The 57,671-nt window shown below is 43.8% G+C and carries 45 protein-coding genes, 2 tRNA genes and 3 pseudogenes (1 of these 50 cut by a window edge); 19 read left to right on the top strand and 31 right to left on the bottom strand.

Going from position 1 to position 57,671, the window contains the following annotated elements:
* The 9 genes from mobH to ABN256_RS11130 form a co-directional block, all read right to left on the bottom strand.
* Window positions 1-419, bottom strand: the 5' end (the start) of a protein-coding gene (gene mobH / locus ABN256_RS11170; protein ID WP_064497046.1) for a MobH family relaxase. The gene continues 1,732 nt to the left of window position 1, outside the view; 419 of the gene's 2,151 nt are visible here — the first part of the coding sequence; the start codon lies at window positions 417-419; its stop codon lies beyond the left edge, outside the window.
* Between the two features lie 156 nt (window positions 420-575).
* Window positions 576-1,757 (bottom strand): DUF4268 domain-containing protein, encoded by a 1,182-nt coding sequence (locus ABN256_RS11165; RefSeq protein WP_047109294.1) that lies wholly within the window; start codon window positions 1,755-1,757, stop codon window positions 576-578.
* 71 nt (window positions 1,758-1,828) lie between these two features.
* Window positions 1,829-4,255 (bottom strand): hypothetical protein, encoded by a 2,427-nt coding sequence (locus tag ABN256_RS11160; RefSeq protein ID WP_064497047.1) that lies wholly within the window; start codon window positions 4,253-4,255, stop codon window positions 1,829-1,831.
* Window positions 4,255-8,136 carry a hypothetical protein gene (locus tag ABN256_RS11155; protein ID WP_064497048.1) on the bottom strand — a complete coding sequence of 1,294 codons (3,882 nt, stop codon included), beginning with the start codon at window positions 8,134-8,136 and terminating at the stop codon, window positions 4,255-4,257. The genes ABN256_RS11160 and ABN256_RS11155 overlap by 1 nt, the downstream gene beginning before the upstream one ends.
* A gap of 96 nt (window positions 8,137-8,232) precedes the next feature.
* Window positions 8,233-10,884: a DEAD/DEAH box helicase gene (locus ABN256_RS11150; RefSeq protein ID WP_064497049.1), complete on the bottom strand. Its 2,652-nt coding sequence runs from the start codon at window positions 10,882-10,884 to the stop codon at window positions 8,233-8,235.
* Between the two features lies 1 nt (window position 10,885).
* Window positions 10,886-12,721, bottom strand: a complete 1,836-nt coding sequence (locus ABN256_RS11145) for a site-specific DNA-methyltransferase (RefSeq protein ID WP_064497050.1) — start codon at window positions 12,719-12,721, stop codon at window positions 10,886-10,888.
* 80 nt (window positions 12,722-12,801) lie between these two features.
* Window positions 12,802-13,755 (bottom strand): WYL domain-containing protein, encoded by a 954-nt coding sequence (locus ABN256_RS11140; RefSeq protein WP_064497051.1) that lies wholly within the window; start codon window positions 13,753-13,755, stop codon window positions 12,802-12,804.
* Between the two features lie 317 nt (window positions 13,756-14,072).
* The gene (locus tag ABN256_RS11135; RefSeq protein ID WP_064497052.1) at window positions 14,073-14,372 is read right to left on the bottom strand and encodes a hypothetical protein; all 300 of its coding nucleotides are present in this window, start codon (window positions 14,370-14,372) and stop codon (window positions 14,073-14,075) included.
* An 87-nt stretch (window positions 14,373-14,459) separates the two neighbouring features.
* Window positions 14,460-15,365, bottom strand: a complete 906-nt coding sequence (locus tag ABN256_RS11130) for a 3'-5' exonuclease (protein WP_064497053.1) — start codon at window positions 15,363-15,365, stop codon at window positions 14,460-14,462.
* A gap of 641 nt (window positions 15,366-16,006) precedes the next feature.
* Here ABN256_RS11130 and umuD point away from each other — a divergent pair.
* The 3 genes and pseudogenes from umuD (at window position 16,007) to ABN256_RS11115 (ending at window position 17,917) form a co-directional block, all read left to right on the top strand.
* Complete coding sequence (umuD, locus tag ABN256_RS11125; RefSeq protein WP_008844764.1) at window positions 16,007-16,456, top strand: translesion error-prone DNA polymerase V autoproteolytic subunit; 450 nt, start codon at window positions 16,007-16,009, stop codon at window positions 16,454-16,456.
* Window positions 16,457-16,463: 7 nt separating this feature from the next.
* Window positions 16,464-16,697, top strand: a pseudogene (locus ABN256_RS11120) (Y-family DNA polymerase); the annotation flags it as partial.
* Between the two features lie 188 nt (window positions 16,698-16,885).
* Window positions 16,886-17,917, top strand: coding sequence for a site-specific integrase (locus ABN256_RS11115; RefSeq protein ID WP_196560992.1), 1,032 nt, complete (start codon window positions 16,886-16,888; stop codon window positions 17,915-17,917).
* A 10-nt stretch (window positions 17,918-17,927) separates the two neighbouring features.
* Here ABN256_RS11115 and ABN256_RS11110 read toward each other — a convergent pair.
* Window positions 17,928-19,081, bottom strand: a protein-coding gene (locus ABN256_RS11110; RefSeq protein WP_102140835.1) for an IS3 family transposase whose coding sequence is annotated in 2 segments (ribosomal slippage) — window positions 17,928-18,835 and window positions 18,835-19,081 — 1,155 coding nt in all. Because the reading frame shifts where the segments join, the coding sequence is not laid out codon by codon here.
* A gap of 372 nt (window positions 19,082-19,453) precedes the next feature.
* On the opposite strand from ABN256_RS11110, the gene sul2 reads away from it, so the two are divergent.
* The 3 genes from sul2 to ABN256_RS11095 are packed head-to-tail and all read left to right on the top strand — an operon-like array spanning window position 19,454 to window position 21,969.
* Window positions 19,454-20,269, top strand: a complete 816-nt coding sequence (gene sul2 / locus ABN256_RS11105) for a sulfonamide-resistant dihydropteroate synthase Sul2 (protein WP_001043260.1) — start codon at window positions 19,454-19,456, stop codon at window positions 20,267-20,269.
* Window positions 20,270-20,329: 60 nt separating this feature from the next.
* Entirely contained in the window at window positions 20,330-21,133 is an 804-nt protein-coding gene (gene aph(3'')-Ib, locus ABN256_RS11100) for an aminoglycoside O-phosphotransferase APH(3'')-Ib (RefSeq protein WP_001082319.1), read from the top strand.
* Window positions 21,133-21,969, top strand: coding sequence for an aminoglycoside O-phosphotransferase APH(6)-Id (locus ABN256_RS11095; RefSeq protein WP_000480968.1), 837 nt, complete (start codon window positions 21,133-21,135; stop codon window positions 21,967-21,969). Before aph(3'')-Ib ends, ABN256_RS11095 begins: the two co-directional genes overlap by 1 nt.
* A gap of 106 nt (window positions 21,970-22,075) precedes the next feature.
* On the opposite strand, the pseudogene ABN256_RS11090 reads toward ABN256_RS11095, so the two are convergent.
* The 8 genes and pseudogenes from ABN256_RS11090 to ABN256_RS11055 all read right to left on the bottom strand — a co-directional run.
* Window positions 22,076-22,480 (bottom strand): annotated as a pseudogene (locus tag ABN256_RS11090) (IS91 family transposase); the annotation flags it as partial.
* Between the two features lie 111 nt (window positions 22,481-22,591).
* Window positions 22,592-22,897, bottom strand: a complete 306-nt coding sequence (locus ABN256_RS11085) for a LysR family transcriptional regulator (protein ID WP_001255015.1) — start codon at window positions 22,895-22,897, stop codon at window positions 22,592-22,594.
* A gap of 27 nt (window positions 22,898-22,924) precedes the next feature.
* Window positions 22,925-24,139 (bottom strand): chloramphenicol/florfenicol efflux MFS transporter FloR, encoded by a 1,215-nt coding sequence (gene floR / locus ABN256_RS11080; RefSeq protein WP_000214122.1) that lies wholly within the window; start codon window positions 24,137-24,139, stop codon window positions 22,925-22,927.
* Between the two features lie 222 nt (window positions 24,140-24,361).
* A complete protein-coding gene (locus ABN256_RS11075) occupies window positions 24,362-25,246 on the bottom strand; it encodes a DUF3363 domain-containing protein (RefSeq protein ID WP_001447541.1) in 885 nt (294 codons plus the stop codon).
* 30 nt (window positions 25,247-25,276) lie between these two features.
* A complete protein-coding gene (locus ABN256_RS11070; protein WP_001120888.1) occupies window positions 25,277-26,770 on the bottom strand; it encodes an IS91-like element ISCR2 family transposase in 1,494 nt (497 codons plus the stop codon).
* Window positions 26,771-26,881: 111 nt separating this feature from the next.
* Window positions 26,882-27,094 (bottom strand): annotated as a pseudogene (locus tag ABN256_RS11065) (repA); the annotation flags it as partial.
* A 93-nt stretch (window positions 27,095-27,187) separates the two neighbouring features.
* On the bottom strand, window positions 27,188-30,166 hold the full coding sequence (locus ABN256_RS11060; protein ID WP_000985631.1) for a Tn3 family transposase: 2,979 nt from the start codon (window positions 30,164-30,166) through the stop codon (window positions 27,188-27,190).
* A 113-nt stretch (window positions 30,167-30,279) separates the two neighbouring features.
* The gene (locus tag ABN256_RS11055; protein ID WP_000107352.1) at window positions 30,280-30,873 is read right to left on the bottom strand and encodes a Tn3 family transposase; all 594 of its coding nucleotides are present in this window, start codon (window positions 30,871-30,873) and stop codon (window positions 30,280-30,282) included.
* A gap of 283 nt (window positions 30,874-31,156) precedes the next feature.
* On the opposite strand from ABN256_RS11055, the gene umuC reads away from it, so the two are divergent.
* Window positions 31,157-32,329 carry a translesion error-prone DNA polymerase V subunit UmuC gene (gene umuC / locus ABN256_RS11050; protein WP_001142610.1) on the top strand — a complete coding sequence of 391 codons (1,173 nt, stop codon included), beginning with the start codon at window positions 31,157-31,159 and terminating at the stop codon, window positions 32,327-32,329.
* A gap of 10 nt (window positions 32,330-32,339) precedes the next feature.
* On the opposite strand, the gene mobI is transcribed toward umuC, so the two are convergent.
* Entirely contained in the window at window positions 32,340-32,765 is a 426-nt protein-coding gene (mobI, locus tag ABN256_RS11045) for a conjugative transfer protein MobI(A/C) (RefSeq protein ID WP_000229427.1), read from the bottom strand.
* A gap of 482 nt (window positions 32,766-33,247) precedes the next feature.
* On the opposite strand from mobI, the gene ABN256_RS11040 reads away from it, so the two are divergent.
* From ABN256_RS11040 to ABN256_RS11030, 3 genes are all read left to right on the top strand, one after another.
* Entirely contained in the window at window positions 33,248-34,222 is a 975-nt protein-coding gene (locus ABN256_RS11040) for a ParM/StbA family protein (protein WP_000497807.1), read from the top strand.
* A gap of 125 nt (window positions 34,223-34,347) precedes the next feature.
* Window positions 34,348-34,494 carry a hypothetical protein gene (locus ABN256_RS11035; RefSeq protein WP_008845653.1) on the top strand — a complete coding sequence of 49 codons (147 nt, stop codon included), beginning with the start codon at window positions 34,348-34,350 and terminating at the stop codon, window positions 34,492-34,494.
* A gap of 1 nt (window position 34,495) precedes the next feature.
* A complete protein-coding gene (locus ABN256_RS11030) occupies window positions 34,496-35,737 on the top strand; it encodes a tyrosine-type recombinase/integrase (protein WP_064497193.1) in 1,242 nt (413 codons plus the stop codon).
* Window positions 35,738-35,753: 16 nt separating this feature from the next.
* On the opposite strand, the gene ABN256_RS11025 is transcribed toward ABN256_RS11030, so the two are convergent.
* The 3 genes from ABN256_RS11025 to ABN256_RS11015 form a co-directional block, all read right to left on the bottom strand.
* Window positions 35,754-35,948 carry a helix-turn-helix transcriptional regulator gene (locus tag ABN256_RS11025; protein ID WP_000127614.1) on the bottom strand — a complete coding sequence of 65 codons (195 nt, stop codon included), beginning with the start codon at window positions 35,946-35,948 and terminating at the stop codon, window positions 35,754-35,756.
* A 1,342-nt stretch (window positions 35,949-37,290) separates the two neighbouring features.
* Entirely contained in the window at window positions 37,291-37,737 is a 447-nt protein-coding gene (rimI, locus tag ABN256_RS11020; RefSeq protein ID WP_151436106.1) for a ribosomal protein S18-alanine N-acetyltransferase, read from the bottom strand.
* Window positions 37,706-38,116, bottom strand: a complete 411-nt coding sequence (locus ABN256_RS11015; protein ID WP_072069009.1) for a DNA polymerase III subunit psi — start codon at window positions 38,114-38,116, stop codon at window positions 37,706-37,708. Before ABN256_RS11015 ends, rimI begins: the two co-directional genes overlap by 32 nt.
* 129 nt (window positions 38,117-38,245) lie before the next feature.
* Here ABN256_RS11015 and rsmC point away from each other — a divergent pair, with 129 nt between their 5' ends.
* From rsmC to ABN256_RS11000, 3 genes are all read left to right on the top strand, one after another.
* Window positions 38,246-39,262 carry a 16S rRNA (guanine(1207)-N(2))-methyltransferase RsmC gene (rsmC, locus tag ABN256_RS11010; protein WP_072064368.1) on the top strand — a complete coding sequence of 339 codons (1,017 nt, stop codon included), beginning with the start codon at window positions 38,246-38,248 and terminating at the stop codon, window positions 39,260-39,262.
* A 172-nt stretch (window positions 39,263-39,434) separates the two neighbouring features.
* Window positions 39,435-39,521 (top strand) — tRNA-Leu (locus tag ABN256_RS11005).
* 38 nt (window positions 39,522-39,559) lie between these two features.
* Window positions 39,560-39,646 (top strand) — tRNA-Leu (locus tag ABN256_RS11000).
* Window positions 39,647-39,710: 64 nt separating this feature from the next.
* Here ABN256_RS11000 and ABN256_RS10995 read toward each other — a convergent pair.
* From ABN256_RS10995 to ABN256_RS10975, 5 genes are all read right to left on the bottom strand, one after another.
* A complete protein-coding gene (locus tag ABN256_RS10995; RefSeq protein ID WP_072069011.1) occupies window positions 39,711-39,974 on the bottom strand; it encodes a DUF1435 family protein in 264 nt (87 codons plus the stop codon).
* Window positions 39,975-40,167: 193 nt separating this feature from the next.
* The gene (locus tag ABN256_RS10990) at window positions 40,168-40,716 is read right to left on the bottom strand and encodes a GNAT family N-acetyltransferase (protein ID WP_196554854.1); all 549 of its coding nucleotides are present in this window, start codon (window positions 40,714-40,716) and stop codon (window positions 40,168-40,170) included.
* Window positions 40,717-40,718: 2 nt separating this feature from the next.
* Entirely contained in the window at window positions 40,719-42,350 is a 1,632-nt protein-coding gene (locus tag ABN256_RS10985) for a Na/Pi cotransporter family protein (RefSeq protein WP_196554855.1), read from the bottom strand.
* A gap of 412 nt (window positions 42,351-42,762) precedes the next feature.
* Window positions 42,763-44,202, bottom strand: coding sequence for an alkaline phosphatase (gene phoA, locus ABN256_RS10980; protein ID WP_196554856.1), 1,440 nt, complete (start codon window positions 44,200-44,202; stop codon window positions 42,763-42,765).
* 224 nt (window positions 44,203-44,426) lie between these two features.
* Window positions 44,427-45,974, bottom strand: a complete 1,548-nt coding sequence (locus tag ABN256_RS10975) for an alpha/beta hydrolase-fold protein (protein ID WP_349439476.1) — start codon at window positions 45,972-45,974, stop codon at window positions 44,427-44,429.
* 246 nt (window positions 45,975-46,220) lie between these two features.
* Between ABN256_RS10975 and ABN256_RS10970 the strand changes: the two genes are divergently transcribed.
* Complete coding sequence (locus ABN256_RS10970; RefSeq protein WP_072069015.1) at window positions 46,221-46,490, top strand: hypothetical protein; 270 nt, start codon at window positions 46,221-46,223, stop codon at window positions 46,488-46,490.
* A gap of 14 nt (window positions 46,491-46,504) precedes the next feature.
* On the top strand, window positions 46,505-46,855 hold the full coding sequence (locus ABN256_RS10965) for a type II toxin-antitoxin system RelE/ParE family toxin (RefSeq protein ID WP_196554858.1): 351 nt from the start codon (window positions 46,505-46,507) through the stop codon (window positions 46,853-46,855).
* Between the two features lie 90 nt (window positions 46,856-46,945).
* Here ABN256_RS10965 and ABN256_RS10960 read toward each other — a convergent pair whose 3' ends face one another.
* The 4 genes from ABN256_RS10960 to serB form a co-directional block, all read right to left on the bottom strand.
* Complete coding sequence (locus tag ABN256_RS10960; RefSeq protein WP_197269867.1) at window positions 46,946-48,085, bottom strand: ElyC/SanA/YdcF family protein; 1,140 nt, start codon at window positions 48,083-48,085, stop codon at window positions 46,946-46,948.
* Window positions 48,086-48,462: 377 nt separating this feature from the next.
* Complete coding sequence (gene nadR, locus ABN256_RS10955) at window positions 48,463-49,707, bottom strand: multifunctional transcriptional regulator/nicotinamide-nucleotide adenylyltransferase/ribosylnicotinamide kinase NadR (RefSeq protein ID WP_196554860.1); 1,245 nt, start codon at window positions 49,705-49,707, stop codon at window positions 48,463-48,465.
* Window positions 49,708-49,718: 11 nt separating this feature from the next.
* Window positions 49,719-51,110 carry a DNA repair protein RadA gene (gene radA / locus ABN256_RS10950; protein WP_072069019.1) on the bottom strand — a complete coding sequence of 464 codons (1,392 nt, stop codon included), beginning with the start codon at window positions 51,108-51,110 and terminating at the stop codon, window positions 49,719-49,721.
* Between the two features lie 37 nt (window positions 51,111-51,147).
* Window positions 51,148-52,125: a phosphoserine phosphatase gene (serB, locus tag ABN256_RS10945; protein ID WP_196554861.1), complete on the bottom strand. Its 978-nt coding sequence runs from the start codon at window positions 52,123-52,125 to the stop codon at window positions 51,148-51,150.
* 109 nt (window positions 52,126-52,234) lie between these two features.
* Here serB and ABN256_RS10940 point away from each other — a divergent pair, with 109 nt between their 5' ends.
* From ABN256_RS10940 to ABN256_RS10925, 4 genes are all read left to right on the top strand, one after another.
* Window positions 52,235-52,969, top strand: coding sequence for a YtjB family periplasmic protein (locus ABN256_RS10940; RefSeq protein ID WP_349439475.1), 735 nt, complete (start codon window positions 52,235-52,237; stop codon window positions 52,967-52,969).
* A 237-nt stretch (window positions 52,970-53,206) separates the two neighbouring features.
* Window positions 53,207-54,748, top strand: coding sequence for a YjjI family glycine radical enzyme (locus ABN256_RS10935; RefSeq protein WP_197269865.1), 1,542 nt, complete (start codon window positions 53,207-53,209; stop codon window positions 54,746-54,748).
* On the top strand, window positions 54,720-55,586 hold the full coding sequence (locus ABN256_RS10930) for a YjjW family glycine radical enzyme activase (RefSeq protein WP_196554864.1): 867 nt from the start codon (window positions 54,720-54,722) through the stop codon (window positions 55,584-55,586). Before ABN256_RS10935 ends, ABN256_RS10930 begins: the two co-directional genes overlap by 29 nt.
* 151 nt (window positions 55,587-55,737) lie before the next feature.
* On the top strand, window positions 55,738-57,671 hold a 1,934-nt coding region (locus tag ABN256_RS10925; RefSeq protein WP_349439474.1), incomplete at its 3' end, for a hypothetical protein.

Below are 57,671 nucleotides of genomic sequence, written 5' to 3'. Positions count from 1 at the left end.
AAACCGCCAAGAGCCGCCGCAACACGCCACCTTGGCTCTAGCTCTTTTTTCTCAACTGGAGTGCCACTGGCAACAAAGATGATCCCTTCAGCTGCTTGTGCCGCCCAGAAAGCAACTTCCAACGAATGACGTAATAAACCGCCAGCACCACTGTGATGATGATGCTCAGAAGCTGGCAACAAATGAACATAAGCAGCAAGATGGTCAATGCAGGGCTGAATCAGACGTTGAAAATCACGCTGGTTAAAGCCAAGTACCTGGCGCAGTTTGGCAATTAGCTCGTCTTGTGTGGACTGCAAATCCTCGGGTGACGCAGCTGGCAACCCCTTCAGGAATGGCGGGTAGCGTGGAATTTCTGCATCCAGTTGCGATGACAGTTCTGGTAGTGCTTTGGCTTGAAAAAATAGGTTTTTGAACATAGTGGACCTCCGACACGATAGTGTGAAGGTTCAATCTGGCGTTGCTGGTTAATTAGATTCAAAGATTTAATACCTAAATGTGCAGACAATGTATTTAGGTCTTTTTGAACCCGATAAAATAAGCGTGTTGAAATACTAAAATTCAGGTTACGGGAATCAGGATACCTCTGCCGGTTTGTTTTTTAGCGCTTCAGCCGCTTTTTGCAGCGGCCCTTTTAAAGCTTTTTCTAACTTAGTCATCTGCTCTAAGTGCCACGCAACCGCTTTGGGCCACGTATCTTTATTGAAGCCATCAGCTTTGGTCGAAAACTGAATACGACAAGATTTCTTTTCATCCAATCTCATCCATTCAAGCTCCGCACCAAATACTTGTTCAATTTCCTGTTTGGACTCAAGCAAGGAATCAAAGAGATATTTATTCTCTTCGGTAATCCCACGGCTAATCCAAAGCTCAACTCTAAGCTCTTTTTGCAGAAAAATTAGGTTATACGGACAACCACTCAGTCCAGAACCGGCTGATAGCCAATGATCTTTACTCGGGCTAATGTTGTTGTAGAGCTGGCACGGACTTTTCTGAAACGCCTCTAAAGCTCGCTCCCAGTATTCGCGACGCACCGTATGACGGTTTTTCAGTACCACTTCGGTCGTTTTTTCTTCCGCTTCTTTGGCATTAATACCGATCATCAGCTCCTTCGCTTCGGGCGTGGGGATGATCTGGTCAATATTGATAAGTAGCTGCTCACCCAACGAATAAGGGGTAATTTTAAAGCATGCAATACTAATACCTTGCCCCAATAGCCAAAGTGCAGTACTGGTCACTTCTTTGCGAAAGTTTGCCGCAACTAACATAATACGCTGGCTGTTACCTAGATTGAGCTTGACCTCATCCAGATCTGGCGCATCCAGAAATTCGCAAATTCTTTGACTGGCATTAAGTTCAGCAACTTGGGGGACATTTAATGGGTCAACTTCTCGTGTTACAGGTTGATAGCGGTCCAAGTACTGCTGGTAGATTTCAACTATTTGCGCCTTGGTCAAACTGGCGCAATAAGAGGCATATTTAAGTGCCTGCCAGACCACATCACGACCGCTGTCATCCAGTTTATTTTCAATGATGACCAAGTTGCCATCTTTATCTAGCGCAAGTAAATCTAAGCGTTCGCGGGTATCATCAAAGCCATCGAACTCCTTTTGAATAATTAATAACTCTTCCCCCAGCGCAGAAGGCTCATGCGCCAACCATTCCTGAAGGTGTTTTCGCTCAGAAAAGCCAAGCTCACTGAACTTCTTTGCCCTAACAGGACTAATCCTGTTGGTTTGATGATTTACCGTGAACATGCTTATTTATCCTATTACTTAGCACTTTTTATCGCTTCAATTTCATTTACAGAATTATTTAATAAAGTCATTTAGCAACTGAGCAAAATCGCATCTCCTGACTCGGGATTTATCTCTTTCCATCGCTTGATTAATGTTGTGACGCAGGGGTTACCCGCAAGCTGATTCATACGAACCCAATCAACATCTAGCAAATCAGCAAGTAATTCGATGTCCAATTCACCTTGCAAGGTATGCCATTGTCGGATACTTGGCTGTCTCATCAACTGAGCTTTTGGAGAGCTTAATCCACCGACAACAAAATATCCCTTTTCTTTGTCGTACCATATGCGTTGAATACCCGGTATGTTACTCATCCAGCGTTTGATGTCATTTAAAGGCTTATCAAAGTATCGAGATAACAAGGTATCTAAACTACCGCTGATTGATGTATCTTTTTTCTTTCCTCGCTTATCTAACCAACGCTGAATAACCTCTTTTTTTACCTGATAGTAAGTCACCTTCGTTTCATTTTGCTGATGAAGCGAAACTAATTGTTCTTGCCATAATTCAACTAATTCGGGTAACTCACTTTCAAATCGCATTGTTGCCTTTTGGCTGGATAACACGCCATCATCACTCAACTCTTTGACAATATTGAGCAATACTTCACTATCTGGCAGAACCCAATCCGTCAACGGATAAGGCTTCTGTTTCTTGGTTAAATCCGAAAGCGCATCTTCCATACCCAGTGGCAATACATTCGTTTGATCGTAAGATGGATCTTGCATCATGATTGATACTTGTGCATCCTTATCCTTACTCAAAACAAGCGTAATTCTTGCCGCAAATCGTCGTTGTTTATCAACTTCAGTACCGTAGTAATCCATTACGACATTCTGACGATAACTATAGGGCCACTTCTCATTCATCAAAGTGAGCAAATCATCTACGGATGTTTCGAAATTGGCGAGGTACTCATTTATTTTCAAAGTCATACCAGAATCAGTGGGGTCGAAGGGGATCAACACCGGCCTGTCGTTTGAAACCGTAAACAAATAACCATCAGTAATGACAATGGTTGATTCATTTAAACAGGCGCGTTGCAATGGCAAGACTTGAGAAATAGCCCTATCAGAATCAATCAGTAAACGTTTGATCTCTAACTCTTTAAGAACCACTTCAAGCTTTCTAATAATCGCTTCTTTGTATGCCTTGGTATCTAATAAGTCGTAGTTGTAGGTGTAATATCCACCCTCAGACGCAACGTATAGCTTTATCGGGTCATCGTCTCTTTTTGACTCGATTAACAACCCTTTTTCGACAGGGTCTCCCGTTACATCATGAGGATTAACATTGATATGTTGAACTGCACACCGTCCAACTAACGACTTCGTTAGTGGATAACGATCATCCTCTATACCTTTTTCCTGATCTAGCAGAATCAAAACACGGTCCGAACGTTCAAGCTTTATCCGTTCAAAGTCATTTGCCGCAATTCCGTCTAGTAAATCCCACGAAACATCGACGCCTTTCTGTGCAATTAGCGATTTAAATAAGTCTAAGATTTCTTCACAGGCAACAACGGCATTAACTCTTAGGTCTATAACCTTGATTTCACCGGATAACTCGATGCTTGGGAAAGATGACTTAGCCTTATTAGCCTTATGCTTTGTTTTCAACGGCAGTGGTTGGAGATTTAACGTTTTAGCTGAAAGTTCAAAACCATAGTCACGCGCAAAAAGGATAAACGCATCTTGCACTGGTTTTAACACCATAGGCCAACTTTGCTCAAACCTGATTGGTGTAGAAAGATCCAGAAACGGACGCTGTTTCCGTGAATTTTTACTCTTTCCAATTTCTTTAAACAGTGTGCCTCTCGGTTTTCTTTCATGGCCAGGATACCACCTGACGAGTACCTTATTTTTGTCATAGACCCATAGAGGCTTCTTAATGCGATCTATATCATCATCATTAGATAACGGTCTTAATGGAACATTGGTATAGAACAGAGCAATTTCAGTGGTATTACCATCATTTAACTGCTGAGTTCTACAATCTAGGCTGATCGCATTGACACCGCCAGCCCAGCTATCTACTTTCAATAACGGACAACCTAAACTGTAAGCGCCTTTACAATGACCGCCAAAAGCCCGTAATGATCGCATCATTAGTCGAATCCACACAGGATTTAACACCGGTGAATATTCAACTCGAACGGGAGTAATAGGTTGCAACTCAGCGTCTACAATAGACGGAGGAATATCACTTGAGCTTTGTAAAGCCACATAGAGACCAAACTGATTACCATTTTTTTTCATTAAATAGGCAAACTGCCGACTGTCTAGTTCAGCATCGATACGTTCTTCCCAGGCTTTCTTCTCTTTCCACTGATAGTTGTTATTGAGAAGTGGATAGTGATAAACCACAAATTTGTTGGCTTTATCTGCATCAACCTCGCTATTCAAATAAACCAAATGAGACAGCGGCAACTTCCTCAAATCTTTATTTTTATCCATTAACCTTGCTCCCTCATACGCTGCCAAACTATTTTCGAAAACCACTTAAAGCCAGACGTCATTTGATACTCATCGTTCACCAAACAACCTGGTAGAAACAGGATTGAAGCATTCTCAACTTTTACTGGCTCCAACATTTCAGAAAAGCCCGATAAGGTACAATCTTCACCTGTTAATAGATTCGCGATAACCAAAATGGCGTTTTCACCACGGATTTGACGGATCTTCTCCAGCTTCTTAATTAATCCCAAAGGCGCAAATTCAGGACGTTTACCAGAGGCAAGCCATTGCTCAAAGCCTTCATCTGACTGTTCCAGAGCAGCTATCGACCAAAATTTAGCATCAACAAAAACATCCGCATTTGCTATCTCAAAATCATATAATTCAAACAGCTCATGGTTGTAGACGTCTTGTTTAGTGACTAGCTGTTTGTCATTCAGCAGTGCGCGAATACCTTCCTCACCAATACGCCCTTGTAAAATTCTCTGAATAACAACGGGATGAAACGCAAATTGCTCTTCAATATCATTGGCAAACGGCTGAAACGACGTTCGAAAACCTTTGCGATTAAACCAATCCGAAATAGCAGGTTGCCGGTTAACAACCTCATAAAGCGTCTGTGAGTTATACTTAATCAATCCCGCTGCACGCTTTTCAAAGAACTGCCAACTTTTTGGGTCGTACCATATTTCACCAGTAACCTTTGCTTCTTTGGGCCGTTCAAAGCACGCCCAACGATACAAAGGCTCAGTAATACCAAACGTATTGTTATGCGGCATCCATTGGAGATCATGCTGCAATACAGCTCGGCCTAGTTCATGCCAAAGTCCTGAAATATCTTCGATACAACCCTTACCTTGTCGTGCATCTCGGATAGCGGAAACTAACTTGTTATCAATAATATCTACCGCAGCAGAGCCATCTTGGGATCGCGTTTTCAACAAGGTAAGAAAGTTGGAAACCGATGCATCTTCGGAATGAGTAAGATCATCGATCAGCTGATTATTAAGGTTTGAAACCCAATTTCGGTTGTTAGTACAAACGGTTAATTGGCCGTAGTGGCGAAGATGACCCGCTATATCATCGCTTAAATGAATGGCGACATGGGGCACATACGTCCAAGCACGTTCAATACGACCAACTTGCTGCTGCACGTCAGCAGCAAGATTCTTAACGTAGTCATTTGTCCCTTTATAGAGCTTGTTTAGATCCTGGATTTTAGCGACTGAGTTATTCATCAACGGCATAATAAATTGCCGCTGCTGCTTGCGTGAAAACTCTGAACGTCTGACTAATTTTTCTAAGTTTCTGAGCTGAAAGCCAGCATGAGACATTTCATCATCAGCGTCATTGCTATCCCATGGTGAAAAGTAAAAGTGCTTACTTTCAATAATAAACAGTGACGTCAGATCCATCTGTCCTTGAGAGTTGGGCAAGGAGTAGTCCAAATTAATGCCATTGGTAGCGGATGCAGTTTGTGTCATTACCACCACGGTTCGGCCAGAGTCGAACGCCGCTTGATAGGCGTGCTCAAAGCCTTCTCGCTTTTGTGCTTCAGCATTGAGCAAGCAAATCATCATGGGCTTGCCGTTGACAGCTAAAGGAATAAACACATCGTCAAAAGAAGACAATACGCCAGTGGTTAAACGCTCCATTTCAAGCCAATCCGCGCTCATCCTACTGTTTTCAGCGGTATCACTTATCAACCACTTCCGAAGGTATTTGACTGAGTTAACAAAGGCCAGGTGTCCTTTATGTTGTGGCTCATTCGCTGCCAAATGTAGAACGTGCAGTAATTTAAATAACACAGACTGCCGGTATTCATACTTGTAATCTGAGTGCTCAGCCTCAAAAAATGCAGCGTTCAAATGCAGTTTTGCTTCCTGAAAAACTGGCGCATTGATAGCATCATCAAAGTCGTGGATCGTGGTTTTCAGTGTCGAGCGACGCTTTTCAGATTTATCTTTAACCAACGAGCGGATCACTGCCATTTGCAGCTGCTTATCCTCGTCAGTTTGTAAATACGGAATTGGCTTCTTAAACCAATCTTCGGGGCGCTGCTCAAAGCTATCGCCCAAAAAACTCTCGGTACATTGTGGACTGCGAGCCTGAGCCACATAACGCAAAGCGCTTTCAATCCAGCGTATATCGAAATGACCAATCCCCCTTTCGATATAAGAGGTTGCGGATAGCGCAAAAACAAGATTTCGACTTGATAGCGAAACCATTAACCCTTCAGGCGTTGTCGGCAATAGTGCGCGTTTAATCTTGATCCTCAGCGGGTCAATATCCGCTTCGGCTTCATCCGTGGTTAACAGCCAAGTTGTTAGGCCAAACATATTCGTCTGAGTATTGGGTAATCGATTTGAACTACTCAGCGCTTCTAACTCAGGCAAGCTAGTGCGAGGCAAGGAGAACAGCGATAAGCTGGGTAACGCTGTGCTGTAGTAGGATGGTCGATAGTCATTCGCAGGATCAAACAGCAATCGGTTTAGCCGAACGAGATACTCATAGGCTTCGGACTCATCGGTTGCGAACTGCGACAACAACAAACTGAAGCGTCTGATATATTTCTCCATCACACGCAAAAAATCACCGACATCAACGGATTCTTCATCGCTTTGCCCATAACTTTTCACTTCAAAGCCATGAGGTTTTTGCTGTAACTGCAAAGGCTCACTGGTTACTAAGTGATCTGAGCGAAATAGATATTTCTTTTCGAACGGGACACCGGATTCATACTGCTTTAATGGTATTACCAGCGCCCTAGACTGATTGAGATCGACACCTTTGCTGGTCAAATCCTCCTCTAGCTCCGCAATAAGCTGTTTCAGCTCACTGTAAAGCTCAGGTATAGGTTCAGCAGTAACAAACTGCATTCGCGCTAAAAGACGCTTGCCCCCTTCAAGTAATTGACCAATACACTCAGGCGGCTCTTGCACCATTTGAGACTGGGCAAGTAATGTCTGTAGAATGTCCGCTTGGTAATCAAACTCATCAACAAATACTACCTTTCCGGCCAGTTGGCCGCTCGACATTCTGACTTTCTGTTTACCGTCGTAAAAGGAAGCGAACAGCTTCTGCGTCGTTAACACCAGCAAATGTTGCTTATCATCGTGCCAGGCAATCGCCGGGAAAATTCGACGCACCCATTTGTTTTCTCTATATAAACGAAGCTTTTCTTTTGCTTGCTCTGTGAGTTCATGCGTCTTGCCATGGTGCTTACTGGCATACTTCACGGCCTTCTCTAAGGACGACATGCACCCAAGTAGTGTGCGCTCGACAAAGCCACACAGTTTTCTTAGTTCCTGCTCTTCTCGTTCGAGTAAGACGCCCATCGAATCAGGATTTTTCTTTTTGTACTCAACATTACGGGCAATGGCCGCAACGTTGTGGCAAGCACGAACGAGAGCCTCTTTATCAGCATTAGAACGAAACACTCCTAAACCATGGATGTCCTCAATGGCCTTATAAGGATCGGGCAAGTCAGACTTTTGAACGCCTTGTTCGTGTGGCAGTGCCCGTTGCGAAACCGCACTAACAACAGTTTCATCCTGAGCATAAAGGATACTAACGAGCAGTGGATTACCTGAACTGTCTTTTGCACTCGTGGCACTTTCATAAATGTCATGCAGGATGTTCCAGCGATGGGTGACCAATATGGCCTGCAACCCTTTGGATTTTATAAATTCAAGGCTCGCTGGAATTTTCCCGTCAGGGCTACGATAAAGCGAACTACTTTTTCCCCCGCCTGTTGGGCCTTGTAACTGACAAAAGCCAGCAATAGCATTTTCGCTCTTTGCATTCACCGATAGGGCAAGCGCCTGTTCAATCGTATGCGCAATGATTTGATTATAAGAAGTCGGTATTGGCTGACTCATCTAAATCCTCGTTAACTTGATATTCCTTTTGAGTTTCGCCCCTCTTTTAGAAGGGGCGACAAGGTTGGAGACGACACAACACCAACAAATGACTCATTAATTCAATTCAGGCACGATCTCTTGTGACCAACTGTCTTCCATCAGCATTCTGAACGACATACCACCCGATGCTGCTTCCAACGTAAGTTCGCCAGCATCAACTGCCGTCTTGACGTGCTCAGTTAACAGCTCAAACAATCGCCGCTTGTACTCAGTGTCGTCGTTCCCTTTTAAATGCTCACCCTTGGTTTCCAGTACAGAGAAGCGGTAACTACCAGAGTTTGGCTGTTCGACGCACACCAACAAGTCAGGGTAAACCTTTTGCTTTTGCCAGCCTTGTAGGCTGTACTCACGTTGATTTACTGCAATACGATGCCACCAATACACAGACGCTTGCTTATCCAAATACCAGGCTGTGTCGCGCTCTAAATTGTTCAGCCCATTTTGATAGACCTTTTCAAACAGGCTTTTTTCGAGTTCTGATCCATCTTTGCGGCGAAGCACCTGATCATGCTCACTGACATTAACCTCTAAGGTTTGCGCCAGTTCCCAATTTAGCTTTTCGTTGTCTGAAGCGAGTAGACGTAGGGAAATATCCCCCTTGTCCAACTTAGATCTGAAGATTTGCTCCGATAATTGCGCAACCTGTTGTTTAATGTCGCGCTTCATCTCTTTGAGCAGCTCTAGGCGATTAGTAAACAGCGCTTCCTCTGTAACCCCATTGCGACGCAAGCTGTCTAAGGTGTGCGTTAATACCCGCATGGCTTGCCATGGGTTTGGAATAACATCGGTGAGCTGCCTTACCATAAAGGAGATGTCTAGGCCTGCGATGGGGTCAAACTCGATGTTTTCGTGAACCGGATCGGCCAAGTCCAATTCGCCTTGGTTATCCTTTGACATTTTGTAGTCGATACGGGCAATCGTGCGCTGTAACTTGTCGTCCACTAGCTGAAAGTTATCTGCATTCAAATAAGACAGCGATTCCCAATCTAGGTCACCCAGCACATCCCGTTCATAGTCAAACAAACGGTAGCCATCTTTGTACCCTGCATCACGGTGTAAAACACGAGGCAAGAATATTTTCGGTAGGTTACGAAAACGCTCTCTACGCAATAAGGTTTCTTTGCTCACTACTGCGGCGGGTTTATTGGCTTCCGAGGCTTTAACCTGATTCGCCACATCCCCCATCCCTTCTTCTTCTAAGCCTTGCTTAACACCGGCGACGGCTTCCATCACATCCTGATCAAAGGTGTAGACATAACACTCATCTAAGCTTGGTTTTTGCGTCAATCGCGCATGTGGTTGACGGAGTACCCGGCCAATCATTTGGGTGATTGCCGTTTTGGCGGTCATTTTTGACAACACGGTTAACACATAAGCAAAGGGGCAATCCCAACCTTCACGCAGTGCATCCTTTGTGATGATGTATTTAACGGGGCACATTTCGCTGAGCAAATCATCATCACCTAACTCGTCTTTGTCAGACGTTTTCAGGCGAATTTCATTTTCATTTACGCCCAATTTTTCCATCAAATACTCGCGGGCGTCTTCCGCATGCACAAAGGCTGAATCTCGTTGATCTTTACCTGTGCGCTCAACACGGATCAGCATGATGGGCCGAATATAGCGACCGGTTTCGTTTTGTAGCTGTCCGGCATCTTGTTCAAGCTCTGCCAATTTAGCGTGCGCAAGCGACAAGGTATGCTTCCACTCACTTTTGTCTTCATTGATTAAGTTGATGGGTAACTTAATCATTTGCTCATCTTTCAACGCTTGCCCAGACACGTTCACCAGCACATTTGAGTGATGCTTACCGTTTGCATTAGGGGTTGCCGAGAGCTCAAGAATAAACTTAGGGTTAAATCCACACAGGGTTTCTCGTGCGGTTTCGCTATAGGCTTTATGCCCTTCATCCACAATAATCACTGGGCGAACCATACGTAACACATTGCCTAGGCTTTGTTTGACTGACACAGAGCCTGGGGCGATGCCTTCTTGCCAACCGTAATCCGAAAGATCGTTACAATCTAAATTACGAATACTGCTCAACAGCGCCTCATTGGCTGTGGTGTCATCTTCAATCGGGAAGAAAGTGGTAAATCGCCCGCTGTCACGGAACATGCGTAAGGTTTCTTTAGATTGACGCGCACTGGATTGCAGCATCAACAACATAACGCACAGGTTTTCGTCGGTATCCCGCTTGGTAAAGGCATCGTTCTTTTCGAGCATTTTTACCCGCCCACCCGAAGCACGTTCAAGCATTTGCCGATACGGATGTTCACGATTAGCCAACTGTTTCCAGGTTTGCTTGTAAATAGCATCCGAAGGCACCACCCACAGCACCATACCCGTTTGTTGCGCAAACAAATCCGTTTGCAGGCGCTCGACCGCAGCAACGCCAAGTAAGGTTTTACCGCCACCCGTCGGTACTTTCAGGCATACGTTAGGAATTGGCCGCTCTAAGCCGTCAAATCTTGTGACATAAGGCGCTGGCACCAAGTGGCCGCTTTTGTCTTTAAGTAGGTCAATACGGCGCTCCTGTACCAGAGCTTCCCACGTATCTTTGGCGTAATCGGTTAAGCGAGCCTCTTTGCCTTTCATTTTCTGAAAAGCCACAAAATCTTCCGCTTCTTCCTTGGTGTCGGCCAGCTTTTTCAGATAATAGTCCAGCTTATCCAGCACACCATTTTGGTAGTCTTTTAACTCCATGTTACGCCCCCATAATGCGATGGATAGCGTAAGGCAACTGGCAAAACTCAATGCGTTTTTCAGTTAAGTCTTTCTGGCTCATAAATTTCGCCACAGCAAAGACAATGGTGCGCTTCTTCGTAGCATTGTTTTTCGCTATAACCTCGACTTTGTCCGCGTTTAATGCGGCTTCATTTGAGCGCAACCATTCGCTATCTGGACGATAGAACAGATGAATACGGAATAAGTCTGTTTCACCGATAAAACCATCGGCAGAGGCTTTAGCGACCGTTTCTAACGACTGACCAGTTGCGGTATAAAACACATAACGTGCGAGCGCGTCGAATGACGGCATCGCTTCGCCAGTAAGTAAGCTTTCAATTTGAATCGGTTCACCCAAGGTGCAATAGGTAAAACTGCCACCAATGCCAGGGGCAAACTCATCCACTTTGCGCTCACCGGTGACAGTCAGCACACCGTCTTTGAGCTCTTTTTTGATTTTGTCGAAATCTTTGCTGTGTTTTGCTTCTATTTCAGCAATTTTTTCTAGAAGCTTAGACTGTTTCTTTTCAAATACAGACCAAGTGATTTTTTCTGCAAAAAGCTCTTGTTTTTGAGTACCTTTGAATTTGTAGCCATTAATCACCCCTCGAACACGACTTGCCGTGGTGCGGTCACAATACTCCTCGCACTCAATTAATATAAATTTTCGATTCCCTGAATCATTCTTATTAGCTTCAAGCACAGCATGTGCTGTTGTTCCTGAACCAGCAAAAGAATCTAAAATTATAGAATCTTTGTCTGTGGCTATTTCCAGAACCCTTTGAATTAATTGATATGGTTTTGGAGTAAGGAAATCAGTCTCAACATCACCAAAAATATCTAACAGTGTTTTCTTTGCGTCTTGATTACCTTTAACGTCTTTATAAGTCCACCAGCTGCGTGCGATAACCCCTTTATCTTCATTAGGATCGTAATATGCCTTTTTTGTAGGCATAGCATCGCCTTTTTTACCGAAATAAATTTCGCCAGCGTTTCTCTGTTTTATAAACTCAGCTTCAGGTAGCGCCCAGTGCCTTCCTTTAGCAGGCTTTACAACCCTCCCAGAAGGAAGAACTACTTCATAACGGTATTTTTCCCTGCGCTCGCTATCCTCAGTTCGAACATCCAATGGGTATGTTCTCCAAGGACCATTGGGATCATTATCAGGGTTTTTGTAGCGCCCAACTTGCTCTTCATTTTTAGCAAGGTAATTCCAGCCATGCTCGGTAAAAGATGAAGTCTTTGAATAGATCAGAACATAATCATGATCGGTACTTATGACTCTCCCATTACTTTTCGGCGTATAGGTTTTCTCCCATGCACAACACGCAACAAAATTTTCCTCGCCAAATATTTCATCAAAAAGCATCCTTGCTCGGTGTATCTCGTTATCATCAAGAGTCATCCAGATACTTCCCTCATCTGCCAATAGCTCCCTCAAAAGAGTTAATCTAGGCCACATCATGCAAAGCCATTTGTCATGACGTTCCATATCTTCTTTATCAACAGGGTTGGCTGACTTTTTCAACCATTCCTGCATCAATGGTGAACGCACGTTGTCGTTATAACACCAGCCTTCATTGCCTGTGTTGTATGGCGGGTCGATAAAAATGCAGTCTACTTTACCCGCATGGGTAGGCAGTAACGCCTTGAGGGCTTCAAGGTTGTCGCCATGGATGATGAGGTTATCATCCAGCGATGCCGCCTTGCCTTGCTGTGGTAACGATTTATCTTCAACCACTTTTAGTTCACGAAACGGCACACTCAGGTGGTGTGAATAAACAAACTGTTTACCTTTAAAATCCAACGTTGGCATCGGTATTCCTTAAATTCTTATTTAATTCTGATGATTAATCTTTAGTCATAAAAAGCGGTTGTCTGGGTTGTGCTCATCATCTAAGTGACATAACCCGGCGCAATTGCAAGGTTTTGAACCCCATACAGCGCGGCACGATTGTTTAATGCCAGTTGACAATGACTGGTTGATAAACACGCGGTCTCGGAACAATCCACATTCCAAAGCCTGAGCAAATACCCCGCAGTTGCAGCTCTGATCTCAACCTTCATCACGCGCTCCGTCATGCCATAGTCCAGTTCAATTACTTCACTGTGTTCTATGCGTGGGTGTGGCACTAACTCCAGCTCTACAAATCGGTTCCATTGCCTGTCCTGAGTTTCGAGCTCCGCTTCAGATAATGTAGAGTCTTTAAGCACAACCGCAGCTTTAATGCGGGTCAATACAAAGTCACGGAACTCACTATGCTTGCGGTCAAAACCACGAACATGCCAACGTAGGCCATTGTCCACCAGCGTATGCGGTACAATTTCACGCGTGGTTTCTCCGCTCGATAACGACACATAGGTGATACGCAAGGCTTTGCCTTTGTGTATGGCTTCGGTGACTTTCGCGACAATCGATAGATTCGGCTTATTAAGGTGATAAGGCGCTTCACACGCAAGAGGTGGTTTTACCTTTCCAGTGAAGCCATCTCCGTACCCTTGGCTAATGGTTGCCAGTGTTCGAACAACGTCATAGTCGAACAAGGGTTCAAATGCTTCACCACGTTTATGCAACTTGAGCTTTTGGTCATACTCAATGTTGCTTGGTGCAAGCTCTCGGTACATTGTGAAGTCTTTCGTTGCTTGTGCAGCGGCTATGCTGAAGCGATCAACTAAATCCGCCCGTACCGCTTCTCCCTTAAACAATAAGGTGAAGTCGATGTGGGCAATGCGATCCCTGGTTGCTTGTGGCAACTGCGCTATTTGCGAAAGCCTATCTGGCTTTCCTTTCGCACTTTCTTTAGCGAGTGAACTCGCTGCTACCGTTTGTTTCAGACCATCATTTGTCATGCGTCTTGTTTATCCAATTCAACCAATTTCTTAAAACTCTGTTTATAAAGTACCGTCAGACATCGCGTAATCACATTGAAAGGCATGGCATAAAGCTGCTCTTTATCCGCAATGACTAATCAATCTCTACTGGTTGAAGCTGGACAGATGGCCATAAAACACTGAATAGGCTTCAACCTAATTAATTTTATTAGGTATCATCCTATCACAAATTATTTTGTAGGGAAGATTAAGCGGCAACTTTTTGATCTGGATTGCAATTGCCGCTCAGGTATCGGTGTGAAGACCTTGTTTGGTGCCATCGATGATAGCCGCTATCAATGCGCTACCCGAACCAATGGCACCACGATGTTACCGCGATGCGATACCCCTTTGTCCGACTCTGTAGACATCAGGGCTCGTTGTTCACTCTCCCGAATGCGCCTAGCAACCTCTGCCTGGGCTGGTAGCAATGGCAGCATCCCTTCAGCAATCGCGTCCGGTGCAGATTCTTGGCCACAGGACATCAAATGCTTCCATGGATCTTTAAGAAAGCGCTCGAACGTGATGCCAAATTCAATGATGCGGGCAGAGACGAAGATTTCGCCCCAGTATTCAATGTAGGCGTCTTGGTACATGGAAAGATTCCTCTTGTTGATTAAACCATGAGTTCACTTTCCATTTTCCAGAGGTTTTCAAATATGCAAGGCTTGCCTTGTAGAGAGCTACAAAGCTTTAAATCGATTGCGGGCATCTTTGTAGTCATAGTGGGCATGTTCTGAGCCACGATGATACAAATCATCCAGATAAGTTTGTTCCTGCGGCAACTCGTCTTCGCTGATTTCGCGCCACCAATGTTTGTTGGCACCTTTAACACCGTCATGCCAGCGGTAACCACGTTCTTTTAAATAGTCCTTTACGTCAAACGGCGCACCAAACGCACGAACTAACACAGTTCGCCTGTCTGCTTCAGACAACAAGTTTGCAACGGACTCGGGCAACAAATGGAACAACCAGGCCATCGCCAAACAATCGGTTGCAGCTCGGTGTCCTTCATAAAACCAACCTAAGCGAAGCAGCAGGTACTCAAGTTTCCGACTTTCAAAGCCCAGTGCCTTCCAATCTATGCCACTGGCTGAACAGGCCCAAGATAGATGGCCTAATGCAGCAAACCGCTTTTCAAAGAAAGGACGATCAAACTGTGCATTGTGTGCAACCACCAGCGGATCATCGGATAACCAACTCGCTACCAGTGAATCATCAATGCGCTGGCCTCGCACCATGTCATCGGTAATACCGGTTAACTCTGTAATCAGCTCGGGGATTGGCTTGCCGGGATCTTCATACAAACTGATCACATCAACAATCGACACAATCCGCTTAGCCGAGGGACTGTAAAGCACCTTAACCATACCAAGCTCAATAATGGACTCATCATCGGAAGACAGTCCGGTTGTCTCTGTATCGAGCAGCACCATTGGCTGTTCATCACCGACCATAGGAGAAAGTTCAAGTGGCCAGGACTGCGGCTCACGCGTTAATGGAATACGCTCCAGCAATCTAAAATCTTCTGGTCTGTCTGGGATATCCGCGAGGCGCTCTAGCGGAAATGGCGCAGGGGCTCTTGTCATTGATGGTTCCTCTTCAATTCTATTGTTCGCTTTAGGTGATTTCACTGTGCCACAGGTTTTTCTAAATGCACCTTGGATACCTCAGCGTTTTTTTAATCTTTCTACTGGGTGAACCCATGTATGAAGGCTTTGGCTAAGCCTTTCAGAAAGCCTTAGCTAAACCCTTTAGGTAACCCTTACCGATACCCTTTAGGTATGGCTTAGCCAACCCCTTTTCAAACGGTTGAAAAAGGCTTGAACTGAGTTCGACTGAGCATTTTAATGATGCTCCTGACTTCGCTTTAAGCCAGTAAATTCAATACGAAGCAGAATTTTACTAACTGTTTTTAAACCCTTTGCAAAGGGTTCAACAAGCCTTGTTTGACGGTTACTTGACCCATGCGTTAACCAGTAGCAGTAACAGGATCAGTAACAGAAACAAGAGCAGTAGGCAGAAGCAGTATTGTCCAAGCCTTGCAGGCTTTGACGAGGGCGAGCGATCCCCCCACATCTAGTTTTTCAACACAAAAAAGAAATCACCGACAACACAGCGTCTTACTCGAACAACTACAGTTTTACCTACAATTTTACTTGTAGAAATCAGCATAGCATTAGATACTGTATAAACAAACAGTATTAATTATGATTTTTCGAGGTTCGTCATGAGTGTCTCGCTGATAGGCCGTAGCGGCGCACTTGCCTTCATCAAAGCCAAGCGCCTTCGTATTCCATTGTTCATGGAACGTGTTTCTGCTGGTTTTCCTTCACCAGCGCAGGATTATGTTGAGCAAACGCTCGACCTCAACGAGCTGTGCATCAAGCGACCGGCTGCAACGTTCTTTGTGCGTGTTGAAGGTGATTCAATGATTGATGCCGGGATTCACCCAGATGATATTCTGGTGGTTGATCGCTCTGTCCAAGCCGAACACGGTGACATTGTCATCGCTGGCATCCATGGTGAACTCACGGTAAAGGAGCTTCAACTAAGGCCGTGCGTCATGCTGATCCCAAGAAACCAGGTGTATGAGCCCATTCATATTCCTGAAGGGACAGAGTTAGAGATATTTGGTGTGGTCACCAATGTGGTGCGAAACATACGCCGTAAGTCGTGACTATCCCATGCCAGTATTTGCCTTGGTGGACTGCAACAACTTTTACGCCAGTTGTGAGAAGCTGTTTCGTCCTGATTTAAAAGATACGCCGATTGTGGTGCTGTCCAACAATGACGGCTGCGTGGTTGCACGGTCGCGTGAAGCTAAGTTACTCGGTATTAAAATGGGCGTACCCGTCTTTCAAATCAAAGCTGAAATGCAGCGCCATGGCATTTTGGCATTCTCGTCCAACTATGCGCTTACAGTTGGGAAATACTTTAGACATCACATGTTGTAATGTTTCAGGTTGTATAAATTAGACGTCGAGATGAGGGGTGGTTACAATTTTTACTATTGGTTAAGAAATATCTTGAAAAAGTAGATGTATGAACGCGTAACCCCCTGGGGGAAGGCTTAGCAGTGTGAATAACGGATGATTTAGGTGTTAATGTGATTGAACAAAATAGGTCGTTTCCAGATGACTTCGGCTTTGACTATTGTCTTATGTGGATTAGTACGGAGAAATATCCCTCATTTATAAGTAGGCCACACCCTGACAGTGGCGAGATCATCCATGACGTTAGGGACAACTCAAAACCATTTGCTCATAAACTTCCAATTTTAATAGACCCCGATGGTATCAATGTGGTGCCAGTGAATCTATATCTTCACTCTTTGTTGGCAGATCCAGATATATCCTCCGATAAGACGATTCAATCCCATGCAGTTGCGTTATTGAGCTTCTATCGGTGGTTGAGCACGGAAATCCCCGAACATACACACCCAAGGACTGGCCTTCTGGTTGATGAAAAACCTCCGTTAACAATATATGACTGCACCGAGAAGGTAGAGGAAAGTCCAATCGTGAGATATCGAGACTATTTATTGGAAAACCTTTATACCAAGGATGAAACTGGAAAAGTCGGTGGTTCTCCAAGTACAGCCTCTAACTATGTTTTGAAAGTTGTCAATTACTTCATCTTCCTTCATCGCCAGCGGATCATTTCAATCAGCAAAACCTTTCGACCATTTGAGTTTAAGGCAAAGACTGTTCGCATAAGCAACAAAGGAAACAGAGCACAACATGAAATGCTCTCACATCTCAATCGCAGTCACAGTAAGGAAATTATTGTATACACCACAGGTCTCACTAGACCATTTAAGAACATAAAAAAACCTCAAGATGCTGATATTCGAGAGCTTAACCCACTTCGTGAAGATGAAAAACAAGAGCTTTATAAACACCTTGATATTGAAAATTCATCTGACACTAAAGCCCTAATGGTGTACTTAAAAACTGAAACGGGATTGAGATTGGAGGAATTAATAACATTTCCTGCCTCTGTCGTGGACAAGCCAAAAGCTAAAGTAGTTAAGGTGCAAATTGGTGAGAATATTAACGGTTGCTTAACCAAGTTCAAAAAAAACAGAACAATTGAAATCCCAGCCAGTGTCATGGATCTGTTGTACGAGTACAAGTGATCTGGTCAAGCTAGGCCGCACACTTTTTCCTTACACTTTCAAACTCAATTGGCGACATATCATTTAATGAAGTATGAAGCCGAACTGAGTTGTAGTATTTGATGTATTTCTCTACATCAGTTTTCATGCTTTCTCTGGTTAAATGGTAAACATTTAATAGCCATTCATTTTTCAAGCTGCCGAAAAACCTTTCAACCACAGCATTATCTAAACATGCTCCACAACCACTCATTGATGGCGTAATTCGATTGCTCCATAGCAATGATTGAAAACGCTTACTGGTGTATTGTGAGCCTCTGTCGCTATGGAAGATCAAGCCTGCTTTGGGTTGACGCAGGTTGATAGCCATTTGCATCGCTCTCATGGTTAAATCAACCGTCATGCGTTTACTCAACGCCCAGCCAATAATACGGCGAGAATGCAAATCCATCACAACAGCTAGGTACATCCAGCCTTGATGCGTTCTTAGATAGGTGATATCACCCGCCCACGCCTGATTTGCTCTGGCTGGATTGAATTGGCGCTTCAATAAGTTATCAGCAACCGCATGGCTATGTTTGCGCATAGTCGTCACTTTATAAGCCACTCGCTGTTTAACGACTAAACCGAGCTTTTTCATCAAGCTCTTAACCCGACAAATACCAATTTTAAAGCCTTCTTTGCGTAGCAACTTCATTAAGGTTCTGGCACCAGCACTACTGCGGCTATCATCAAATAACCTCTTCATGCGACGATAAAGCATTAACTCTTCAACACTAATAATCTTGGCTGGTCGCCTCAGCCATGCGTAATAGGCTGACCGACTCACTTCTAGAACCTCGCACAAAACGCTAATTGGAAAGCGCCATTGCTGCTCTTTAATATATTCGAACTTTATTTCATTTCTTTCGCAAAGAAGGCACTCGCCTTTTTTAAGATCTCACGCTCCATCTGTAAGCGTTTATTCTCTTTTCTGAGCTTAACCAGTTCAGCTCTCTCATCTTTGCTTAATGCTTCGCCTGAAGTTTGCTTGGCTAGTTTGTCTTTCCAGTTGTAAAGCAGCTTAGTTGTTATGCCTAATGATTTGGCTGCTTCAGTAACACTGTAACCTTGTTCAGTGACTAGCTTTACAGCTTCTTCTCTGAACTCATCAGTATATTTTCTAGGTTTTCTTCGTTGGGTCATTTTCACACCTTTGTTGTTGGACTAATTATCCTTCACAAAAGTGTGCGGTGCCATTAAATCAGATCAGTATCCCACTCTATTGTAAACAAGACATTTTTATCTTTTATATTCAATGGCTTATTTTCCTGCTAATTGGTAATACCATGAAAAATACCATGCTCAGAAAAGGCTTAACAATATTTTGAAAAATTGCCTACTGAGCGCTGCCGCACAGCTCCATAGGCCGCTTTCCTGGCTTTGCTTCCAGATGTATGCTATTCTGCTCCTGCAGCTAATGGATCACCGCAAACAGGTTACTCGCCTGGGGATTCCCTTTCGACCCGAGCATCCGTATGAGACTCATGCTCGATTATTATTATTATAGAAGCCCCCATGAATAAATCGCTCATCATTTTCGGCATCGTCAACATAACCTCGGACAGTTTCTCCGATGGAGGCCGGTATCTGGCGCCAGACGCAGCCATTGCGCAGGCGCGTAAGCTGATGGCCGAGGGGGCAGATGTGATCGACCTCGGTCCGGCATCCAGCAATCCCGACGCCGCGCCTGTTTCGTCCGACACAGAAATCGCGCGTATCGCGCCGGTGCTGGACGCGCTCAAGGCAGATGGCATTCCCGTCTCGCTCGACAGTTATCAACCCGCGACGCAAGCCTATGCCTTGTCGCGTGGTGTGGCCTATCTCAATGATATTCGCGGTTTTCCAGACGCTGCGTTCTATCCGCAATTGGCGAAATCATCTGCCAAACTCGTCGTTATGCATTCGGTGCAAGACGGGCAGGCAGATCGGCGCGAGGCACCCGCTGGCGACATCATGGATCACATTGCGGCGTTCTTTGACGCGCGCATCGCGGCGCTGACGGGTGCCGGTATCAAACGCAACCGCCTTGTCCTTGATCCCGGCATGGGGTTTTTTCTGGGGGCTGCTCCCGAAACCTCGCTCTCGGTGCTGGCGCGGTTCGATGAATTGCGGCTGCGCTTCGATTTGCCGGTGCTTCTGTCTGTTTCGCGCAAATCCTTTCTGCGCGCGCTCACAGGCCGTGGTCCGGGGGATGTCGGGGCCGCGACACTCGCTGCAGAGCTTGCCGCCGCCGCAGGTGGAGCTGACTTCATCCGCACACACGAGCCGCGCCCCTTGCGCGACGGGCTGGCGGTATTGGCGGCGCTGAAAGAAACCGCAAGAATTCGTTAACTGCACATTCGGGATATTTCTCTATATTCGCGCTTCATCAGAAAACTGAAGGAACCTCCATTGAATCGAACTAATATTTTTTTTGGTGAATCGCATTCTGACTGGTTGCCTGTCAGAGGCGGAGAATCTGGTGATTTTGTTTTTCGACGTGGTGACGGGCATGCCTTCGCGAAAATCGCACCTGCTTCCCGCCGCGGTGAGCTCGCTGGAGAGCGTGACCGCCTCATTTGGCTCAAAGGTCGAGGTGTGGCTTGCCCCGAGGTCATCAACTGGCAGGAGGAACAGGAGGGTGCATGCTTGGTGATAACGGCAATTCCGGGAGTACCGGCGGCTGATCTGTCTGGAGCGGATTTGCTCAAAGCGTGGCCGTCAATGGGGCAGCAACTTGGCGCTGTTCACAGCCTATCGGTTGATCAATGTCCGTTTGAGCGCAGGCTGTCGCGAATGTTCGGACGCGCCGTTGATGTGGTGTCCCGCAATGCCGTCAATCCCGACTTCTTACCGGACGAGGACAAGAGTACGCCGCAGCTCGATCTTTTGGCTCGTGTCGAACGAGAGCTACCGGTGCGGCTCGACCAAGAGCGCACCGATATGGTTGTTTGCCATGGTGATCCCTGCATGCCGAACTTCATGGTGGACCCTAAAACTCTTCAATGCACGGGTCTGATCGACCTTGGGCGGCTCGGAACAGCAGATCGCTATGCCGATTTGGCACTCATGATTGCTAACGCCGAAGAGAACTGGGCAGCGCCAGATGAAGCAGAGCGCGCCTTCGCTGTCCTATTCAATGTATTGGGGATCGAAGCCCCCGACCGCGAACGCCTTGCCTTCTATCTGCGATTGGACCCTCTGACTTGGGGTTGATGTTCATGCCGCCTGTTTTTCCTGCTCATTGGCACGTTTCGCAACCTGTTCTCATTGCGGACACCTTTTCCAGCCTCGTTTGGAAAGTTTCATTGCCAGACGGGACTCCTGCAATCGTCAAGGGATTGAAACCTATAGAAGACATTGCTGATGAACTGCGCGGGGCCGACTATCTGGTATGGCGCAATGGGAGGGGAGCAGTCCGGTTGCTCGGTCGTGAGAACAATCTGATGTTGCTCGAATATGCCGGGGAGCGAATGCTCTCTCACATCGTTGCCGAGCACGGCGACTACCAGGCGACCGAAATTGCAGCGGAACTAATGGCGAAGCTGTATGCCGCATCTGAGGAACCCCTGCCTTCTGCCCTTCTCCCGATCCGGGATCGCTTTGCAGCTTTGTTTCAGCGGGCGCGCGATGATCAAAACGCAGGTTGTCAAACTGACTACGTCCACGCGGCGATTATAGCCGATCAAATGATGAGCAATGCCTCGGAACTGCGTGGGCTACATGGCGATCTGCATCATGAAAACATCATGTTCTCCAGTCGCGGCTGGCTGGTGATAGATCCCGTCGGTCTGGTCGGTGAAGTGGGCTTTGGCGCCGCCAATATGTTCTACGATCCGGCTGACAGAGACGACCTTTGTCTCGATCCTAGACGCATTGCACAGATGGCGGACGCATTCTCTCGTGCGCTGGACGTCGATCCGCGTCGCCTGCTCGACCAGGCGTACGCTTATGGGTGCCTTTCCGCAGCTTGGAACGCGGATGGAGAAGAGGAGCAACGCGATCTAGCTATCGCGGCCGCGATCAAGCAGGTGCGACAGACGTCATACTAGATATCAAGCGACTTCTCCTATCCCCTGGGAACACATCAATCTCACCGGAGAATATCGCTGGCCAAAGCCTTAGCGTAGGATTCCGCCCCTTCCCGCAAACGACCCCAAACAGGAAACGCAGCTGAAACGGGAAGCTCAACACCCACTGACGCATGGGTTGTTCAGGCAGTACTTCATCAACCAGCAAGGCGGCACTTTCGGCCATCCGCCGCGCCCCACAGCTCGGGCAGAAACCGCGACGCTTACAGCTGAAAGCGACCAGGTGCTCGGCGTGGCAAGACTCGCAGCGAACCCGTAGAAAGCCATGCTCCAGCCGCCCGCATTGGAGAAATTCTTCAAATTCCCGTTGCACATAGCCCGGCAATTCCTTTCCCTGCTCTGCCATAAGCGCAGCGAATGCCGGGTAATACTCGTCAACGATCTGATAGAGAAGGGTTTGCTCGGGTCGGTGGCTCTGGTAACGACCAGTATCCCGATCCCGGCTGGCCGTCCTGGCCGCCACATGAGGCATGTTCCGCGTCCTTGCAATACTGTGTTTACATACAGTCTATCGCTTAGCGGAAAGTTCTTTTACCCTCAGCCGAAATGCCTGCCGTTGCTAGACATTGCCAGCCAGTGCCCGTCACTCCGCGGTCTTCACTGCGTGATCGAGTTGATCGACACCCGCCGTGACACGCTCCATGAAGTGCCTGCCTGCGTCTGTTAGCCGAACGCCCCGCGCATGGCGCTCAAATAGCAGGACACCAAGGTTATCCTCCAGCGCTTTCACACGCGCGCTGACGCTCGACTGGCTGATACCAAGTGCCTTGGCCGCATGCCGAAAATTCAGATGCTCGGCGACGGCGATGAACTGAACAAGGGAAATGAGCGGTATCCTGCCAGACAGGATACCGACATTCACGAGGTTTCGATGGTTAGTGCGCCGCATCGGAGCGGGCCTGCTACCAGTCGTCGGTTAGACGACTGGCGACTTCTCGGTGGCAGCCCCACGGAGCCGAAGGAGCACCAGCCCCAACGAAACCAGTACCGCCATCGCCGTGGCGTAACAGATCACGGGCCACGCTGTGTCACCGTTTAAAAGTGCCACCGCCAATGTCCCGACAATGCTGACTATCAGGCTTTGAACGCAGAAGTAGAACGCGACCGCTGATCCCGCGATGTCGTCGAACTCTGCCAAAGCGCCGTTCGCGGTAACGGACACCGTGAAGACAATACCGACCGCGACAACCCACATCGGTAGGATGAAGGTGAGGAATGACGGCGAGCCGTAAAGTTCGCCGATCCCCAACAGGACCGCTCCGCAAACAAGCAACGCCATCCCACGCGCCACGCATCCTGCGATGCCCCATCTGGCGACAAAGGACTTCGCGAAACGGGTTGTCACGATCATTACAAGCGCGACAGTGGCGAAGGCAAAGCTGAATCCGATCTCGGAATATTCCGCTTGGCCTATGAGCACACGGGGAGCCGTCGAGAAGAAGACGAAGTAGGTGCCCATACCGGCGCTAAAGCCGACAGTGTAAACCCAAAAAGCCGGACTCGCGAAGATCGGCAAGACAGATCGGCGCGTCTTGACTTGATCCAGAGGGCGGGTTTCGTGCCACCTGAAACCCGCATTTAGGAGTGCGAGCATCGCCAGTATAGCCAAAGTAATGAATATCGCCTGCCATCCCAAGAACTCGCCGATCAATACTCCGGCGATAGGGCCGAGCGCAGGCACGAACGCCAGCATCGAACTGAAAAGGCCGTAGATGACGACACCCTCAGGACGGTTGGCATAAACGTCGCGAACCGTCGCGAACGTCGCCACCAGCATGGCCGACGCGCCCACTGCTTGAAGTAGACGGAAAGCGACAAAGGCCGGTGCAGTTGAAGACCAAGCTGCTCCCAGAGACGCAATGACGAAAGCCGTTGCGCCCGCAAGTAGAATTGGCCGTCGCCCGATTCTGTCTGAGAGCGGACCAAAAATCACCTGGCCCACGCCGAGCATCACCATATAGAGGCTCAACGTGAGTTGGATCATAGCGGGCGTCGTGTTCAGGATGCCGGGCATCGCTGGAACGACAGGGAGATAAATATCCATCGCCAGTGAAGCGAGGATGTCGAAAGGAGCCATCAGCAGCAGTGCTGCCGGCAGCGTATAGGCCCACGCGGGGCGTGTGGTGGTCATGACGAATCAACCCTCGATTAAGATTAAGGAATACCGGGCGACGTCTGCTCGTCAGCAATCAGATGAGACTAGCCTTACAGAGCGCCGCAACAACAATACTGGTTGTTGCGGCTTACTTGTCTGCTGACTTGGAATTTCCCATCTGATTACTCCACGCTTACGAATATGAATTGCTACATTTTATCAGATTATCTTTTGCTTCGCAATGCGGCATGGGCGCACTCAGCGTTCCAGCCCCCTCTGCCGCCCTAACTGCCACGACACCGACCCGCCCTGCACGATGCCCATAACCTCGCGGCCGAGTTGGCGGTCGATGATCGGCCGCCACGGGACAAGGGTGAACTCATGGGATTTCTCGACCACGGCGAACTTGCCGCTCGATAGATGCACGGTTCCGGTAAACTTGCCGCTGACGCTCTCGCCGTCCGTGGCGGCGCGGAACGGCAGGCCCTTACTCAAAGCCATATCCGATCCGACGCCGGCTACCTCGCGCTCCCGCAGGATGGCGAGAAGGTTGCGCCGGTAGAAGACGCGGCTGTCCCGGCTGCGGGTGGCGTCGCCCTGTTCGATATGGTGCTCGCGGCGCTGGTCCATGGCTTCGCGGACTTGTTGCCCGAAGCCGGTTGGCGCAAGGTCGGCCGTCTCGCCGTGGATCAGCCGCCGGTCCAGCCAGGTCGCGCCGTCCGATCCGATCTGTTTGTTCAGATCGACCGGGGAAAGGACGCGAACGCTGGCCTGACTGTCTCGGCCGGCGTCATGGGCGGCGGCACGGCTGACCAGATCATCGGGGATGCGCCATTGGTCGGCGTCGATCCGCTCGACGATACCGGCCCGGCGTAGCGCCTCCAGCCGGCGCACATGGGCATCGACATAGCCCTCATAGTCGCCGCCTGGAACGCGGCACGTATAGGAAGAATAAACGCCCTTTTCACCCAAGTCCAACAGCTTTGGACCGCAGTTGACTCTTTCGACACCCCTGCGATGCAACCCAATCCGGCTGACGGGGAGCCAGCAACGCTGAAAATTTACCCTCCTCTTTCCCACTAGCGGCTCCTTTTCCGACAACCAGCACGGCGGATCCCTGCCGCGGCGCTGTGAACGCAGCATTTTGATTGGTATCGTTGGCCTTCAGGCTCGTCAGTCAAACAGACCCAGGAGCAGCTCAGCCGGTGGCGCCCGGCTTTCGGGTAACGCCCTGGTCCCGCTGGTTTCGGCTTTGTGCTTCAGGTGATCAAGGATCTGCTTGATCACTATAGGGTCTTCAATGCAGGCGATGACTTTCATGGCGCCGCCGCAGCCGCTGCAGGTCTCGATGTCGATATTGAAAACACGCTTGAGCCGTTGCGCCCATGTCATCGACGCTCGCCGTTGTGCTGGTGTTGCCGGTTCATCAGCCACCCTGACCTTGTTGCCCCTGCCCCGTTTTGCCGGCGTGACCAACGCCCGGTGCCGACTGTTGGGTGCGAACACCCCGTGGAAGCGGGTTAGGTTGACTCTGGGCTTCGGTACCAGGGCGGCCAGCCTTGCAATGAAATCCAATGGTTCGAAAATGACGTGCGTGGTGCCGTCCCGGTACGGCGTCTTGAGCTGGTAGCGCACGTTGCCGCCTCGTGTTAACGACAGCCGCTTCTCGGATACCGCCGGGCGGCTGATGTACCGGCACAGCCGTTCGAGCTTCTTGCGTTCATCGGCCCTGGCCGCCACGCCGGCGTGCAGGCTGGACCCGGCTACCTTGCCAATCCCGTCACCGAACGGATCACCACTGGTCGGCAGAGTTTGCAAAGTGAACACCTTTCGCCCCGCCTGTGAACCGACAGCGATACGGTAAGTGATCGAGTGCCCCAGCAGGGGTGTCATCGGGTCGTCATCCACCGCATCCGAGGCCAGATAGCTGTTTTCGACATCCCGTTCCAGCAGGCCTTGCCGTTCCAGATAGCGACCCACCCGGTGGGCGATGGTGTGCGTCAGCTGGGTGAGCTCTGGGCTGGTCGGCGCCTTGACCCAGCGGAAACGCGCTGAGCCGTGGGATTGCTCGACATACACACCGTCGAGAAACAGCATGTGGAAGTGAACATTCAGATTGAGCGCCGATCCAAAACGCTGGATCAGGGTGACCGCGCCCGTCTTGGCCACTTGGTGGGTATGGCCCGCTTTCTTGACCAGGTGCGTGGCAATGACGCGGTAAACGATGCCCAGCACCCACCCCATGATCTCGGGCCGGCTGGCAAACAGGAAACGCAGCTGAAACGGGAAGCTCAACACCCACTGACGCATGGGTTGTTCAGGCAGTACTTCATCAACCAGCAAGGCGGCACTTTCGGCCATCCGCCGCGCCCCACAGCTCGGGCAGAAACCGCGACGCTTACAGCTGAAAGCGACCAGGTGCTCGGCGTGGCAAGACTCGCAGCGAACCCGTAGAAAGCCATGCTCCAGCCGCCCGCATTGGAGAAATTCTTCAAATTCCCGTTGCACATAGCCCGGCAATTCCTTTCCCTGCTCTGCCATAAGCGCAGCGAATGCCGGGTAATACTCGTCAACGATCTGATAGAGAAGGGTTTGCTCGGGTCGGTGGCTCTGGTAACGACCAGTATCCCGATCCCGGCTGGCCGTCCTGGCCGCCACATGAGGCATGTTCCGCGTCCTTGCAATACTGTGTTTACATACAGTCTATCGCTTAGCGGAAAGTTCTTTTACCCTCAGCCGAAATGCCTGCCGTTGCTAGACATTGCCAGCCAGTGCCCGTCACTCCCTGTCGTCTGGGCGTTCCTCTGGGCTAAACATCGACATGATCCGGCGCTTAATATCGCCGTCCTTGTTGACCAGCGTCTTGGTCACGAAGGCCGCGTATTCTTTGGCGTTGTCGTACCCTTTCCAGACCTCGTGGGGGTCAAGAGCGTAGGCGCAAACCCGCCCAGCGACTGGGATTCTGACCAAGGCGCGTTCTGTCTCAAGGTGGGGTTCTAGGGATTTTCCCCTCTAAAAAGACATAATCCTCTGTAGACCACACCAATAAATGGCTGCGGAGGTGGTTTACTTTCAGCTTGGAGCCTAATCATCCACTATCGGCCTTGTTATTTCGCCAATATTGGGCAATTTCCCAGTATTAGTGAAGTTATACGTTCCGCTTAAGTTGATATTTTGCCACGCAACGGGCGAAACAGCACGAGTGATACCCGCTTTCTCTTCATCTCCTCTCGCTTCAAAGTGTCCCAGAAGATGACTCAGTATCGCGGAGTTGAAGTAGATGATCGCGTTGGCAAGCAATCTTGCGCATTCATTCCAGATAGCGATTTCAGACTCGTTTTTGCCACGGAACTGATCACCATTCACCGACGCAATGGCTCGTCTAAGGAAGTGCCATGCTTCTCCCCGGTTCAGGGCACGTTGCACATACTGCCGCAAACTGGCATCGTCGATGTAGTCAAGTAAATATTGCGCTTTAACCAGTCGATTATACTCCGTCAGAGCCTGTAATATTGGGTGTCCAGAAGGGTAACCAGACAACTTTCTTACCAGCATTGCTTGTGTCGTCCGCTTTGTCTGAAGTGACAGAACAATACGCCTGATATCTTGCCATCCCGTTGTAATAACATTCGTTCTGATAGGCTTCTTTAGCGCCAGTATGGTGCTGCCTTGTTCACTTTCAGTCACATCAAACAGATCATTGATGACACTACTGAACTGCGCGTATCGCGGTGCAAAACTGTAACCGCATAGATCCAGTAAGGCGAAGTTAACATGATTGACACCGTGTGTATCTGTCGAGAGTACGTCAGGTTTGATTTCACTGCTGTTGGATTGTAACAGGTCATAAATATAGTGTGATTCGTGCTCGTTGGAACCGATGATCCGAGCATTGAGGGCGCTGTGGTTGGCCACCAGTGTCATGGCCGTGATCCCTTTGTTGGTGCCGAAATACTTAGAGGAGTACCGGGTTTTAAAGGTTTCCAGATGGGTTTCGAATTTCTGACCATCCGCACTGGCATGCAGCTGGTCCTCCTGAATATGGTAGTGGCGGAAGATGGGTAGCGCTGCAACCGCATTATTGATCACGTCGCTGGCGTCATGCAGCGTTTCAGGCCGGATATAGTTGGCCTGCACCGTACTCAGGTGTTCATAGCTTCGATCGGAGATCTGCGCCATGCCATACACACCACGGTGAGTGGCGTTGGCAATCAGAATGGCCAGTAAATCATCCTGATGAGTGAACCCTTGTTTTTGTATCGGAAGTACATGAGTCAGACATTTCATGAACCCGGTTTCGCGCTCTACATACCGCAGTACATCCGCGATACCGACCGGTTGCATTCGCTTAAAAAAGGGATTGTTGACCAGAGATGTAGCGCTTTTGGTCGGCAGACGCCAGCGGGTACCGGTACGATTTTTCATGATCACATTTCGATTGTCTCCCTCATCAATATGGAGAGCAACGTCTTTGAGTGCACTTTCCAGCCGGTGTTGTTTCTCCTGTAACAATAACTCTGCGGGCTGTTTTAGTCTGTCCAGTGTTGATGAGGCCAGCAAGGTATCCTGCGATGTCTGGGGGATCAGGTCGTCTTCCAGTGCGCGGTATTTGGTAACATTTGGCAAATAAATGCGTCCATTCAGTCGTGAGGTTAACTGCCGGTAGAGCAGCCATTCGTAACGTTGCGGGTTAACGTTATCCTGTTTAACCAACCATGGGAGGTGCTTTTTCGGGATGAGCGACGTATCCATCGTCTTCAGTGGTCCACCGAATGCGATTTCCGTCTGCATCTGTTGAAGTTGGGCGACGACGGCTTCTGAGCCTTTACCGGCCTCACATTCAAGGCACAAGAACACCTGCCTTAACAGTTGCTCCAGGAGATTGCATTGTTCATCGTAATGTTGCCACTGGTACTCTTCCACGGTCCGTTTCTGTTTTTTCAGGTAAAGGCAGAGGGTCTGGATATCCCTGTCATTCATGACCTTCAATGCCTGTTGTCTGACTACTGAGAAGGGTTGATTATCATCAATGTTCTCATCCACAAACAGATGCAGTAACTCTGCCGCTTTCGTGACATTGTCCGCGGCTGACTGCCAGGACAGGAACACTGCTTGTTGTGCAAAGGTGTTGGCAGCTTCTTGTTGCTTGCGGATATGGTAAATGAACCCATCAGTTAACCGTTCCAGTGCCAGTTGTATCCGCTCTGTCAGGTGACATAGCAACCATAGATGCTGCTGTGCGCGTTTGAATCGTTTGAGTTTACTACCGTAATAGTTGATGAGCTCACCGAAGTGTTGTCGATTTTTAAGAGACAGATTAAGCCCATCGATAACGCCATTGATTTGCGTGCGCCATGGCGCTAACTGATGATAAAGGGCAAGCTCTTTTTTAAGTTCAGGTACGGTCAGACTTTTTGCACCGCCTCTGAGCTGGTTCAGGCTTAGTCCGTCATCAATGGCTGTTATGCTGTCCAGAAAGACGTGAAGTTCAGGACTGGTGAGTTGATTAAGTTGGTGCGCCAGGTCTTTTCTGACCTGCTGCATCGCTCTGCTTATCAGTCTCTGGAGTACGGTGTACCTAGGGATAGCAATGCTGTGACTGGTTAGGAATTCAATAGCAGTATCAAAGAGGTAACGCGGCTCCAGCCAGGCATTGCCCACCTGAACAAGGTGGTCGAAAAGAGAATTGAAGTGCTGACTTTCGTCCCATTTGTGATAACCAGCAAGGTCTAATACTTTTGCGTAGAGTCGATCTTTTTGTTTTTGTGAGGGAGTGAATGGTCTGAGCCCCTTGCCGCCAAGCAGCTCTTTACTGATGAACATTAAATCCTTAGAAACCTGCGAGTAAGCGATATCTAGGATGACGGGCTTTGATTTGAAGTATCCCAAAATCGCGACAAAGTAACATCTATGAGCTCTGAGACGAATTGACCGAAAAACTGCCAATTCCGCATCGTTCAGAGAAAAGTACAGACGTTGTTCTTCGATTGAAAAAATGGGTGGGGAATAAAGATCTGCCTGTTCTGCTCTCGTGAGAATAGTAATTTCGTTTTTGATGGCCATATCAGGGCTGTTCCGTATTAAATGTACGATATTTACCTAATTTGCCACACTTATAAGTAGTAACCCACCTCCGCAGCCATTTATTGGTGTGGTCTACAGAGGATTAAGTCTTTTTAGAGGGGAAAATCCCTAGAACCCCATTGTGATACTTGGTAATCATTCCCCCCACGAAATTTATTGCCATTAACTGAAGTAATAGCACGTTTTAACTGATGGTATGCTTCACCTCTGTTCAAGGCTTGCTGGACGTAATGACGCAACGTTGAATTATCAACATACTCCAAAACATAAATAGATTTAATTAAACGGTCGTACTCATGCAATGCTGACAATCTTCGGCTCTTGCCGTTACTCAACTTTCTAATGATTGTGCTTTGAGTGGTGGTTTTACGACTCAATGAACAAACAATATGCTGAATATTGTCCCATTCTTCAGCAATTAGCTTATGATTAATATCTTTCTTTAATTGAATACGGCCTCCGTTCTCTTCAGTCACTTCAAATAGCTCAAAAAACACCTTTTTCATTTTCGCGTATCGAGGGGCGAATGTGTAACCAAAGAAATCTAATATAGCGAAGTTAACATTATTGGTACCATGCGTATCGGTCGATAAGGTATTAGGCTGTATATCTGAAGAGTTGTTATAGAGTAAGTCAAAAGCAAAGTGACCTTCATATTCGTTAGCGCCAATGACTTGCGTACTCACCGGAACATGACGTGGTCAACCAAAATTGACCAACCCAGTTAAGCTACTTTTTTCAATTTCTTCATGTCCGCCTCATATTGATTTGAAATTTCCATACTTTATCTAATTCATGTTTTTCTAAATTAGCTAAAATGCAACTCAGAAATGTCCAGAAGTGAGTTGTGTGGTGTCGAGTGGAGATTGTACGATTAAGCCCCTAAGTAATTAGTCCGTCAGTCTCCCTCGGTAATCAAATTAGTACATCTTAGCGATCAAATTGGTAAAAAATTAGACATGTAGATGAATGCCCACCTTAAAAAATAGACAGCGGGTTGGGCTGGGTGATTTTTCTGGTGTTAGACGCCAGCAACCCATGCGGCAGAATGGTTGCTCACTTACTCGTCTATTTTTAGCGGGAATTCTTAGCCAACTGTACGCGCTGTATGCAGATTTAAGCAGTCGAGTGATGCGCACTTTGGAGGAGATGGCACCACGAGTAGAGGTTTACTCTATTGACGAAGCGTTTTTGGATTTAACCGGTATTGAGTCTGCCATATCTCTTGTCGAGTTCGGACAACAAGTGCGAGAGCGCATAGGCCACTGGATTGGGATCACCGTCTGTGTAGGCATTGCACCGACTAAAACACTCGCCAAACTGGCTAACCATGCCGCCAAAAAATATCCAGCTACTCAGGGGGTTGTAGACCTGACCAATCCAGATCGGCAACGTCGATTGCTCGCATTAGTCCCGGTTGATGATGTTTGGGGCGTTGGTAGACGGCTTTCTAAGCGTTTAAATGCGTTGGGTATCACCACAGCCTTAGATCTCGCCAATGCCTCTCCTAGAGCCATCAGAGACCAGTTTTCAGAGGTTTTAGAAAGAACCGTCAGAGAACTCAATGGTGAGTCGTGCATTGAACTTGAAGAGATCCCGCCAACTAAGAAGCAAATCGTCTGTAGCCGTTCATTTGGCGTAAAAGTGACGCACTTTGAATTTTTAAGTGAAGCCGTATGCGAATACGCAACCCGCGCCACTGAGAAACTTCGCAAAGAACAGCAGCAAGCCAAAGTGCTGACCGTGTTCATACGTACCAGCCCCTTTAAGGACAACGAGCCGCAGTACAGCAACTCTGCATCGGGTGAATTGCTAATCCCCAGTTGCGACACGCGGGATTTTATCGAGCTGGCCAATCACTTACTCAAGCGGATATGGAAGGATGGTTTTCGTTATGCCAAAGCGGGCGTCATGCTGTCTGACTTTTACGATCCTGGCATGTTTCAACCAGGACTATTCGATGACGTATCGACCCGCTCTAATAGCCAGCAGCTAATGTCTGTATTGGACACCATTAACCAAAGCGGTGCCGGAAAGGTTTTCTTTGCTGGACAAGGACTCAAGAAAGATTGGTCGATGAAGCGAGAGCATTTGTCTCCCGCTTATACAACACGCTGGGACCAGTTACCGCGAGTGAAGTAGCGCAGTTGACTCAATACGCATTCACTCTGCGACGCAGCATGTTGAGCTTATCAACCTGGCGTCGAATATCACTGAAGAATTCCTCTTTCTCCATGGCCAGCGCTAGCTCCCATTCTTTGGCCAAACCTTGGCAGTCTAAAAATGCGTATCTCAGCTTCGTCTTTGAGATACGCAGCCCCTTGCTAAAGACCACGCGTTTGCCTCGTTGACCGTGAAAACTGTTGATATACCACTCTATGCCAAAGCCATACTTAAAGTCTCTGATACGGACACCAAGCAGACCCCAGTCTTTAAAGGGCTCATTCTCTCGAACCTTGTAATGGGTAACCCAAAAGTCATCAACTTCAGCTCGTGCCAGCGCTTTTAGCCTGTCCGTTTCTTGCTGAAGTAAATCTGATACATCTGCTTTCCATTGTTCATTGACGATTTCTACCAAACCAATTTCCCCATCCAATTAACCCCTAAAGCCAAAACCACTATCCGTTTGGCTTTTGGATCGAAACGCCAAACGTAAAACTGCCGTCACAATCACTGTTTGGCGTCTCGATATAAATCGACTCGCTCAATCCCATACCCGACAAGGGATACAGGCTGATTTCACTTAAAAACACCTAAAAAGACGTATCGCCATGAAGATACAAACCGTTTGGCAAGTTCAGGCCAGAATGCAAACGACGTTTGGCGTCTCAATTTTTTTGGCTAGGTCACCAGCCGCCAAACAGAGCCTATTCTCATACTTTTGCAAAAATGCAATAGGCAGATAGATGAAAGGATTTGTCACCTTTCTGCCCACCGCCAGTGCACCGAATCCTGATAATGACATTTGAGTAAACCGCCAGAGCACTTGGAAATGCCCAAGCGTGAACAGCGCGGTTGATTGAAAACCGTTAGAGCACTTTGAGTGCACAGGAGATAAGTATGTTTGTACTAGGCGTAGATATCGGTTACTCAAACCTGAAGCTGGCAATTGGCCAATCAGGTAGTGAACCGAAAACCATTATTCTACCTGCGGGTGCCGGTCCAGCGGATCGTATGCCGGAGCGTATCGGTGGAGGCGATGATGAAACTTGTTTGTATGTCTCTGTCGATAATGAGCGCTGGGCCGCTGGTGTTCCTGCTGGACGCCTTCAAGGCTGGGAACGAGAGCTTCACCCGGAATATCCCACCACAAAAACCTATAAGGCACTTTTTCATGCCGCCTTGTTAATGGCTGAAACAGAATCCATCGATTTGGTTGTCACTGGATTACCGGTTTCCCAGTTTCATGAACCACAACGTAAGTCTGACCTTGTGCAGCGTTTAAAAGGTGTCCATCAAGTGACGCCTAAGCGCAGCATCACCGTTCATGACGTCAAAGTACTACCACAGCCTGCCGGTGCCTATATGGATCTGGTTCAAACGGGTGGTGATCTGGGCTTGATTGAAGAAGGTCGTGTCGTCGTCATTGATCCCGGCTTCTTTTCTGTTGATTGGGTTGCCCTTGAGGCCGGAGAAATTCGCTACAGCTCATCAGGAACCAGTCTTCAGGCAATGTCCGTGCTACTGGAAACCATCGATAAGCTGATTTCGGAAGATCATGGTGCCAAAGTCGGAATGGATCGACTTGAAAAAGCCATGAGAACCGGCGACTTACAGGTCCTGCTATTTGGAGAAAAAGTCGATATTTCACCTTATCTGAATGCTGCCATGAAAAAGGTAGCGCCTGTTGCTCTTACAGCCATGCGTCAATCCATGCGTGACGAAAGCATTAATGCGGACTTGGTATTGATCGCCGGAGGTGGAGCCTTGGCTTATAAGGAAGCGGCCAAGGAGATTTTTTCACGAAGCAAGATCATCGTGCCTGAGCAGTCTGTTTTGGCGAACGTCCGAGGCTTCTGGTTTTATGGGGCATGATCATGAGAGTTGTCGTCAACATTCCCCCAGGGAGCCACCCAGAACTACTCAAAGAATTGGAAAAGACGCCACCACGGGAACGCGCTGAGCGTCTGCGGATGATGGCCACCTTTGGGTTAATTCACATGAGCCAACCCAATCTATCCACGACATCTGCACCGGTGGATGGCCATGCTCCAGATGGTGAAGTGACTTCTATGAGTACAGCGCCAGAACCCAAAGCAGAATCACGTAAACAATCATTAAAATCAAAACTAGGGCTGGGCTTATAACATGGCGTTATCAGTTAGCTGGCTCGATGCCAGGTTAAATAAAGAAGCAAAAGAAACCGTAGTAAAAGCCGACCGAGATGGGCTAAGTGCTCGGGTATCGCCCAAGGGCAAAATTGTTTTTCAGTTTCGTTATCGTTTCGATGGCAAGCAACAGCGGGTAGACATAGGTACTTACCCACTTATGAAGCTTGCTGAAGCTAGGAATGAGCTGGATAGGTTAAGGGCTGTACTCGACCAGGGCAGAAACCCCAAGCTCTACCTACAGCAGGAACGGGCCAAGTATTCTGCCAATCAAAGCTTCGAATCGATTTTTCGAGACTGGATAGACTCTGCCGGTAAGCAAGGGCTAAAGGAGACAACGTGGCACTACCAAAAACGCAGCAGTGAAATATATTTGCTGCCCCGACTTGGCAAGTACCCATTAACTGACATCAATGAATTATCCTTGCGTAACTGTCTTCGTGAGGTTTCGGAGTCGTCCCCTTCAAACACAGAACGCCTAGTGTCTGTACTGCATAAGTTCTATGACTGGCTGATAGATGAACAGATTTTGGAAATTAACGCTGCCGCTGGAATCACTGCAAAGAAAGTCGGCGGCAAGAAAGGCAAACGAACTCGGGTGCTAAACGACAACGAAATCAGGATACTTTGGCGGTATTTGCATGAGTCAAAAATCACTGAGAAGAATCGCATCTACATAAAACTGCTTCTCTTATTGGGAGGGCGCAAGGGCGAACTCATTCAAGCTGAAAAGCATCACTTTGACTTGCAATCTGCAATGTGGACAGTGCCCATAGAGATCCGCAAACAAGGTGAGAAAATTGGAGCGCCGATCATGCGGCCATTGATTAAGCCAGCTATTGAGCTTATTGAACTGGCGATGCAGATGAGCAAATCAACCTACTTGTTTCCCGCGAACGGACAAGAAGAGCTTGCCACAAATGGCTTTGATACCACTATTCCTAACAATGTGAAAATCTGGGCTCGCAGATCGCTTGGTATTGAGATGGAACACTGGTCTATGCATGATCTTCGCAGAACGATGCGAACGCGAATGTCTGCCATCACGACGCAAGAAGTTGCCGAGTTGATGATTGGCCACAGCAAAAAAGGGTTGGATGCTATCTATAACCAATATCAGTACCTGGATGAAATGCGTCATGCTTACGACGTTTGGTATCAACAACTAGAAACCATCATCGAGCCGACAGGCTTTCCATTCAACTGGCGTTTCGGACAGTAAAATAAAAGAAAGAGGCTCAGTCCTCTTTCTTCTCATACTCCTCCAAGTCTTCAATGTGCCACAGCTTGTTTCGTGTATTTCGGTTGATACGAGGTTGCGGCAAGCTGCCATCTTTTATTCTTCGCCAGAGCGTCGTATAGCTAATGTGGTAACGAGCCATCACTTCGTAAGACGTTAGAAAAGGGGTTACCTGGTGCGCTACTGCTGTCATCTGCATTCTCCTGAAAATCAATGTAAAGCTATCATCGCCTGATTCATCACTTGTTGATGGTCAGAAAGATGCATGATTTGTTCAGAAGATCAGCCTTATCAAAACACAAATGTTGCTATTAGGTACTTTTCAGCTCAAACCTATGAATAACAAGGGCTACAAGGCGGTTTGTGTCATGAATAGCAATCAACATGCCTAACGAGAAAAATTTGTACACACTGTTTGTACACTCGCAACGATGACACACCAAAAACCACAATAACGAACCCTTTAAATTCATAAGCTTATAAACAAAAAACTAGAGATGATCGCATTTATTCCGCTTTTGTAATGTCGAAACCAAAGTGCCAAAAGCAGGAGGTACTTTCTTCATCAAAACCAGTAACAGCAAGGCCTACAGCCAGATTTGTGTCATGGAAATTTCGCCAAAGGCCTCTAAAACGGAATTTGTACTCAAGTTTGTACACACTTTCCGAGGTTACGCTTGAACATCATTGAAAAGCAAAGAAACGAGAAAAAGACAAAAAGCCTTTAAATTCAGTACGTAGAGATGTGATTGTGGTGTGCAATGAAAGGTGGTTTTAAGCGTTGAAAGGCTGGGCGGCATCAGGGTGAGAAATAATGGCAAAAGTTCTACGACGAGCAACTTCTTGCTGAAAAATAGGATTAGACATCAATGGTGATCTTCTGGTTGATAGACGAGTGAATGTAAAGCACTGATATACTTATATAACTAATAATTAAAGTGACTATAAAGACATTCAACTCGCAAGTTAATCTTAATTGGCGCTTATTTTCGCCTATCTTGTCTGTATAAACAATCAATGGTTACTATTTTATCTGCTTGTGGGTGTGATGCCTAGTGTTTGAAAAAATTAATCATATCTATTGCCTTATAGAGCAACATTGTTTCATTGATACTCACAATAAAACTATTTTACTAAAAATTTTATAAACTGACTTTATGAGCTACTAATAAAGCCAAGAATTAGCCTATTTATTTTCAGCTAAAAGCGGGATTGAATATAACATTTAAAACAAATACACATTTATTTTAAATTTAATTCTGTATATTTAGAGATAAATCACTTTATTTAAAACAAAACCAAATACTCGATTTACTTATTTTATATATCATTCACTATTTTAACATCGTTATAATCACATTAATCTCACAATGAAAGCATGACAAAAGTGAAATTAACTTGATAAATTTCCATTAAGTGAAAATTAAGATAATTTTTAAATAAAATTAATAAAAAATAAATTTCAACCATTCTATATAAAATAAAAAAAACGCCCAATACAAGGCGCTTTAAATTTAACTTAAATAAATATTTACTTAGAAAGAAATAGGGTAAGCCATGATAATCGCATCTTCATTTCCCGTCTTTGTTGGGTAATAGTTTTTACGTTTTGAAACGAAATTAAATCCTATAGATTCATAGAGATTGAACGCTTTTTCATTAGATTCTCGCACTTCTAACCATAAGGTAGTGATATTTTTTTTCTCAAGTGTTTCAATCAGTTCCAATAATAGTGCTTTGCCGTAACCTTTCCCCTGATAATCAGGATGGATTGCGATATTAAAAAGTGTTGCCTCATCTAATATTAATTGCGTAATTGCAAAACCTACAATAATATTATCAATGCAAATTTTCAGATTAAAATAATGACTTCCTTGGTTACTATAAAATGTTTCTTCACTCCAAGGGAATGAATGACTTAATTTTTCTATTTGCCATGCTAAAGGTAAATCAGCAGGGTTTAAGGGTGAAATGGTCTTCATATTGATAGATTTGTTTCCAAAGATCGCGTTTTGCATCGGCATCAAAATATAATTGATGCAATGAAGGGCTTCTCAAAGAAGTATATTCAGAGGGAAGAATGAGATCAGTGCCTAATAACCAACAGGGAAGATCAAATGATTCTGTGAGCATGCTCACATCGTCTGTTGTAATACAATAGATTTCGTTTTTATCTATCCCCATGGCGCTAAAAATATCAGAGAAAAGCCCGTTATTTAGATCAACGGTATCATCAGTAATGATAAGTAAACGTGTTGTATCCGGAAATTGCACAGAATGCTCGCCTTTTAACACAGCAGGCTTACGAAGTACCCACTGACGAATTCCTAGTTGGGATAACATTCTGTCTTTACGGCTCATTATGCTTACCTATCAAGTGTAGAACAACGGTACATAGTATCAGAGGGCATAAACTACGCCAATAAATAGCGTCGGTTTCTTTATATCTGATATCATGCGTCTCATGTTTTTTAAGGAGTAATAATCATAATGTCCTCACTGTCCCCTGCTAGCGAAGTTATTCTTCGTCACCTAGATCATTTCGCAGACAGGCATGTACTTATTGCAGGTGATCTTCAAGATACTTTTGCGGCACAGATCCAGGCGAAAAGTGTCAGAGCATATACAAACCAATATCACCAATGGTTACCATTACTAAAATCAATGGGTGATAATGCACTCTTCGGTTTAGTTGCAGATCAATCCTTTGTGAAATATTGCAATACCTTGATCTATTTTTGGCCTAAAAATAAAAACGAAGCCACTTTCCAACTGCGTAGCCTTTGCTCTAACTTACAAGTGGGTACTGAAATCTTTATCGTTGGTGAAAACCGTAGCGGTGTTAAAAGTGCAACCGAATTAATGAACGGTATCGCTAAACTAAAAAAAATAGATTCAGCGCGCCGTTGTAGCTTATTTTTTGGTACACAAACATATCAAACACTGTTTGACCGTAATAACTGGTGGCAAACCTATCGTCATGACGATTTAACCGTAATGGCATTACCAGGTGTCTTTAGCCAAAATGCATTAGATGAAGGTAGCCGTTTATTACTTTCAACTTTTGATGATGCAATGGTGGGTGATTTACTAGATATGGCGTGCGGATGTGGTGTTCTCGCTACAGTATTAGGCAAGAAAAATCCAATGCTGAAACTCACCTTGTGTGACGTAAATGCAGCTGCAATTTCTTCCAGTATTGCGACATTAAATGTGAATGAATTAGAAGGCCGAGTGATTGCGAGTAATGTCTATTCTGCCGTTGAAGAAACTTATGATTGGATAATCTCAAATCCGCCTTTCCATGATGGTTTAGGTACAAGCTATACCGCGGCTGAAGATATTATTCGTCTTGCACCAAATTACCTAAAAAAAGGCGGTAAATTACGCATTGTAGCGAATTCATTTATCCCTTATCCAGACATACTGGATCATGTATTTGGCTCTCATGAAGTGCTTGCATCAACAGGTAAATTTAAAGTTTACCAAGCCACTAAGAAAGATTAATCACAAGCCCTGTTATCTAAAACAGGGCTTTATTTTTTGGGGCCGATTTTGAATGATAATTCAAGGTGTTTTATTTTTCATCACCAAGATAATTTAATGATAAAAAATAATTGACGCTAAAAATAAAAGGCCTAAAATTCGCCTCCTATCTACAAAAGATAATGTTTAGATTGCGAGGGTGGCGGAATTGGTAGACGCGCTAGCTTCAGGTGTTAGTGTCCTTACGGACGTGGGGGTTCAAGTCCCCCTTTTCGCACCAAACACATTTTTTGTAACGCTAAATAATTGAGTAAGACTGCGAGGGTGGCGGAATTGGTAGACGCGCTAGCTTCAGGTGTTAGTGTTCTTACGGACGTGGGGGTTCAAGTCCCCCTCTTCGCACCACTCAATTAACCTTTCTTTTCCTTTGATAACAACCCGTTAATAATCTTTTATTGCTCCCTATTTATTATCCATAATATGTGGTTAACAATGTCATTAAGCTATAAGTCAACACAACACCAGCAGGGATCATCACCCACATCTGCAATTTCTTATGGAATAGCATCAATGTTGATAGCAGCATTGAAACAACTAAAACTAACGTAAATGCAGATGTTCCAGCAATAGAATGCATAATGACTGTGAATAAAGAAGAAACAGCTAACATTTCCCATAAACTGATACGAGATGTCCAAGAAGCGACTGGAGATAAGCGTGTTGATTTAGCCATAATAACTCACCATTAATGATAATGATTTTCATTATTATATATAACACCTGTACTAAATCAACTTATATAAAGAAAAAAAACTCTCTATATCCTTAATTTTTAAAGGGTTAAAGCATTTTCTAAAACATAAAAAAACGCCTTTCTATTTCTCAATAAAAGGCGTTTTATTTTATTATGTTATCAATAAACGAAATTATGCATTATTTGGCTTTATAAAATAAAAGACCAAATGAATATCTTCAGGCTCTCTTTCATAAAGTTCAGGATCAGGAATATCAATTAAGTGACACCCTAAATGCTGATAAAAGTTCACACTATTTTCAGAAGGTGTTGATGAGATATATAATCCATCTGCACCATTTTCCTTCGCATATTTCACACAATAGTCAAAGAGTATTCGTGCTAAACCTTGCCCACGTTGCTGGTGGCTAACATGTAAAAAAGAGAGTTGAAGTAGACTATCATTTTTACCGCGCTTTTTCGGATCAACACTTACAGCAGCAATTAATCGATCATGTTCAAAAACGCCCCAAAAAGGTGCTCCACGATCAAAACTTTCAAGTAAAACAGGGGTGTAATGTTCTGCTTCACCTTCTGGCCAACCTTTCATATCAAAACGCTGCTCAGATAAAAGCAACTTTCCTTCTTTTAATACATATAGCTTTTCAATTAGCTCAGTTCTATCGATTTCCCAAACTTGTGGAATTTCATTTCGTGTTAATTGCCGAATAACATTTTTCATTATTAAAGATTAACCTGTTCTGATGATGATTCACTTCGTTCTAGTGCGTGGTAAGCCACCGCACAGAATAAGGAATTCAACCGTTTCATATCACCAAGCAAACTGGTATGCAGAGAACTGGTTTCAATGCTTTGCATATTATGCAAATGAAGACGTTCTACATGTGCAAACGAGTAACGTTGGTTAAGTAAACGGAAACGATGTTTTGCTCGACGTAACTTACGAGCATGTTCCATGTTGCCGGAAACAAATACCGACATCGCCAGATTCAGATTACTTTGCAGACGCTCAAGGAGTGTCTGTAATTCACGACGCCCTTCCTCCGATAAAAATAAGTGATGATTTAAACCTTTACTCACCACTTCAACTGACATGCGCGCAATAATAGCGGATGATTGTTGTAAATTCATAGCTGTATCAATAATTTCCGCCCAGCGTCGAGAATCTTCAGCTCCCAGATCATGCTGCTGAATTTGCGCCATGTACAATTTAATGCTGCTATGGAGCAATTCAACCTCTTCTTCTAACTGGCTAATTTCCCTTTTTTGCTGACGATCACCTTCCATTAATGCAGTAAAACGTTGCAACATTTGTTCCACAACATCACCTAATCGTAGTGATTCTCTAACCGCATTAGCGATAGCTAAAGATGGAGTATCAATAGCAGATTGATCCAAATAACGAGGCGCAACTTCAGATCCTGTGGCTGGTAATTCAGGAATAAGTCGCTGACATAATTTTGCCATTATGCCGACAAAAGGGATCATCAATACACAGCGTGCAAGATTATAAATAACATGAAAATAAATAACGACTTCTGCTGGAGAAAAACCGTATTGCTGAATTTTATTCGCAATCAAGGTTATCCAAGGTAAAACCAGAAATGCACCAATCAATTTAAAAAACAGGCTTCCTAATACGACTTGGCGAGAAACAACATTTTGTCCTCGGCTACTCATTAATGCCAGCAAACCACTACCAATATTAGAACCAATCACAATGCATAAGCTGATATACAAAGGCATTAACCCTGTCGCACTTAATGTCGCCGTTAATAAAACAGCAGCAAGGCTTGAATAACTCACCATGGCAAACAAAGCGCCCACTAAGAGAGCTAAAACAGTGTCTCCACTTAATGATGTGAAGATAGCTTGTACAGCGCTCGCATGGGTAATTGGCTCTGCGGATGTCACGATCAGTTGCAAAGCGAGAATAATTAAACCAAGGCCAATCCCTACACGCCCAAGTTGCCCTACTCGCTCTTTTTTACGACTTAAAAAAGTAATTACCCCGATAAGAATAAGAAGTGGGGATAACCAAGAGAGATCAAACGTCAGCACTCGTGCCATAAGTGCCGTACCTACATCCGCACCTAACATAATAACAAGTGCAGGTGTAATCGAAATAAGTCCTTGTGTCACAAAAGAGATAACCAAAAGTGCCGTTGCATTACTGCTCTGAACTAATGCCGTTACCCCAAGCCCCGCAAGGAAAGCGTTGGATTTTTTATTAATACTTTTACCTAAAATTCGGCGTAAATCAGAGCCAAAGACGCGCATGATCCCTGTACGAACAATATGTGTTCCCCAAACAAGAAGTGCGACTGATGAGAGTAAATGAAGCAGTGTCAGCATAGAAATAATAACCTTATTTTTATCGTTGTTTGTTTGACTCTGTTTCTCCTTCAATCTCATAAAAAGAGAAAGACCATGAGCAGATAATACATCTGAGAAAAGATTTTTATGGATAATGCCTTAATAACACGTTGGGTTATTAGACAAAAAGATATTGCAATTTAAGTGCAATAATCAATGGAGAAGTTGAGAATATTACAGAAATTAATTTGTAAGTTCTGTTAATTATAACAGAGAATATGTCACTTTCAAAATCAAGCTGTAAATAACCTATTGATTTATTATCCTTTTATTTTAATTAATACATAAAAAAACGCGACGAGAGGGTATCTCTCTACGTCGCGTGAAAATACAACAAGTTAGTAAGGCAATTCGACTACAAATTCAGACAGACTATGGTATTAACTTAAATTTATTTCAGTCCCATTGCATCACGCATTGTGAAGAACAAGTCTGTTTGATCCGTCAATCCAACCACATTAGCTGCATGAGGACCATAAGCCGCAATACGTAATTGAGAACCGGTATGCTCTTGTGAATCAGTCTCTGAGTTACCGTAGTTCACGACCATTACGGCACCATCTTTCGTGATCAATGCTTGTGTTAAGCCAGGAGATTTCACATCAGCTTCAATGATTTGGCTAGAGTGAGAGTGATCAGCGGTGACAATAATCAGCGTATCGCCATTTTGTTTCGCAAAATCTAAACCGATTTGCACAGCTTCATCTAACGCAACCGTTTCACCAATTTGTCCACAAGGGTTAGCATTATGATCTTGCTTATCAATAGAGGCACTTTCGACTTGTAAGAAGAAACCATTTTCATTAGTTTTCAGTAAATCGATCGCTTTTTTAGTCATTTGTGCCAATGTTGGCGCATTAGGATCGAGTTTAGAGTTAGGTTTGCACTCTAATGGCGGATTATTGATATTGCCATGATAAACCGCTTTAGGGCCTTCCCATGCAACAGCCATATTCCCTTCATGGAATAAGCCTAATATCGGTTTATCTTGATTTGCCAAGGTAATTGCGTCTAACGATTTTGCATCTTTGACGATTTGATAACCACGCTCAATGGCTTGTTGCTCTAACGTTTTACCTTTGTATTCTCCTGCTGTAGCAGTTTGAGTAAAACTTTTTGCACCGCCCCCTAACGTAACGTCTGCACGAGTCACTAATAATTGCTCAGAAATAGAACCCTTACCGCCATTTTCTAATGCATTAGTTGAGCATTTTTCTAAGGTTTCAACTGGACCATAGCATTTACGTCCAGAGACATGGGAAAATAGTGCAGCTGGTGTCGCATCTTGAATTTCAGATGTAGTCACGTTCCCCGTTGCCTTTCCATTGATTTTTGCTAATTCTAAAATGGTTTGGTGATCCTTACCAAAAACATCAATCCCTAATGCACCATTATACGTTTTCACACCAGAAGCCCATGCCGTTGCTGAGGCTGCCGAATCTGTTACATAGTTAGGTTTTTGTGTTTTTCTATCTAATGAATAGTGTGTGTATTGACCCGTCATTGGTAACGCATCAATGCCTTTAAAAAAACCGCCCGCACCTTCAGCGTAGTTACGTGCAACAGTGATTTCAGAATCCCCCATACCATCACCAATAAAGAGGATCACATTTTTTGCTTGGTTGTTATTTAAAGCTGCTTTTAATGCCTCAGTTTGATCTTGAGTCATACGGCGAGCACCGCCAAATTCCGTGATATTACCTTTTGCTGCGCGATCTTGTGCCAAAATTGCATCAGCAGCAACGGGAGCTGCAAAAGAAGAGAAACTCGCGCCAGCCAATAGCGTTGTTACAATAACGGATAAAATAGAACGTTGGTAACGATGAGACATAGCTTTTTCCTTGCACTCTAAAGTAAAAAAAACAGGATTAATGTTTTAAGTCAGGAAAAGCTTACGGCAGTTAAATGACAGAGAAATGAAGAGTAAAAGCGATTTCGATGACAACTTTATGACAAGTTAATGACAAACAAAAAGCTTATACCGCGAATGCATGTATAAGCTTCTGTTGTATTAAAGCATATTGTTAAAGCGAGGTATCGAGTTGAGATCTTAAACTAGTCATTCTCTTGGGTTAATGCTTTAGCCCCCAAATACAGGGTTTCACACCAAGAAATATAATCATGCCCACTGGCCATTTCGAGTGATTGAACCGGATAACCTTTTTGCTCTAAAACCTGCTTAAGGTGACGATTATTATTTAAAATACCGCCTTTATCACCACGACTTTCAAATAGCCCTGCCTCTAAGAAAAACTGTAATGGCTTTTTATCTGCTTGCTCAAATTGTCTAATAAGCCATTCAGGCTCTTCATTTTCGGGCGCCCACCAATAAGAGCCGGACATACTCAACACTTTACTAAAGCGATCAGGGCGATTAAGAGCAACCCATGAAGAAGCTAATCCGCCATAGCTTGATCCTGAGACTATTGTCTCTTCGCCTGAAACTTGAATACCCTTCTCTTTTTCTAGCCAAACAAATAATTCATCTGCTAAAAAGCGGTAAAAATCAGGATTTGGTGGTAATTCAACACTACGGCGATCACTATCAATACTATCAACAAATAGGATCATCATAGGTGTTAATTTTCCTTCCTCGATCTGCTTATCAAAAAACTTATCAATACCATATTGGCGACGATACGTTTGACCATCGAATAACACGAGGACTCGTGGTATTTCCATTTTTTGTGCTGGCAGATAAAGTGCTATTTCACGATCATTATTTAAGATTTCACTGTGAAAACGAACAATTTCTGTTTTGCCTTTCATTGTTCTATCAAGAATACCGGGTAATTGGCATTCACGTTTCTTGTCTAACGATAATAAAGAAAAGTGATTATAGATATCCTCAGATTGACTTGGAGAATTTTGGGAATTAAACGGATCGGCTTGAGCGGTGGTTAAAATCGCGCGACGTTGCTCAAAGGGTTCTGAATTTTCAATAACAGGCACATCGGGCGCTAATTTATATTGCATTAATGTGTCGTTAGGCACGATATAACTACGATACCAAATATCGCTATTGGCTAAATGTGTTAACGGATCATGATTACCCTCTGGCGATCCCAACAAATAGACATTCGACTTCGCTCCTCGCCATAAAAAGGTGACTAACTTTTTGTCATTATCATAAGGCTCAATCAGAGGAGCCCCTTCTTGGCGTATTTGTTGCCAAAACACCTGAATACTTTGTTGATTTAGTTGTTGAGCGAGTGTTTGTAAACGAGGACTAACAGGTGCAATCCCCGCATCTTTATCTAAAGGCTGATAAGGTTGTGTTGTTAGCGTGAATTGCCACTGCTTTTTAGTTTCGCCCTGTGCAACTAATTGATAATTTGCCGTTTCAGGTAATAGAAAGCGTACTTTCTGTTGGCCATCAGCGGGAATATCTTTTAATAAACTACGAATATGAGTGCCGTCTTGTTTCTCTAACCACAGGTTTTGTATCCCTTTTACGTTTAATTCAACATAGCGTTGGCTTTCTAAATGAGCGGTAAAACACAACGTATTGTTGTTATCAAACTGACCTGTCATTTCTTTATTTTCAGTTACGTCTAAGCAATTAGCAAAACTGGAAAAAGAGGCCATCAATGCGCATATCATCAGAGGAATTCTCACTTTATTATTCTCGTTATAAACTATTGTGAGAAACAATAGTAATGATAATTGTTATCAATTCAATAAAAATTAAGCGTGTACAAATTTATAATAAATTTGACACCGCAGCGAAAAATAATAAAATAATCATTATCACTCCCTATGTGATAGCAAGATAAAGTCAATAATTATAGGAGTTCGCTATTTATGTCTATCTTGCATATGAATAGCAATTAAATGAAGGTAATTATTATGTCTATAACGATGTCGCAAAAACTAGCTCGAGAAGGACTTGGTAATCCAGAATTATTTCAAGGTGGTGTTTATATTACAAAAAATGGTCAAGCGGAGCTTTTTGTACAAACAGCTGAAGAAAGACAACTGGAGTTACAAGAAAGAGAAAAAGAGCGTCAATCAAATGCTCTATTGAAATTGGTAATGATAGCGAAAGAAGATATAGCAAATGAGCAAGTTATGTCTCCTGAAGATGTCAAAAGAAAACTACGTGGATCTCGAACTTAATATTAGAGGTGCTTTTGAAAAAAACTGTAAACATTAGAGTATCAGAGACAGCTCTATGGTCATTAAAAGATGCGGAATCATTTAAACTCAGTTGCATCAATAACAGTGAAACCGCTGCTGTATTTATAGATCAACTTTTTGACTCAGCTATTGATGCTATTTCTCAAGATCCTACCCGTTATCGTTATAATGCAATGTTGGCAGATAAAGGGATCGCTATTCATGAACGTATTGATGTGAACAGTCAGTTTCGTTGTTTATATGAATTCAATGAAGAAAATAATACGGTCGATATATTACTTTTTATAAGTACAAAACAAGATATTGAAGGAATGCTTTATCGTTGTTTAATATTGAAAAAATGATGAAAATGATGAAAATGATAAAAGTCTCCTCAATCATTTTTGTTATTGAGGAGATTTTTTTCTAAGTTAATTAGCGTTAAAACGCGCCCATCAACGCTCTTCTAGCGGATAACTGCGGAAACTCCATAATCCCAACGCTTTTAAACCATCACGATAAATACCTTGTATATCTGATTTACTGGCTTTTTGTAATTCAGCTAATGGTTTATCAGGTGCAACAACCGTTAAGTAAGTAATATCACTTGGGCCACTTTGCCAACTTGCAAGCGTGAAAATCGCATCGGCACGGCGGACATGGCTGCCAGAACTAATAATAACGGCCGTTTTAATACGATGTTTAGTTAATGCATAACGGCTAAATAATGCATTCTCGACTGTTGTACGGGCATAGTTTTCTTGGAAAATACGCTCTGGTGCAATACCGTTTTTCACCAACCAATCTGCCATTAATTTACCTTCCGTTTGATGCGCTTTTGGCACGCCACCCGTAACGACAATCATGGCTTCAGGTAATTGTTTAGCCACTTCTAAGGTTTTATTTAAGCGTTCAATTAAAATCTTATTCATTGTGCCATCGGGATTTAATGCATAACCCAATGTCACAATCGCGTTGTTTTCTTTGGTTTTATTTAATTTTGCCAAATCTGCTGGTGTTAATTTATCACTTAAAGGCATTTTACTTACGCGATCAATCTCTGCAAAAAAGCGACTAATCTCTTCAGCTTTAGCTGGGTTTAATGATTTCAATTTATTGAAATACGCTTCACTTTCTTTGTCTTTACCTTCAAAACGTGTCCATGAAGTGACATAGATTAATGCATCAATATCATCAGGGGCTGCTTCTAAGATCTGTTTATAAATAGTAATCGCGCGAGGAACATCATTGTTATAGATATAAGCACTTGCGGTGCTAAATAATAAATCGAGACGGTAAGGTTCTAACTTATAAGCTTGTTGCAGTTTTTGCGCCACTATTTCCATATTTGATGGCAATTTTCCCGTAAACCCTGCATCTGACACTCGTGCCGGAGATTTAAAGGCATCTAACGCATCTTGGATCAAGCTATCAACTGTTTGACGCTGAGAAACATATTGCTGATAACTATTATCTGGCTGATGAACTTTTTGGTAAGCCAATGCAGTTGATGAGACGGTAAAACCTAAAGTAGCAATCGCTAACGAAATGACCGTTTTCTTAATACGATATGAAACACGGGAAGGTTGCGCCATTATCTTGTCCTTTTACGAAAAATAGTCTGCTTCACCTGAGCGAATGAAGATAGAGAGTGTGACTCCTCACACCTAATGGCAAAAGAAATACACACCGATAAATCTATACCTGATATCTATCATAAAGATCCCTGAATTAATTTTCAGTAACCTTTTTCACCTTATTGAAAAAAATAGCATTATTACGTAGATAGCTTATTTGGCAGTTTTTTTTATGTATTTTTATCTTTTGGCAAGTGATTTTGTTCTGATAGATCATCAGTGGCAAAGAATAAAGGGAATTTATTCAGGAAGAAAAGCGTTGGGTTTTAAGACAAGTGATTATTCTTATCCTTCCAATATAAAAACGCCATTAATGGCGTTTTTTAATCATAATGTTACTTAATATGTTTTGATTGCATCATCAATAATTCTCTGACTAATTCAACGCAGCTTAAGAAGCGTTCGTCATAATCAGGGGAATTCACTTTGATATATTCAATATTGTTTTTATCTAGCATTTCCATCAGTAAAGTTTGGAAGAGGCGACGATCTTTTTCACTGCCTAAGCTGCGTAAACCATCCGCTACCCATGGCGTGTTGTTTTCTAGCAAAATAACTAAATCAAAACGGTATTCATCAATTAGAGCTTGAACAAAGGGATGCTCTTTACCTTCATAACGTAAACAAAATGCCTGTGTTGTGACAAAATCCGTATCAACAAAAGCGACTTTATTTGCATATTTAACAGCAAAATCAATATATTGAGCATGTCCTAATGCAATTTTATCATAGTCAGAATATTGCAATGCCATCTCATCACCGCCTAAATGTGAGAAGACATAATCACGACCATATTCCCATGCACTCGTGGTATTGAAAATATTGGCAAGCTTATTGACTAATGTTGATTTACCGCTCGATTCACCGCCTAAAATAGCCACTGTGCGCACGAAAAAGGGTTTAACTTCTGTTGGAATATATTCCCAATATTTAAAAGGCGCTTGGCGAATTTGACTGCCACTGATATTCATAAATGAGCGTTCAGGATCAATCAGAACCGTTTCAATCCCCAAGAAAGCATTATATTGATCCGCATCTTCCCGCTCACTGGTATAGATAAAATCAGGTGTAATTTGTTTTTCACGTAAAAACGTTTTTATGCCATCACTCCACATTTCCCAACCATGGGGCTGTGGCTCAATACCGTGTTCGTCAAACTCATGAATACGAATATTTTTTTGATATTTAAAAGTTTGTAATAACCAGCGTAATCTGTCACTGACAGTCGGTTGCTGTGACATCGCACTATTGATAAATAGATCCTTATCGCGAGGTTCGTCATGGCAGAGGATCACATGTAATTCATCAACTTGACTACAAGCACGTTGAATTAAATAAATATGCCCAGTATGAAGAGGATAAAACTTACCAAAAATGACACCAATTGTTTTCTTTTTGATGGGATATTCTAACCCCAAAAATTGGTGTAATGCCGACATTTTTTGCGCACTGGGGCTCTTGATTTTATTATTAATCAATTGGCTAAGATAGCCTTTTGTCATATCACTTTCATCAGCAACGTGTTGTAAGGTATACCCATTTTTTCTGATAGCCTGTTTGATATAATCAAAAGGTCCCATAATTAACTCCTTTAGAAGTCTTCTAAATCATCAAGAACAGATAAGGCGTCTGACAGTTTTTTCACACCATACACTTTCATATCCGGTGGATTTTTCTTTGGCATATTTGCACTCGGTACAATGGCTCGTTTAAAACCATGTTTTGCTGCTTCTGCTATTCGCTCTTGCCCACTAGGTACAGGTCGAATTTCTCCCGCAAGGCCAACTTCACCAAATATCACTAAATCGCGTGGTAAAGGACGATTACGAAAACTCGATACTAATGATAATAACAAGGCTAGGTCTGCGCTGGTTTCCGTAACTTTTACCCCGCCAACCACATTAACAAAAACGTCTTGATCAGACATTTGTAATCCACCATGCCGATGTAAAACAGCAAGTAGAATAGCAAGGCGATTTTGCTCTAATCCCACGGCGACACGGCGAGGATTGGACAACATCGAGTGGTCAACTAACGCTTGTATCTCCACCAGCAAAGGTCTTGTACCTTCCCACACAACCATAACAGAGCTGCCTGATGTGATTTCATCGCCTCGACTTAAAAAGATAGCTGAGGGATTGCTCACTTCTCGTAATCCCTGCTCTGTCATCGCAAACACACCTAACTCATTAACAGCACCAAAACGGTTTTTATGGCTGCGTAAAGTACGAAAACGAGAGTCCGTTTCACCATCCAACATAACAGAACAGTCAATGCAGTGTTCTAATACTTTCGGTCCTGCCAATGTGCCATCTTTTGTCACATGACCCACCATAATAATGGCAACATCATTGGTTTTAGCAAAACGCGTTAAATAAGCCGCGGTTTCTCGCACTTGAGCAACACTACCCGGTGAAGATTGAATATCTGCCATATGCATCACTTGAATAGAGTCAATCACCATTAATTTAGGCTGTTCTTGTGAGGCAATTAAACAAATTTGTTCGATACTGGTTTCTGACAACATATTAAGTTCTGCTGTCGGTAAACCTAATCGATGTGCACGCATAGCAACCTGCTGAAGTGACTCTTCACCAGTCACATAAAGTGTTTTCATTTGTGTCGCTAAAAGACACATGGTTTGCAGTAATAAGGTACTTTTACCCGCACCAGGGTTACCCCCAATTAAGATGGCACTTCCTGGTACAACACCGCCCCCTAAAACACGGTCAAATTCTTTAAATCCTGTTGAAAATCGAGGTAATGCTTCAAGGCTAATTTCAGATAATTTTTGTACTCGGCTAACACCTTTAGCATCACCGGCAAAGCCACTAAAGCGCTCATTACGGGAGGAAGGGGTGGCCGCAAGACGAATTTCTGTAATTGTATTCCATGCATGACAAGCCGAGCATTGCCCTTGCCAACGAGGATAATCTGCACCACATTCATTACATACAAAGGCTCTTTTTGCTGCTTTTGCCACACTTCTCTCCCTACGATAACAATTCTAAAAAACGCTTTTAGCGTTCTTCGTGTTTTAAACCACCACTTAAAATACACATCACGCCCATTAAATCAGCATGACGGATAGCGACTTTTGCCTGAGCATACACTTTGGGTTTTGCATGATAGGCAATACCCAATCCTGCTTTTCTCAACATTTTAAGATCGTTTGCGCCATCACCGATGGCAATGGTTTGCTCCATTGGGATCTCTAAATCTTTAGCTAAACGCGCAAGCACTTGAGCTTTATATTTCGCATCAACAATGGTGCCTTTTACTTTTCCTGTCAGCTTGCCATCTTTAATTTCAAGGTGATTAGCAATCGCCGCCACTAAGCGTAATTTTTGTTTTAAATTGTCTGCAAAATAAGTAAAACCGCCAGATGCGATAGCAATATGCCAATCCATTGCTTGAAGTTTACGTACCAGACTCGTTAATCCTGGCATAAGCGGTAAATCATCCATCACTTTTTGCAAAATAGAAGCATCGGCTCCTTTAAGCTCAGCAACACGGAGTTTTAAACTTTCACTAAAATCCATTTCACCTTGCATAGCGCGTTCTGTTATTGCCGCAACTTTATCACCCACTCCCGCAAGTTTGGCGATTTCATCAATACACTCAATTTGAATAGCCGTTGAGTCCATATCCATCACTAAAAGGCCTGGAGAACGCAAGCGAGGAATTTCACCTAGTGGAACGACATCTAGGCCACATTCATCAGATAAACGGCGAATTCTACGGGTTAAGCTTCCTGCAATACGCACAACTTGGTAATCATCAATACGCCATGAAGAAACCACCACAATTGCCACGCCTAATTTATGTTGGAACTCACTTATTCTTTTCTTATCAAGTTCGCGACCATAAAGTAACCATCCGCTATCGCCAGCACGATAATCCAGTGGCATCACCTCTTCACCACTAAGTGATAATGGCAGACCTGGCCATTTACGGATTTCATCCGGTAAATAGCAATAGGTCAGACTATTTGACATACTTATTCTCCTGTTTTCCCCTGTCTGAACAAAATAATCGTTATTCAGCCTATTCTATCTCTGGCTCATCTGGCAACATGCATATACTTGCTTACGCAAAAGGATGAACATGCTTAAAGACAAACTAAAATTCAAACTACAAAAAACGGCGATTATACTGATTTGTATCGCACTATTGGCATTTCTTATGCAGGGCGCGTCTTATTTTAGCCGTGCTAATCAGCATGCCCGTATTACCCAGTTTGAAGAGCTTGCAAAAACGCTGGCAGAACAAGTTGCGTTCTCTTTATCCACTTATCTGGATGACAGTAGCAAAGATAACGTAAATCCCCTCATTATGGCTAATTTAAATCATCTAACTCACAATAGTCGGGTGCTTGATGCCAGTCTTTATTTAGAAGATGGTACACAAATAGCGCATAGTGGTGAAAATGTCACTGTTAAAGAGCGATTAGCACTAGAAGGGCAAAAAAGTGGCGGTTCTTTTAATCACCAGCTTGTTGTTCCCGTACCGGGTAAAGATAAACCGAAGGGTTTTTTAAGGCTAACATTAGATACTCACCAGTTGGTCACTGAATCAAGCCAAGTCGATAACACAACAAATTTATTACGTGTGATGCTGTTAGTTGCGCTCGCCATTGGCTTTTTACTTTCACATAACTTGCTTCAGTTAACACCAGTGCATTGGCAACAATCGCCTTATTTATTAACGGCAAATTTACCGCCTCGTACTGAAAAAGAAGAAGATCAAGAAAGCGAAGATCAAAATAATGAAGGAAATGAATCAAAAGAGAGTGTCAGAGAAGAAAATAATGACACTGATAATAAAATAGATAAAACATAAATTCTTACTCTTTTAACAAACTACTCAGTGAGTTTAGTGGATCATTAACTGAACTCACTTTTTTATATCTAATTAGCCATAAGTCAAATTAGATATATCTAATTTATACGTATTTTCGTGCTATTTCCTTAATCTTTAAAGGGGTTTTGTTTAAAGTCACGGTAAATTCTGACTAAGTCATTAACCTGAAAAATAAGTTTTAAATCTTTTTCTGGCTCTTTGAGTACTGAGGTGGTTATGACTGAACAATCCGTTATCGAACGCTGTCAACAAATCGTAGAAAATTCAACTCTTTCTCCTGAACAAAAACGCCATTTTCTCGCGTTAGAAGCTGAGAATATGCTGCCTTATCCATCACTTTCTATGGATGCCGCAAAAGCGCTTGATGAACGGGTTATTTGCGATATGTATGAAGGTCATGCCCCTTACAAACCGCGCTATGTCTTACCGGATTATGCGAAGTTTTTAGCACAAGGTTCCCATTATTTAGAATTAGAGCCGGCCCAAGATTTTGATGATGCGCTGAATATGCTCACTATTCTTTATCATCATGTTCCGTCGGTTACCTCTATGCCAGTATATTTAGGTCGTATCGATAAAATTTTACTGCCTTATGTGGGTGAACTTACCGAAGAGCAGCTTTACCCTAAATTAAAACGCTTCTGGCGTTATCTTGATAGAACCCTGCCAGATGCGTTTATGCATGCCAATATTGGGCCTGAAGACTCAATTCTTACCCGATTAATTCTTAAAGTGGATGTTGAACTTCAACAAGTCGCCCCTAATCTCACATTTATCTACGATGCGAATTCAACACCAACAGATCTACTTCACCAAGCCATCACTAATATTTGCCACAGCAGTAAACCCCATATAGCTAATGGTACGTTGCAAGATGCCGTATTCGGCAAAGATGAATATGGAATTGTGAGTTGTTATAACTCTCTGCCTCAAAGTGGCGGTGGTAGCACCTTAGTGCGTATAAACCTCAAAGAGGTTGCACAGCGTAGCCAAAATAGCCTCGATTTTCTTAATAATATATTGCCTTTTTATATGCAAAAACAAATTGAGATCATTGATGCTCGTTGTGAGTTTCTCTATGAAAAATCTCACTTTTTTAACCAAAGTTTTTTAGTGGAAGAGGGTTTAATTTCACCTGATCGTTTTGCACCCATGTTTGGTATTTATGGCATGGCTGAAGCGGTTGCTCTGTTACTTGAAAAAGAAGGTCAACAAGCTGCTTATGGTGATAATGAGTCTGCTAATAAACTCAGTTACATCATCAGTGAAAAGTTAGCACAATTTGTTGCAGATACACCGGTTAAATATGGTTGGAAACATCGGGCAATGCTACATGCACAATCCGGTATTAGTTCAGATATTGGTACTACGCCAGCAACTCGTATTCCTTATGGTAAAGAGCCTGATCCCGTGACACATTTAATGACTGTCGCACCTCACCATCAATTTTATACTTCAGGTATCAGTGATATTTTAACAGTGGATGAAACCATTAAACAAAATCCAGATGCCTTAATGCAGCTCTGCTTAGGTGCATTTGCTTCTGGGCTAAGGGAGTTTACCGCTAACGTAGGTGGTAATGATTTAGTGCGTGTCACGGGTTATATGGTGCGCCTATCCGACTTGAAAAAATACAAAGAAGAAGGCTCTCGCTTAAATACCACTTGGCTGGGTGATGAAGCGACGGCAAACTGTCATATTGCTGAACGCAAACCTCGAGTTATTAGTCATGAACAGCAGATGCGCTTCAATAAATAAAATTCTTCCTTTCTCTTGTGTAGATGGCCCAGGCAATCGTCTGGCCATCTTCTTACAAGGATGTAATTTGCGCTGCAAGAATTGTCACAATCCTTATACGATGGGTATCTGTGACAATTGTGGTGACTGTATTCCAACCTGCCCTCAGCAAGCACTCTCATTACAAAATGGCGTTATTAGCTGGAATAGCGCCAGTTGTGAACAATGCGACACCTGTATTCAGCAATGTCCTCGCCAATCAAGCCCTATGACATTAACCTACACTGTTGATGAGCTTATTGCGATCACACGTAAATATGCAGCATTTATTAATGGTGTAACAGTAAGTGGTGGTGAATCTACATTACAACTTCCTTTTTTAATTGATTATTTTAAAGCAATAAAAGAAGCACCTGATCTGAAGCATCTTACTTGTTTAATCGACAGTAATGGCACTCTTTCACTTAATGGCTGGCAAAAAATCGCCCCGTATATGGATGGTGCTATGATTGATTTAAAAAGTTGGAGTGAAGATACCCATATTTATTTAACAGGAAGAGGTAATCAACGAATTAAAGAGTCAATCAAATGGTTAGCTAATAATAATTTACTTACAGAATTACGTCTTTTATATATTCCAGAAAAAACCGATTATTTAGAGAATATTGAATTACTTTCCCTGTTTATTAATTCATTGGGGGAATCCATTCCAGTGAGAATTAATGCTTTTCATAATCATGGTGTATATGGAGAAGCAGCAGAATGGGCGTCAGCAAAAAAAGAAGATGTAAAATTATTAAAAAAAGAACTTATTAAAAAAGGTATAATTTTAATTAAATCCCCAGAAATATATTCATAATAAAAATAAATAAAATAGAAATAAAATATATATTAATTAATAAAACAACTAAGTTAGTTTTTATTTTAAAATAAAGCACACTTATATTGACAGCTTGAGAAGTTATTATTAATCTCCGATAACCTGCTCCCAACACAAGGCTTTATCTTCAATGAATATAAATAAAACAAAGCTTAAATTATTAATTAGCACTTTATTAGTAATCCCATCATATAATTACGCCAACTATAATTTCAAAATCTCAGAATTAGATCCATCTGCCAAAAAAAACATACCTTTTGACTTTCAAAGTATAGAAAAAGATTATATAAAAACTAATCCTCATACATTACATCTTAATGGTTCCATGGAGGAAAGAACACTACCTAATATACTGAATTCTAAATCTGGAAATACTATTATTATATCCGATGATATATATACAGATAGCAACATAAGTTATAATTCAGGTAATGATTTTACCCCTATAAGAATAAAAGGTATTTCTTTTATTCGTTTTCATTCTCTTTCTGAGAATGGTCGTTATGCTTTTGGGTCAGGAACTCAGAATGAACAAGATATCTTCTTTATATACGATACTATTTTAGAAGAAATGGAAAGGATATCTCATAAAAATATTAACCATCACGGTTATTTTTCTACTCAAGATGGACAATACTTCCTTTATTCTAAAGGTAAAGATGCCTTATTCGATATTAATGATTCATTTATCTATAGTACTCACAATAAAAAAAATATTCCATTAAATGAAATTGAGAGTAATGATATTATCAAACATAAAGAAATAAATCGTTTTATTGCTTATAAAAAAACACTATTAAGTAAAGAAAGAGAATTTGAAAATAAAAATATATTAGGTGCTACTTTTGATGGAAAGTATACTTATGGCATTTTAGCAAGAAAAGAAAATCATGCTCCTGACTACATCAACATCGCCTTTATTTATGATCCTGATAATCATATTTTAAATAAAATATCAACCTCAAAATACGGCTCATCTAGAATAAATTCTGTCTCTAAAAATAATACCTTTATTGGATGGTATGAATCAATGGATCCACAGAAAAATAGGCTTTTCCGTAGAGCTTATTTTTATACTCCATCTGATAATAGAATCACTGATATTAAACCATTACACAATCCATTATCACCACAAGACTTTGAAGTTAATTCTGAAGCTACAGGTATTTCTGATGACGGTAATAGTATTGTAGGTTGGTCTGAATATGAAAGAAAAAGACCATCATATAATAAAAATATCGCTAATTCATATTATTTAAGGCAAGCCTTTATCTATTTTAAAAATGATAATAAAACCTACCCTCTTCAACACCTAGCACAAGGTGATGAATCTGAAGCTCTCTCTATCACAAGTGATGGGAACATTATTTATGGCGTTGCTGATGATCAAAATAATAAATGGAAATCTGTTGCATGGAAAGTTTCAACGCGAAACAAAGACTCATTAGAGAAAAGAATTGAGGAAAAATATCGAGAAAACATCAAAGAAATTTACTCTAGTAATGATATTTTATTGATAGAAAATATTATTAAAAAATCAAAAGAAACTATTGACCTACTTAATAACAATCTTTCCTCATCAATAAGTAACTTAGAAAAACAGAAAAAAGAGAGAGAAAAAAACATTCAAGAAATCATAAGCAAAATACAAGAAAATCAGCGAAAAATAGATCTTATTGAAACTTCATATGAAGATCATGTTATTTTAAATGATCAGAATGAACAATATGAAGAAGATAAAAAAAATCATCTGAAAGCATTGAGTGACATCAATATTCAATTGAGTTCATTGAATAATTCTGAAGATTTTTTAAATTTGACAAATTTAAATGAAATACATCATGAAGCACAAAATAGATTAATAGAATTAAAAAATGCTCATACTAAGGAAAAGCAAGCGGAGAAAGCCAAAGCCGAACAAGACCGCTTAGCCAAAGAGCAAGCTGATAAAATTCAAACGGATAAAGACCGCTTAGCCAAAGAGCAAGCTGATAAAATTCAAGCGGATAAAGACCGCTTAGCCAAAGAGCAAGCTGATAAAATTCAAGCGGATAAAGACCGCTT

It is taken from the genome of Proteus sp. fly-1008, assembly GCF_040140305.1.
GTDB classification, from domain to species: Bacteria; Pseudomonadota; Gammaproteobacteria; order Enterobacterales; family Enterobacteriaceae; genus Proteus; species Proteus vulgaris_B.
Note: the sequence above shows the minus strand (reverse complement) of the source record. Positions and strands in the feature narration are given on the sequence as shown.

What these genes read in the sequence shown, in the direction of transcription:
- ABN256_RS11030 (WP_064497193.1), top strand. Translation starts at nt 34,496, where the DNA reads ATGGCGTTATCAGTTAGCTGGCTCGATGCCAGGTTAAATAAAGAAGCA.
- umuC (WP_001142610.1), top strand. Translation starts at nt 31,157, where the DNA reads ATGCCCACCTTAAAAAATAGACAGCGGGTTGGGCTGGGTGATTTTTCT.
- ABN256_RS10970 (WP_072069015.1), top strand. Translation starts at nt 46,221, where the DNA reads ATGTCTATAACGATGTCGCAAAAACTAGCTCGAGAAGGACTTGGTAAT.
- ABN256_RS11070 (WP_001120888.1), bottom strand. Translation starts at nt 26,770, where the DNA reads ATGCCTCATGTGGCGGCCAGGACGGCCAGCCGGGATCGGGATACTGGT.
- ABN256_RS11015 (WP_072069009.1), bottom strand. Translation starts at nt 38,116, where the DNA reads ATGAGCCGTAAAGACAGAATGTTATCCCAACTAGGAATTCGTCAGTGG.
- nadR (WP_196554860.1), bottom strand. Translation starts at nt 49,707, where the DNA reads ATGGGACCTTTTGATTATATCAAACAGGCTATCAGAAAAAATGGGTAT.
- umuD (WP_008844764.1), top strand. Translation starts at nt 16,007, where the DNA reads ATGAGTGTCTCGCTGATAGGCCGTAGCGGCGCACTTGCCTTCATCAAA.
- ABN256_RS11135 (WP_064497052.1), bottom strand. Translation starts at nt 14,372, where the DNA reads ATGTACCAAGACGCCTACATTGAATACTGGGGCGAAATCTTCGTCTCT.
- ABN256_RS11150 (WP_064497049.1), bottom strand. Translation starts at nt 10,884, where the DNA reads ATGGAGTTAAAAGACTACCAAAATGGTGTGCTGGATAAGCTGGACTAT.
- ABN256_RS10990 (WP_196554854.1), bottom strand. Translation starts at nt 40,716, where the DNA reads ATGAAAAATGTTATTCGGCAATTAACACGAAATGAAATTCCACAAGTT.
- ABN256_RS11040 (WP_000497807.1), top strand. Translation starts at nt 33,248, where the DNA reads ATGTTTGTACTAGGCGTAGATATCGGTTACTCAAACCTGAAGCTGGCA.
- ABN256_RS10960 (WP_197269867.1), bottom strand. Translation starts at nt 48,085, where the DNA reads ATGGCGCAACCTTCCCGTGTTTCATATCGTATTAAGAAAACGGTCATT.
- ABN256_RS10940 (WP_349439475.1), top strand. Translation starts at nt 52,235, where the DNA reads ATGCTTAAAGACAAACTAAAATTCAAACTACAAAAAACGGCGATTATA.
- ABN256_RS11130 (WP_064497053.1), bottom strand. Translation starts at nt 15,365, where the DNA reads ATGACAAGAGCCCCTGCGCCATTTCCGCTAGAGCGCCTCGCGGATATC.
- ABN256_RS10930 (WP_196554864.1), top strand. Translation starts at nt 54,720, where the DNA reads ATGAACAGCAGATGCGCTTCAATAAATAAAATTCTTCCTTTCTCTTGT.
- rsmC (WP_072064368.1), top strand. Translation starts at nt 38,246, where the DNA reads ATGTCCTCACTGTCCCCTGCTAGCGAAGTTATTCTTCGTCACCTAGAT.
- ABN256_RS10995 (WP_072069011.1), bottom strand. Translation starts at nt 39,974, where the DNA reads ATGGCTAAATCAACACGCTTATCTCCAGTCGCTTCTTGGACATCTCGT.
- ABN256_RS11075 (WP_001447541.1), bottom strand. Translation starts at nt 25,246, where the DNA reads ATGCTGCGTTCACAGCGCCGCGGCAGGGATCCGCCGTGCTGGTTGTCG.
- ABN256_RS11160 (WP_064497047.1), bottom strand. Translation starts at nt 4,255, where the DNA reads ATGGATAAAAATAAAGATTTGAGGAAGTTGCCGCTGTCTCATTTGGTT.
- phoA (WP_196554856.1), bottom strand. Translation starts at nt 44,202, where the DNA reads ATGTCTCATCGTTACCAACGTTCTATTTTATCCGTTATTGTAACAACG.
- ABN256_RS11035 (WP_008845653.1), top strand. Translation starts at nt 34,348, where the DNA reads ATGAGCCAACCCAATCTATCCACGACATCTGCACCGGTGGATGGCCAT.
- rimI (WP_151436106.1), bottom strand. Translation starts at nt 37,737, where the DNA reads ATGAAGACCATTTCACCCTTAAACCCTGCTGATTTACCTTTAGCATGG.
- ABN256_RS11060 (WP_000985631.1), bottom strand. Translation starts at nt 30,166, where the DNA reads ATGGCCATCAAAAACGAAATTACTATTCTCACGAGAGCAGAACAGGCA.
- ABN256_RS10985 (WP_196554855.1), bottom strand. Translation starts at nt 42,350, where the DNA reads ATGCTGACACTGCTTCATTTACTCTCATCAGTCGCACTTCTTGTTTGG.
- ABN256_RS11140 (WP_064497051.1), bottom strand. Translation starts at nt 13,755, where the DNA reads ATGACAAATGATGGTCTGAAACAAACGGTAGCAGCGAGTTCACTCGCT.
- floR (WP_000214122.1), bottom strand. Translation starts at nt 24,139, where the DNA reads ATGACCACCACACGCCCCGCGTGGGCCTATACGCTGCCGGCAGCACTG.
- ABN256_RS11085 (WP_001255015.1), bottom strand. Translation starts at nt 22,897, where the DNA reads ATGCGGCGCACTAACCATCGAAACCTCGTGAATGTCGGTATCCTGTCT.
- ABN256_RS10935 (WP_197269865.1), top strand. Translation starts at nt 53,207, where the DNA reads ATGACTGAACAATCCGTTATCGAACGCTGTCAACAAATCGTAGAAAAT.
- sul2 (WP_001043260.1), top strand. Translation starts at nt 19,454, where the DNA reads ATGAATAAATCGCTCATCATTTTCGGCATCGTCAACATAACCTCGGAC.
- serB (WP_196554861.1), bottom strand. Translation starts at nt 52,125, where the DNA reads ATGTCAAATAGTCTGACCTATTGCTATTTACCGGATGAAATCCGTAAA.
- ABN256_RS11025 (WP_000127614.1), bottom strand. Translation starts at nt 35,948, where the DNA reads ATGACAGCAGTAGCGCACCAGGTAACCCCTTTTCTAACGTCTTACGAA.
- ABN256_RS11145 (WP_064497050.1), bottom strand. Translation starts at nt 12,721, where the DNA reads ATGCCAACGTTGGATTTTAAAGGTAAACAGTTTGTTTATTCACACCAC.
- ABN256_RS10975 (WP_349439476.1), bottom strand. Translation starts at nt 45,974, where the DNA reads ATGATATGCGCATTGATGGCCTCTTTTTCCAGTTTTGCTAATTGCTTA.
- ABN256_RS11155 (WP_064497048.1), bottom strand. Translation starts at nt 8,136, where the DNA reads ATGAGTCAGCCAATACCGACTTCTTATAATCAAATCATTGCGCATACG.
- ABN256_RS11165 (WP_047109294.1), bottom strand. Translation starts at nt 1,757, where the DNA reads ATGTTCACGGTAAATCATCAAACCAACAGGATTAGTCCTGTTAGGGCA.
- ABN256_RS11095 (WP_000480968.1), top strand. Translation starts at nt 21,133, where the DNA reads ATGTTCATGCCGCCTGTTTTTCCTGCTCATTGGCACGTTTCGCAACCT.